Annotated in this window: 54 protein-coding genes (2 of these 54 only partly in view); 30 read left to right on the forward strand and 24 right to left on the reverse strand. The window is 57.5% G+C overall.

Features of this window, described 5'->3' with window-relative positions; all coding sequences use genetic code 11:
* Window positions 1–1,096 carry the 3' portion of a pyruvate kinase gene (gene pyk / locus ACTRXA_RS04175; protein WP_442425952.1) on the forward strand. It extends 341 nt beyond the left edge of the window, so the window shows 1,096 of its 1,437 coding nt (coding positions 342–1,437); the start codon falls outside the window, past its left edge; the stop codon is at window positions 1,094–1,096.
* 194 nt (window positions 1,097–1,290) lie between these two features.
* Window positions 1,291–1,869, forward strand: coding sequence for a tetratricopeptide repeat protein (locus ACTRXA_RS04180; RefSeq protein WP_442425953.1), 579 nt, complete (start codon window positions 1,291–1,293; stop codon window positions 1,867–1,869).
* A 267-nt stretch (window positions 1,870–2,136) separates the two neighbouring features.
* Here ACTRXA_RS04180 and ACTRXA_RS04185 read toward each other — a convergent pair whose 3' ends face one another.
* The 4 genes from ACTRXA_RS04185 to ACTRXA_RS04200 all read right to left on the reverse strand — a co-directional run bounded on the left by ACTRXA_RS04185 (window position 2,137) and on the right by ACTRXA_RS04200 (window position 4,876).
* Window positions 2,137–3,081 carry a hypothetical protein gene (locus tag ACTRXA_RS04185; RefSeq protein WP_442425954.1) on the reverse strand — a complete coding sequence of 315 codons (945 nt, stop codon included), beginning with the start codon at window positions 3,079–3,081 and terminating at the stop codon, window positions 2,137–2,139.
* A gap of 62 nt (window positions 3,082–3,143) precedes the next feature.
* Complete coding sequence (locus tag ACTRXA_RS04190; RefSeq protein WP_442425955.1) at window positions 3,144–3,686, reverse strand: phosphoribosyltransferase; 543 nt, start codon at window positions 3,684–3,686, stop codon at window positions 3,144–3,146.
* Between the two features lie 68 nt (window positions 3,687–3,754).
* Window positions 3,755–4,426, reverse strand: coding sequence for a protein-L-isoaspartate(D-aspartate) O-methyltransferase (locus ACTRXA_RS04195; protein ID WP_442425956.1), 672 nt, complete (start codon window positions 4,424–4,426; stop codon window positions 3,755–3,757).
* 111 nt (window positions 4,427–4,537) lie between these two features.
* A complete protein-coding gene (locus ACTRXA_RS04200; protein WP_442425957.1) occupies window positions 4,538–4,876 on the reverse strand; it encodes a hypothetical protein in 339 nt (112 codons plus the stop codon).
* Window positions 4,877–4,961: 85 nt separating this feature from the next.
* Between ACTRXA_RS04200 and ACTRXA_RS04205 the strand changes: the two genes are divergently transcribed.
* Window positions 4,962–5,822, forward strand: a complete 861-nt coding sequence (locus ACTRXA_RS04205; protein WP_442425958.1) for a M28 family peptidase — start codon at window positions 4,962–4,964, stop codon at window positions 5,820–5,822.
* Between the two features lie 69 nt (window positions 5,823–5,891).
* On the opposite strand, the gene ACTRXA_RS04210 is transcribed toward ACTRXA_RS04205, so the two are convergent.
* Window positions 5,892–6,260, reverse strand: a complete 369-nt coding sequence (locus tag ACTRXA_RS04210; RefSeq protein ID WP_442425959.1) for a hypothetical protein — start codon at window positions 6,258–6,260, stop codon at window positions 5,892–5,894.
* A gap of 57 nt (window positions 6,261–6,317) precedes the next feature.
* Complete coding sequence (locus ACTRXA_RS04215) at window positions 6,318–7,190, reverse strand: hypothetical protein (protein WP_442425960.1); 873 nt, start codon at window positions 7,188–7,190, stop codon at window positions 6,318–6,320.
* Between the two features lie 205 nt (window positions 7,191–7,395).
* On the opposite strand from ACTRXA_RS04215, the gene ACTRXA_RS04220 reads away from it, so the two are divergent.
* The 8 genes from ACTRXA_RS04220 to ACTRXA_RS04255 all read left to right on the forward strand — a co-directional run bounded on the left by ACTRXA_RS04220 (window position 7,396) and on the right by ACTRXA_RS04255 (window position 16,711).
* Window positions 7,396–8,265, forward strand: coding sequence for a hypothetical protein (locus ACTRXA_RS04220; RefSeq protein WP_442425961.1), 870 nt, complete (start codon window positions 7,396–7,398; stop codon window positions 8,263–8,265).
* Between the two features lie 99 nt (window positions 8,266–8,364).
* On the forward strand, window positions 8,365–9,435 hold the full coding sequence (gene hflK, locus ACTRXA_RS04225) for an FtsH protease activity modulator HflK (protein WP_442425962.1): 1,071 nt from the start codon (window positions 8,365–8,367) through the stop codon (window positions 9,433–9,435).
* Between the two features lie 37 nt (window positions 9,436–9,472).
* Window positions 9,473–10,321, forward strand: a complete 849-nt coding sequence (hflC, locus tag ACTRXA_RS04230; protein WP_442425963.1) for a protease modulator HflC — start codon at window positions 9,473–9,475, stop codon at window positions 10,319–10,321.
* Between the two features lie 47 nt (window positions 10,322–10,368).
* The gene (gene trkA, locus ACTRXA_RS04235; protein ID WP_442425964.1) at window positions 10,369–11,733 is read left to right on the forward strand and encodes a Trk system potassium transporter TrkA; all 1,365 of its coding nucleotides are present in this window, start codon (window positions 10,369–10,371) and stop codon (window positions 11,731–11,733) included.
* Window positions 11,733–13,205: a TrkH family potassium uptake protein gene (locus ACTRXA_RS04240; RefSeq protein WP_442425965.1), complete on the forward strand. Its 1,473-nt coding sequence runs from the start codon at window positions 11,733–11,735 to the stop codon at window positions 13,203–13,205. The genes trkA and ACTRXA_RS04240 overlap by 1 nt, the downstream gene beginning before the upstream one ends.
* A 194-nt stretch (window positions 13,206–13,399) precedes the next feature.
* Complete coding sequence (oadA, locus tag ACTRXA_RS04245; protein WP_442425966.1) at window positions 13,400–15,217, forward strand: sodium-extruding oxaloacetate decarboxylase subunit alpha; 1,818 nt, start codon at window positions 13,400–13,402, stop codon at window positions 15,215–15,217.
* Entirely contained in the window at window positions 15,217–16,431 is a 1,215-nt protein-coding gene (locus ACTRXA_RS04250; RefSeq protein WP_442425967.1) for a sodium ion-translocating decarboxylase subunit beta, read from the forward strand. The genes oadA and ACTRXA_RS04250 overlap by 1 nt, the downstream gene beginning before the upstream one ends.
* Before the next feature lies 1 nt (window position 16,432).
* A complete protein-coding gene (locus ACTRXA_RS04255) occupies window positions 16,433–16,711 on the forward strand; it encodes an OadG family protein (RefSeq protein ID WP_442425968.1) in 279 nt (92 codons plus the stop codon).
* A 22-nt stretch (window positions 16,712–16,733) separates the two neighbouring features.
* On the opposite strand, the gene ACTRXA_RS04260 is transcribed toward ACTRXA_RS04255, so the two are convergent.
* Both ACTRXA_RS04260 and ACTRXA_RS04265 read right to left on the reverse strand, forming a co-directional pair.
* Complete coding sequence (locus ACTRXA_RS04260; protein ID WP_442425969.1) at window positions 16,734–18,707, reverse strand: tetratricopeptide repeat protein; 1,974 nt, start codon at window positions 18,705–18,707, stop codon at window positions 16,734–16,736.
* Window positions 18,708–18,730: 23 nt separating this feature from the next.
* Window positions 18,731–22,603, reverse strand: a complete 3,873-nt coding sequence (locus tag ACTRXA_RS04265; protein ID WP_442425970.1) for an AsmA family protein — start codon at window positions 22,601–22,603, stop codon at window positions 18,731–18,733.
* A gap of 165 nt (window positions 22,604–22,768) precedes the next feature.
* Between ACTRXA_RS04265 and rlmB the strand changes: the two genes are divergently transcribed.
* The gene (rlmB, locus tag ACTRXA_RS04270) at window positions 22,769–23,548 is read left to right on the forward strand and encodes a 23S rRNA (guanosine(2251)-2'-O)-methyltransferase RlmB (protein WP_442425971.1); all 780 of its coding nucleotides are present in this window, start codon (window positions 22,769–22,771) and stop codon (window positions 23,546–23,548) included.
* 50 nt (window positions 23,549–23,598) lie between these two features.
* Here rlmB and rpsU read toward each other — a convergent pair whose 3' ends face one another.
* On the reverse strand, window positions 23,599–23,790 hold the full coding sequence (gene rpsU / locus ACTRXA_RS04275) for a 30S ribosomal protein S21 (protein ID WP_042251552.1): 192 nt from the start codon (window positions 23,788–23,790) through the stop codon (window positions 23,599–23,601).
* Between the two features lie 204 nt (window positions 23,791–23,994).
* Between rpsU and ACTRXA_RS04280 the strand changes: the two genes are divergently transcribed.
* Entirely contained in the window at window positions 23,995–25,209 is a 1,215-nt protein-coding gene (locus ACTRXA_RS04280) for a ChaN family lipoprotein (RefSeq protein ID WP_442425972.1), read from the forward strand.
* On the opposite strand, the gene ACTRXA_RS04285 is transcribed toward ACTRXA_RS04280, so the two are convergent.
* The 3 genes from ACTRXA_RS04285 to ACTRXA_RS04295 are packed head-to-tail and all read right to left on the reverse strand — an operon-like array spanning window position 25,210 to window position 26,508.
* Window positions 25,210–25,983, reverse strand: coding sequence for an ABC transporter ATP-binding protein (locus ACTRXA_RS04285; protein WP_442425973.1), 774 nt, complete (start codon window positions 25,981–25,983; stop codon window positions 25,210–25,212). It abuts the gene before it with no gap.
* Window positions 25,984–25,991: 8 nt separating this feature from the next.
* Window positions 25,992–26,264 (reverse strand): acylphosphatase, encoded by a 273-nt coding sequence (locus ACTRXA_RS04290; RefSeq protein WP_442426338.1) that lies wholly within the window; start codon window positions 26,262–26,264, stop codon window positions 25,992–25,994.
* Window positions 26,265–26,271: 7 nt separating this feature from the next.
* The gene (locus ACTRXA_RS04295) at window positions 26,272–26,508 is read right to left on the reverse strand and encodes a hypothetical protein (protein ID WP_005005365.1); all 237 of its coding nucleotides are present in this window, start codon (window positions 26,506–26,508) and stop codon (window positions 26,272–26,274) included.
* Between the two features lie 192 nt (window positions 26,509–26,700).
* Between ACTRXA_RS04295 and modA the strand changes: the two genes are divergently transcribed.
* From modA to modC, 3 genes are read left to right on the forward strand one after another with little or no spacing between them, the layout of a single operon-like run.
* Window positions 26,701–27,459 (forward strand): molybdate ABC transporter substrate-binding protein, encoded by a 759-nt coding sequence (gene modA / locus ACTRXA_RS04300; protein ID WP_442425974.1) that lies wholly within the window; start codon window positions 26,701–26,703, stop codon window positions 27,457–27,459.
* 18 nt (window positions 27,460–27,477) lie between these two features.
* Window positions 27,478–28,158 (forward strand): molybdate ABC transporter permease subunit, encoded by a 681-nt coding sequence (gene modB / locus ACTRXA_RS04305; RefSeq protein ID WP_442425975.1) that lies wholly within the window; start codon window positions 27,478–27,480, stop codon window positions 28,156–28,158.
* Window positions 28,155–29,255, forward strand: coding sequence for a molybdenum ABC transporter ATP-binding protein (gene modC, locus ACTRXA_RS04310; protein ID WP_442425976.1), 1,101 nt, complete (start codon window positions 28,155–28,157; stop codon window positions 29,253–29,255). Before modB ends, modC begins: the two co-directional genes overlap by 4 nt.
* Before the next feature lie 39 nt (window positions 29,256–29,294).
* Here modC and ACTRXA_RS04315 read toward each other — a convergent pair whose 3' ends face one another.
* Window positions 29,295–31,325, reverse strand: a complete 2,031-nt coding sequence (locus tag ACTRXA_RS04315; protein ID WP_442425977.1) for a tetratricopeptide repeat protein — start codon at window positions 31,323–31,325, stop codon at window positions 29,295–29,297.
* 594 nt (window positions 31,326–31,919) lie between these two features.
* Here ACTRXA_RS04315 and ACTRXA_RS04320 point away from each other — a divergent pair.
* Window positions 31,920–33,029 carry a Glu/Leu/Phe/Val family dehydrogenase gene (locus tag ACTRXA_RS04320; RefSeq protein ID WP_442425978.1) on the forward strand — a complete coding sequence of 370 codons (1,110 nt, stop codon included), beginning with the start codon at window positions 31,920–31,922 and terminating at the stop codon, window positions 33,027–33,029.
* Window positions 33,030–33,042: 13 nt separating this feature from the next.
* Here ACTRXA_RS04320 and ACTRXA_RS04325 read toward each other — a convergent pair whose 3' ends face one another.
* The 3 genes from ACTRXA_RS04325 to ACTRXA_RS04335 all read right to left on the reverse strand — a co-directional run bounded on the left by ACTRXA_RS04325 (window position 33,043) and on the right by ACTRXA_RS04335 (window position 35,023).
* Complete coding sequence (locus ACTRXA_RS04325) at window positions 33,043–33,546, reverse strand: tetratricopeptide repeat protein (protein ID WP_442425979.1); 504 nt, start codon at window positions 33,544–33,546, stop codon at window positions 33,043–33,045.
* Between the two features lie 98 nt (window positions 33,547–33,644).
* On the reverse strand, window positions 33,645–34,514 hold the full coding sequence (locus ACTRXA_RS04330; protein WP_442425980.1) for a Dyp-type peroxidase domain-containing protein: 870 nt from the start codon (window positions 34,512–34,514) through the stop codon (window positions 33,645–33,647).
* A 302-nt stretch (window positions 34,515–34,816) separates the two neighbouring features.
* Complete coding sequence (locus ACTRXA_RS04335) at window positions 34,817–35,023, reverse strand: hypothetical protein (RefSeq protein WP_442425981.1); 207 nt, start codon at window positions 35,021–35,023, stop codon at window positions 34,817–34,819.
* Between the two features lie 579 nt (window positions 35,024–35,602).
* Here ACTRXA_RS04335 and ACTRXA_RS04340 point away from each other — a divergent pair.
* Window positions 35,603–35,782, forward strand: coding sequence for a CPXCG motif-containing cysteine-rich protein (locus tag ACTRXA_RS04340; RefSeq protein ID WP_442425982.1), 180 nt, complete (start codon window positions 35,603–35,605; stop codon window positions 35,780–35,782).
* Between the two features lie 27 nt (window positions 35,783–35,809).
* On the opposite strand, the gene ACTRXA_RS04345 is transcribed toward ACTRXA_RS04340, so the two are convergent.
* Window positions 35,810–36,628: a DUF6279 family lipoprotein gene (locus tag ACTRXA_RS04345; protein WP_442425983.1), complete on the reverse strand. Its 819-nt coding sequence runs from the start codon at window positions 36,626–36,628 to the stop codon at window positions 35,810–35,812.
* 129 nt (window positions 36,629–36,757) lie between these two features.
* On the reverse strand, window positions 36,758–37,633 hold the full coding sequence (locus ACTRXA_RS04350; RefSeq protein WP_442425984.1) for a hypothetical protein: 876 nt from the start codon (window positions 37,631–37,633) through the stop codon (window positions 36,758–36,760).
* A gap of 294 nt (window positions 37,634–37,927) precedes the next feature.
* On the opposite strand from ACTRXA_RS04350, the gene ACTRXA_RS04355 reads away from it, so the two are divergent.
* Window positions 37,928–39,262: a sigma-54 interaction domain-containing protein gene (locus tag ACTRXA_RS04355; protein ID WP_442425985.1), complete on the forward strand. Its 1,335-nt coding sequence runs from the start codon at window positions 37,928–37,930 to the stop codon at window positions 39,260–39,262.
* 178 nt (window positions 39,263–39,440) lie between these two features.
* On the opposite strand, the gene nirK is transcribed toward ACTRXA_RS04355, so the two are convergent.
* A complete protein-coding gene (gene nirK / locus ACTRXA_RS04360; protein ID WP_442425986.1) occupies window positions 39,441–40,460 on the reverse strand; it encodes a copper-containing nitrite reductase in 1,020 nt (339 codons plus the stop codon).
* Window positions 40,461–40,819: 359 nt separating this feature from the next.
* On the opposite strand from nirK, the gene mobB reads away from it, so the two are divergent.
* From mobB to ACTRXA_RS04395, 7 genes are all read left to right on the forward strand, one after another.
* Window positions 40,820–41,950 carry a molybdopterin-guanine dinucleotide biosynthesis protein B gene (mobB, locus tag ACTRXA_RS04365; protein WP_442425987.1) on the forward strand — a complete coding sequence of 377 codons (1,131 nt, stop codon included), beginning with the start codon at window positions 40,820–40,822 and terminating at the stop codon, window positions 41,948–41,950.
* 1 nt (window position 41,951) lies between these two features.
* Window positions 41,952–43,166, forward strand: coding sequence for a molybdopterin molybdotransferase MoeA (locus ACTRXA_RS04370; protein ID WP_442425988.1), 1,215 nt, complete (start codon window positions 41,952–41,954; stop codon window positions 43,164–43,166).
* 65 nt (window positions 43,167–43,231) lie between these two features.
* Entirely contained in the window at window positions 43,232–45,010 is a 1,779-nt protein-coding gene (locus ACTRXA_RS04375; protein WP_442425989.1) for an FG-GAP repeat domain-containing protein, read from the forward strand.
* Window positions 45,011–45,151: 141 nt separating this feature from the next.
* Window positions 45,152–46,672, forward strand: coding sequence for an alginate export family protein (locus ACTRXA_RS04380; protein WP_442425990.1), 1,521 nt, complete (start codon window positions 45,152–45,154; stop codon window positions 46,670–46,672).
* Window positions 46,673–47,008: 336 nt separating this feature from the next.
* Window positions 47,009–48,079 (forward strand): peptidylprolyl isomerase, encoded by a 1,071-nt coding sequence (locus ACTRXA_RS04385; protein ID WP_442425991.1) that lies wholly within the window; start codon window positions 47,009–47,011, stop codon window positions 48,077–48,079.
* 84 nt (window positions 48,080–48,163) lie between these two features.
* Window positions 48,164–49,153, forward strand: a complete 990-nt coding sequence (gene hpnA, locus ACTRXA_RS04390) for a hopanoid-associated sugar epimerase (protein WP_442425992.1) — start codon at window positions 48,164–48,166, stop codon at window positions 49,151–49,153.
* A 22-nt stretch (window positions 49,154–49,175) separates the two neighbouring features.
* Window positions 49,176–50,003 carry a carotenoid biosynthesis protein gene (locus ACTRXA_RS04395; protein WP_442425993.1) on the forward strand — a complete coding sequence of 276 codons (828 nt, stop codon included), beginning with the start codon at window positions 49,176–49,178 and terminating at the stop codon, window positions 50,001–50,003.
* Here the strand turns inward: ACTRXA_RS04395 and ACTRXA_RS04400 are convergent.
* Both ACTRXA_RS04400 and ACTRXA_RS04405 read right to left on the reverse strand, forming a co-directional pair.
* Window positions 49,983–50,480, reverse strand: a complete 498-nt coding sequence (locus tag ACTRXA_RS04400) for a YajQ family cyclic di-GMP-binding protein (RefSeq protein ID WP_442425994.1) — start codon at window positions 50,478–50,480, stop codon at window positions 49,983–49,985. The two genes, ACTRXA_RS04395 and ACTRXA_RS04400, sit on opposite strands and share 21 nt — an antisense overlap.
* A gap of 75 nt (window positions 50,481–50,555) precedes the next feature.
* Window positions 50,556–50,804 (reverse strand): hypothetical protein, encoded by a 249-nt coding sequence (locus ACTRXA_RS04405; protein WP_442425995.1) that lies wholly within the window; start codon window positions 50,802–50,804, stop codon window positions 50,556–50,558.
* Window positions 50,805–50,869: 65 nt separating this feature from the next.
* Between ACTRXA_RS04405 and ACTRXA_RS04410 the strand changes: the two genes are divergently transcribed.
* From ACTRXA_RS04410 to ACTRXA_RS04425, 4 genes are all read left to right on the forward strand, one after another.
* Complete coding sequence (locus tag ACTRXA_RS04410) at window positions 50,870–51,910, forward strand: LOG family protein (protein WP_442425996.1); 1,041 nt, start codon at window positions 50,870–50,872, stop codon at window positions 51,908–51,910.
* A 285-nt stretch (window positions 51,911–52,195) separates the two neighbouring features.
* On the forward strand, window positions 52,196–52,594 hold the full coding sequence (locus ACTRXA_RS04415; RefSeq protein WP_442425997.1) for a cyclic nucleotide-binding domain-containing protein: 399 nt from the start codon (window positions 52,196–52,198) through the stop codon (window positions 52,592–52,594).
* A 185-nt stretch (window positions 52,595–52,779) separates the two neighbouring features.
* Entirely contained in the window at window positions 52,780–53,097 is a 318-nt protein-coding gene (locus ACTRXA_RS04420; RefSeq protein ID WP_442426344.1) for a hypothetical protein, read from the forward strand.
* The gene (locus tag ACTRXA_RS04425; protein ID WP_442426339.1) at window positions 53,052–53,900 is read left to right on the forward strand and encodes a glycosyltransferase family 4 protein; all 849 of its coding nucleotides are present in this window, start codon (window positions 53,052–53,054) and stop codon (window positions 53,898–53,900) included. Before ACTRXA_RS04420 ends, ACTRXA_RS04425 begins: the two co-directional genes overlap by 46 nt.
* 34 nt (window positions 53,901–53,934) lie before the next feature.
* On the opposite strand, the gene ACTRXA_RS04430 is transcribed toward ACTRXA_RS04425, so the two are convergent.
* The 3 genes from ACTRXA_RS04430 to prfB all read right to left on the reverse strand — a co-directional run.
* On the reverse strand, window positions 53,935–54,942 hold the full coding sequence (locus ACTRXA_RS04430) for a ribonuclease Z (RefSeq protein WP_442425998.1): 1,008 nt from the start codon (window positions 54,940–54,942) through the stop codon (window positions 53,935–53,937).
* 55 nt (window positions 54,943–54,997) lie between these two features.
* A complete protein-coding gene (locus tag ACTRXA_RS04435) occupies window positions 54,998–55,576 on the reverse strand; it encodes a Rap1a/Tai family immunity protein (protein WP_442425999.1) in 579 nt (192 codons plus the stop codon).
* A 300-nt stretch (window positions 55,577–55,876) separates the two neighbouring features.
* The gene (prfB, locus tag ACTRXA_RS04440) for a peptide chain release factor 2 (RefSeq protein WP_442426000.1) occupies window positions 55,877–56,448 on the reverse strand (it continues 533 nt past the right edge of the window). Within the gene, window positions 55,877–56,448 belong to an annotated coding region that runs on past the window's edge; the region does not span the whole gene.

Here is a 56,448-nt window from a genome sequence, read left to right on the forward strand (position 1 = left end):
GCAGTTTCCTCAATCTGTAAAAAAAGGCAACACAGTCTACCTGGACGACGGGAACATCGGCGTCCAGGTCCTTTCCGTTTCCGGAAAACAGGTACAGGGGAAGGTCCGAACCGGGGGTCGCCTGACCGATCACAAAGGCGTCAATCTGCCGGATTCGACGATCCCCTCGGGGCCGTTGACGGCAAAGGATAAAAAAGACCTGCAGTTCGGACTTCAGGAGGAGATCGATTTCGTGGCTCTGTCGTTTGTCAGTTCGGCGAAAGACATTGAACACCTTCGTCGTCTGGTCCAACGCCGGGGGGGAGGGGTTGAAATCATAGCCAAAATCGAGCGCAAGCAGGCGGTGCAGAACCTGAAGTCCATCATCTCCGCCGCCGATGCAGTGATGGTGGCGCGCGGAGATTTGGGCATTGAAATCCCGCTCACCCAGGTGCCGACTGTCCAACAGCAGATCCTGCACGAATGCGCCCGCCAGGGCAAACCGGCGATCGTGGCCACGCAGGTGCTGGAGTCCATGATCCGGAACGCCCGCCCCACCCGCGCCGAGATCTCCGACATTTCCCATGCCGTGATGTTCAACACCGATGCCATCATGCTCTCCGCCGAAACCGCGGTGGGTCAACACCCCCTGGAAGCGGTGCGGGTCATGGCGAAAACGGTGGAGGACACCGAGGCGTTCTTGAAAAAGGAACAAAAAATCCAGCCGTGGAAATGGATTTTAGAGGAGGAGCCGCCCATCAGCCTGGGGGTCGCATACTCCGCCAACCACCTTGCAGAGGCATTGCGCGCGCGGGTGATCGTCGTGTTCACCCTCACCGGCGGCACGGCGAAAATGGTGCGGTCGCCGCACCCCATGGTTCCGCTGGCGGTCTTCACCTCCAGGCCCCGCCGGGCCCGGCAATTGACGCTGCTCCGCGGTGCCCTGCCATTTCTGGTGGAGGCGGACCGCCCGTTCCTGAACGATATGGAAGCGGTACTGAAATGCCTGAAACAAAAGAAAATGGTAAAAAAAGGCGACCGCATTGTGATCGCTACCGGCGAACCGGCCGACATCCCGAAATGGACCAACGTCATCCGGGTGGAACGCGTGCCGTAACCGCGCCGGGCGCGAGCAAATAGGTACTACTCGGAGAATGAAACGATGGTCGGTGGGCCCAATCCAGATCACCTCCCCTCCTTACCAAGGAGGGGATTGAGGGGGAGGTTCTGGAGCTTCTTTCCTTTTATTCAAACAAGCGTCGCAATACCGGCTTGCCACCCAGAACGTTAGTGATACACAGGAGACTTGTCATGTTTCACCGTCACACCCGAACGACACTCATCACCGCCCTGCTGACAGCCCTGCTTGCCATTGGGCTGTTCTCCGCCTGCACCCCCAAACGGATTCAATCCGGCTGGCACCTGAAAGGCGACGCCGCGTACGAGCGGTCCGAATACAAGGAAGCGTTCGGGTGGTACCGCAAGGCGGCGGAGGCGGGTCACGTGGAAGCGCAGACGCAACTCGGCATGATGTACGCCGCCGGGCAGGGTGTGCGGCAGGACTACGACGCGGGGCTGGCGTGGACGCGGAAGGCGGCTGAAGCGGGACACATCCGCGCGCAGACGAATCTCGGCATCCTGTACATGACGGGGTTCGGCATCCCGCGGGATTTTAAAGAGTCGGTGAAGTGGCTGACGCTGGGGGCTGAGGGGGGCGACCCCAAGGCGCAGACCCAGCTGGGCCTGATGCGCGAGACCGGCATCGGCATTCCGCGCGACCCCGCCCGCGCCCTTTTCTGGTACCGCCAGGCCGCCACCAGCACGGAAGAACCCTACGCCACCCTCGCCAAAAACGGACTTGTCCGTTTGGAAGGTCCACATGGGGAATGACGGAAAGAGGAAGGTAAAAAAATTGTTTTTCCAAAAAGAATCAGAGGACGTCACCCTCAGCCCAGCCCTCTGCCGTCAAGGGAGAGGGCTGGGCTGAGGGGATGTTTAAGGTCCCTTCTCCCCTTGCGGGAGAAGGTTAGGATGAGGGGGCTAAAAACAAAAAAGCGGCTCAACGAGCCGCTTAATCCAAACATCCAATACCCAACAAAGACCACTGTCAGCCGAACACCATCACTATAAAATTATTACAAATCTACCTGTCACAAATTAATTAAACACATTTTCAAGCTTCATTATATCTGTTGCGACAAAAGTATTGTATCTCTTATCTAATCCTGCCTGTAATGCCAAATTCACAAACTGCTTTTCAGCAATCACTATATCTGCATATGGAAGGGTGGCGCAAAACGACTCCAAGTCTCGGAAATCATTTTCGTTAATTGGCCGTCTTTGTGCCTCAAGCTTTAAAATAAGCTCCCGCTCCACACAATAAGTCGGCACATCATCAATTAATTTCCGAGCAGTCGAATCGCCCATATCTCCAAAAGTTGTCCATGGAACACCCGCTTGCTTTACTGTTTGAAATATAAATTTCATGTCATTTACCATCAATAGCGCACCGTAGAACCGCCTACGCAATGGAAGTGGCTCGTTTTTATGAGAACTACGACGATCCTCAATTTCTCGTCGCAATTGATCGGAGCCATTGGAAAATCTTTTGACAGCTATAGCCCTTTCGTTGTGTGGCGTATTTACCAAGTAATCAAAAAGAAAATATTTTGGGTGATTTAGAATTTCAGTTAACACGTTCGGAAAATTTGAAAACCCAGACCTTTCATCATCTGCTTCCAAAAATGCCTCAAAAAAGTTGCTCGACAGAAACCATTTTTCTTCAATCTTTAATGGGGGCAAACCATATGCAACTCGCGAAAATATAGTGATCTCTTCTTTCAGGCGCTTGTACCGCCCACGAAAAACCAGCCCCTTGCTTAAACCAGCCTGAACATATGCAAGCGGATATCTCCGTTCGGGGTCATTGATCTTGTATGTCTCATAAATATTTGGCCAAGTAAGGGGTAACATCAAACGACCACTATTCACTTCGTTATGAATCGTCTTTAGAAGTGAATAGTGATCAGGATATTTGCGCGGTTGGGTCGCCGCCTGCGCTAATTGAATCCATTTATTTTGATCAAGAAATCCTATTCGCATAGCATGCCAACCAATTACCTACCTCTAGAAGTCAATTCAAATTCATCCCAAGTTTGGCCCTACTAATCCTCGCTGTACAGCGCGACGAGGCGCTTGTCGACGAAGTCGAAGCGTTCGGTGCGGACCCATTTCTGTTCCTTGTCGGGACTGCCGCTGACGGCGGAAAAATCCAGGTTCGCCGGGTTGCGCTTGATCATGCACGCATAGGTGATGGTCTCCGGCGTCTCCTCGATGTCCAGGTAATCCACGGTGCGCATGAACTGCGATCCGGTGGTCACGATGTCGTCCACGATCAGCCAGTGGGTGTCGGCGGGGTACTTCGGCACGCCCAGCTGTTCCAGCTCGATCCTCCGGTGCGGCATGATGTAAAATCGGAGGTCCATCATCTTCGCCAGCGTGTAGCCGATGCGGATGCCCTCGGTCTCGATGCCCACCACCACCTCGAAGTTGCCGTGCTCCTTCTGCCACGCCTCCAGCTTGCGCAACAGCATGGCGCAGTAGGCCTCGTTCATGGTGTCGGAGAGGGATGCGTAGTCGTAGTTGTAGTGGGATTTGATGCCGGGGCCGAACTCGAATTGGCCTTCCTTCTTGATTCGCGAGAACACGGTCGTCACCTCGAGCTAAGTTCCATCCGGTTAGTGGATCGCGGCGGTGGACGGGCCCGGCGGCGGGATCACTCCTCTTCCGGCCAGCCGTACTTGCCGACCAGCGGCACGAACAGGCAGTGGTTCAGCATGGTCTTCTGCACCGCGCCGTTTTTCACCGTCACGCGGATCAGCTCCTGCCGTTCCGAGTCGCCGACGGGCAGCACCATGCGGCCGCCGTCCTTCAACTGCTCGACCAGCGTTTTGGGCACCTCCGGCGCCGCCGCTGTTACCAGAATAGCATCATACGGCCCCTGATCGCGCCATCCATACGTGCCGTCGAAAATTTTGTAGTTGATATTAGTATAGCCCAAACGGTCCAGCAGTTCCTTCGCGCGGCGGCCGAGCGGCTTGATGCGCTCGACGGTGAACACCTGAGCCGCCAGTTCCGCCAGCAGGGCCGTCTGGTAACCGGAGCCGGTGCCGATCTCCAGCACGCGTTCTTCGCCCTTGAGCGCCAGCGCCTCGGTCATGGCGGCGACGATGTACGGTTGCGAGATGGTCTGGTTGTCGCCGATGGGAAGCGGGTGGTCGCCGTAGGCCTTGTGCTGGAACGAGGGCTCGACGAACAGGTGCCGCGGCAGGCGGCTCATCGCTTCCAGCACCGCGAGGTCGCGGATGCCGCGGTCGACGAGCTGTTCCTCGACCATCTTCTGTCGCTGGCCGGAGTATTCGTGGGACGGTGGTGCGGTCAGGCTCATTCAATTTCCGGGAGGTTGCGCGCAGGGACCCTGCCCTGCGCAAGGGTGGTACGGTGCCGGGTTCGGCACAAAGTCAGCGCGCGGCGCACCGAGGACGGGCGGCCCGCGCGATCAGTGTATGGGAATGGACCGGTCCGTCCCGAACCGCTCGAACGCAAGCTGAAACGGGTGTTTGACCCCGGGCGCGGGAGGTTGTATGGTGTCCATCCGGCGGGGATCCTGGTAAAAAATCAGGTCCCACTGGTCCTGGTACCGGTCGTATTTCAGAAGGTAGATGTTGTCGTCGTCGGCCTTCACCTTGAAATAGTCGCAGTCGTCCCCCAGCCAGGCGTCGATGACTTCGCGCACCTGGAACGATCGCCGAAAATCGCGGTCGGCGAGGGTGAACGCCACGGGGCGTTCGTTGACCTTGTAGCCGGAGTGGCACTCTACCTTGACCATGCCGATCATGGTATGACTTGCTCCCTGAAATGTAAACCCATTTTTTGACCGCCAAAATCCCTGAAAACCGCTTTCCAAAGCGGGGAAACGACCCATGCGCCCAGCCGAAACCGCCTCCCTCGAATCCCATTTAAAGGCCCTTGTGGGCGAAAGGAACCCTTATTCCTCCCCCGAGGCTCTGGAAGCGGCAGGGGCGTACGTGGAGTCGCATTTTTCAGCCTGCGGGCTGGAGGTGTGGCGCGACCCGGTTCCTTTTGAAGGAAAAGAATATTTCAACGTGTTCGGCCGCCTGGAAGGGGCGCACCCGGAGGGTGGACTGCTGGTCGTCGGGGCGCATTTCGATACGGTGGAAGGCACACCCGGCGCGGACGACAACGCCAGCGCCGTGGCGGCGTTGCTGGAAATCGCCTCCTGCCTGAAAGGCGCCACCCCGTCGCTGTCCATCCTGTTCGCCGGGTTCACGCTGGAGGAATACGCCTTCGTCGGCAGCGAGCACCTGTGCAAACGCCTCATGCAGGAGGACGTGCCGGTCGCCGGGATGATCTCGCTTGAGATGCTGGGTTTCGTGAACCGCACGCCGCATTCGCAGAATTACCCGCACTACGTCGATCCGGCGAAGTACCCGGACCGGGGCGACTTCATCGCCGTGGTCGGCAACGAGGTGTCGCAGGAGATGACCGTATCGCTGGTGGGATCGATGAAGCAGGTGGTGCCGGGGCTGGGGGTGGAGTTTTTGGTGGTGCCGGGAGACGGCGCGGCATTTCCGGAGGTGCAGTTGAGCGACCACGCGCCGTTCTGGCAGGGCGGCCACAAGGCGGTGATGGTGACCGACACCGCGTTCTTCCGCAATCCGCATTACCACCTGCCCTCGGACACGCTGGAGACGCTCGATCTCCCTTTCCTGCGCGACGTCACCGAAGGCGTGGCGGCTTACCTGGAATCTCCCCAATTATAAAAACGGGAGCCCGTTCGGACTCCCGTTCCAATGGGTCCAACAATTTTCAGAAAGGGTCCTGGGCCCTTATTATTTCTTGCTGGAAGATTCGCCGTCGGTCAGGTTGTCGAAGGTTTCTTCCAGCCGTTCGGCGTTTTTCTTGAACACTTTCTTCGCGTTTTTGGAAGATTCCTCGATACTCTTTTCGATGTTCTTCATTGATTTTTTCAGGCCGGTTTCCTTGTTCTTTTCGGCCAAGTTGTTTTTCGTTTTCTGAATCTGCTTTTTCGCGCGCTCAACGTTTTCTTCCCAGTTGAGGGAATCGAGCACCTTGTCCTTTGCTTTTTCGAGAGCGCCCGCCTCCCCCTTTTTGCCTTTACCGCCATCGGCATGGAGAGGCATTGCCATTACGAACACCAGGGCAAAAATGAAAATGGATTTGGAAATCATGCGCTGCATAGGCAGGTGACCGAATGAAGAACAGGGGCGGGAATATCGACGGAAGGTCTGGATGCGTTACGGCTTTTCGGGGGCCGCCTCGCCTTCCTCTTTTTTCTCGTCGTCCTTGCCAACCAGTTTCTTGAATGCATCTTTCAGTGGATTGCTGGAATTTTCGCCTTCTTCCTTTTCTTTTTCTTTATTTTCCCCGGTGGCTTCGGCTTTTGAAGTGGTGTCCGTTTTCGATTTGGTTTCCGCCTTGGCCTGTTTCGGCTCGTCCTCCAGTTCCTTTTTGTCATCGCCTTTCACGGTCTCGACGATTTTATCGATGGTCTGGGAAAGAAACTTCTTGGCACTCGCCTTGGTTTTTTCCTCCGAGGATTCCGCCTGGGCTTCCGCCTCAGCCTTTTTCTCCTTTGCGGCGTCTTTCAGCTTGGCAGCTTTTTCTTTAGCCTCTTCCCTGGCCTCTTCGGACTCTTCCTTGTTTTTGATCAGGGTCTTGAAGGCTTTCTTGATGATCCCTTCCTTGGGTTTTTCCTCTTCAGAGGTCCCGGCTTCCTGTTTGGTTTCGGCTTTTTCGGTTTCCTTGGATTTACCGGACTCATCATCCTTGCCGACCAGTTTCTTGAAGGTTTCCTTCAGAATGTTCGTGGATTCCTTTTTCTCTCCGGTTTCCGGCTCCGGCTTGGACTCCGCCTTTTTGGTTTTTGGAGGCGGCGTTTTTTCCGCGGCAGGTTCTTCACCCTCTTTTTTATCGTCGTCATTGCCGACGAGTTTTTTGAACGCCTCTTTCAGGACGTTGGTGTTGGCCGGTGTTTTTTCAGTTTCATTTCCCTGGACTTCCGGCTCGTTTCCCTTGCCGGTGGACGCACTTTCAGCGAAAGCGGGTCCGGTCTGCACCATGGCCACCACCAGGATGAAAGCCATCAATGTGTTATAACAGGTTTTCATGAACGGCAATTTCCCCTCCCCAAAACAGGTCAACCCCTTGTAATGCAATTCTCTCTTTAATTGTAAACGCAATGCATTTCATTATAGAAGCAAAATCACATTTTTTTACGGCACCCCGGCCGCCGGGCCCAATGGAAACCCGATAAATCTTGAAATCAAAATCCTTTTTGGTCACAATGGGGCCATTAAAAATGAGTGAGAAGCCATGTTAGCGTTCGCAAAAGACATCACTAAAACGGACCCCAGCCATCCCGAAGAATCCAACAACGAAAAGTTGAAGGAATACATGGAATACCAGCGCTCCCTCAACCACGAGCGGCTGGTGTTCCACGCTCTTGACCGGGCCAAGACCGGCCTGCAGCAAATCATTCAGGACAGCTGGGGAGAGGCGACCAAGTCGGGAACCTACCTCAAGGAAAATTTTCCGGTTTCGCAGCGCTACGCTGACCAGGAAACGCTGATGATCATGTTGCGAAAACTGGTGAACGCGCATAACAGCACCAACAACTGGTACCAGATGAACCCTTTTTTCTGCGGGGTGGTTTACGATGCGCTGGAACGCTTCCTTGCCATGTACAACCGGCTCGCGAAGGAGGAACCGGAAAAAGCGGAAGAGTTCGGAATCGCCGAAGGAGGCCGCGAAGTGGATTTCGACGACTGGGTCCGACTTTATTTTCTCGATCTCGACTTCATGATCGGCCAGCAGATGAATTACGTCCACTTTGCCAACCGCCGCCGCAACCAGGCCATCGAAACCTTCATCGGCCAGCAGATGGCGGACGGCAAAAGCAAGGAGGACGCGGCCAAGGAAGCGGGCGACGAATTCAACATGGACGAAGCTTCGATCCGGATATATCTTGGTTACGAGATCAATCATCAGGACCTGGAGTTGTTTTATACCTCCGCTGAAAACCCGATCTATGAATACCTTTACGACCCCAACGCGGAAGATGGGTTCATGGACGGGGAAACCCTCATCGACTATTCCTATTTTCTCGGTCACCAGCTCAAGGGATTGAGCGAAACCGAGGCGGAAAAAGTCCTCGAAGATATTGAAAAACTTTCAAAACACTGATCGCTGGGCTACACTGAAATTAGTTCGGTAATTGTTAAATGCCGGGTTCCGTGCTGTTCGCGGCGCCCGTTACCCAAGTGGATTATGTCGAATCACAACATGTCATGGGATGATCTTCACGACCAGGGCCCGCCGCAGGAACGCCAGCGGCCGCGCTCCGGCGGAGGTGGTGGCGAGGGACCCGGCGGTCCCGGGCCGCAAATGCAGATGCCTCAATTCAAAATGCCGCCGTTCAAACCCGGCACCGTATTGGCGGCCATCCTTGTTCTGCTGGCACTCTGGATTCTGCCCAGCGTTTTTTATTTCGTGGAACAGGATGAGGAAGGCGTGGTCACCCGCTTCGGCCGGTACGAACGCACCACCCTGCCCGGCCCGCATTTCAAATTTCCGTCACCCATCGAACACGTCTACACCCCGAAAGTCCGCCAGGTGCGCCGCACCGAAATCGGTTTCCGCCTCAACAACGCGGGCCAGGTGCGCGATTTTCCGCCGGAATCGCTGATGGTGACCGGCGACCAGAACATCATCGACATCGACCTGGTCGTTCAGTACAACATTTCCGACTCCAAGAATTTCCTGTTCGTGGTGCGCGATACGGCGCAGGTGGTCCGCGACGCGGCGGAGACCGTCATCCGCGGCATCATCGGCAACAAGATGATCGATGAGGCCCTGACCGTCGGCAAGGCGGAGATCCAGATCCTGGTCAAGGAACAGATGCAGGCACTGCTCGACGAATATCAAGCGGGAATCCGCATCATCAACGTGCAGTTGCAGGACGTCAGCCCGCCCAAACAGGTGGAAAGCGCATTCAAGGACGTCGTCAGCGCGCGCGAAGACAAGGAACGCATGATCAACGAAGCGCAGGGGTACCGCAACGCGGTGATCCCGGAAGCGCGCGGACAGGCGGCCCAGATTGTCCGCAATGCGGAAGGTTACCGCGAACAGATCGTCAAGAAATCCCGCGGTGACGCCGCCCGTTTCCTGTCCCAGTTCGAAGAATACAAGAAAGCGCCGGAAATCACCCGCCGGCGCATTTACCTGGAAACCATGGAAGAAATTTTTCCCAACATGAACAAGTTCGTCATTGGCGGAAAAGGGAGCGGGGTTCTGCCGATCCTGCCCCTGGGCAAGGATTTCCAGAAAAACATGAACCTGAACGGCCGCAAATGATGCGGCTGCCATCCACCGAAAGCGGAATCAATCGATTATGAAACAGGCCAGTGTCATTGGACTCATTGTTCTGCTCATCGTGTTGTACAGCTCGATGTTCACCGTCAAGATGACGGAAAACGCCGTGGTCCTTCAGCTCCAGGAATACAAAAAGACCATCACCGAGCCCGGACTGTATTTTAAAATCCCGGTCATCCAGTCGGTGAAGTACTTTTCCAAACAACTGCTGGTCAACGACGATGAAGCCTACGAAGTCATCACCAAGGACAAGAAAACCCTGCTGATCGACAACTATTCCATGTGGCGCATCGTCGATCCGCTGAAGTTCCTGCAGACGGTGCGTACGGAGGCAGGCGGCGCCTCGCGTCTCGACGACCTCATCAAGTCCGAGTTGCGCGTGGAACTGGGTACGCACGACCTGGTGGACGCGATCGTCAACACCCGTGAGCAGATCATGAACAAGGTCACCGAAGAAGTGGATAAAAAGGCGGCCGACTACGGCATCCAGGTGACCGACGTGCGCATCAAGCGGGCCGACCTGCCGCCGGAAATCGCCAACTCCATTTTCAACCGCATGCGCACGGAGCGCGAGCGCATCGCCAAGGAATACCGTTCGGAAGGCAAGGAGGAAGCCACCAAGATCCGCGCCGAAACCGACAAGGAAAAAACCATCCTGATGGCCGAGGCGTATGAAGAAGAACAGAAAATCCGGGGTGAAGGCGAAAAGGAATCGATCCGCATTTACGCCGAGGCATACAGCCGGGACCCGGATTTTTACGCTTTCATGCGGTCCATGGAGGCTTACAAGAATTCCCTGAAAACGGACACCACGGTATTGATGGACGAGAAGTCCGATTTCCTGGAATACCTCAACAAAATCCGTTAGCCGGGCGGGCGGCACCGCGGCCTGCCCCGCTTGAACGACCACCGTCCATGAAAATTCTGATCGTCGGCGCCGGCATCGTTGGGTTCAACCTCGCCCAGGAACTGTCCCACGAGGGACACGACATCTCCATCATCGACGAAAACGCCGAGCGCATCAAAACCATCTCCGAAAAGCTCGACGTGCTTGCCATTCATGGCAATGGCTGCATTCCCAGCACCCTGTTGAAAGCCCAGATCCGCGGCGCGGACATGGTGATCTCCGTCACCGACAAGGACGAGATCAACCTCATGGTCTGTTTCCTCGGACAAAAGTTCGGCATCCCAAAACGGTTCGCCCGCCTGCGCAACGTGGAATTGACCGGCGCGAGCAAGGTGTTCAGCCCACAGGAACTGTTCGTCGATTACGCCATCAACCCCGGCGAGATCGTGGTCGATTCCCTGCTCAAGATCATCCAGACACCCAGTTCCATCAACGTTGCCGAATTCGCCGGCGGCCAAATCCTGCTCCGCGGCTTCGAGGTGTCGGAAGACGCGCCGCTGGTCGGCAAGACCATCAGGGAAATCCGCAGTGTGTCGGAGATGAACTCGTTCATGGTGGTGGCCCTGGTGCGCGACGGAAGCCTGCACGTGCCCAAGTTCGAGGACACGGTGCAGCCGAAGGACAAGGCCTACATCGTGATCGACAACGAGTTTCTGCCGCTCGCGCTCCCCATGTTCAACAAAAAGGTAGAGCAGATCCACAAGGTCATCATGTACGGGGCCAACCCCATTTCCATAAACCTGGCGCAGGAACTGCACAAGTTCGTCGACGACGTGTCGATCATCGAACCGAGTCACGACCACGCCACGACCGCCGCCGATTCGCTCGAGCACACCGTCATCCTGCACGGCAACGGCACCGACCCGGACCTGTTCAACGACATCAACATGAAGGACGCGGACCTGTATCTCGCACTGTCCGACAATGACGAGATGAACATCCTCTCCGCCCTGCTTGCGAAAAAGCACGGGGCGAAACGCGCCGCCGTCCTCACCAACGACCCCGATTACCTGCCGATCCTCGATTCCATCGGCATGGACATCAACATCAACCCGCGCCTCATCACCGTCTCCGCCATTCTCAAGCACCTGCGCAAGGGGGAGGTGCTGAACGTGCACAAACTGGCGGAGGGCGAGGCGGAGGTCATGGAGATCGTGGTTCATCCCAAATCCACCGCCGTCGGCAAACGCATCAACCAGCTTCGCATGCCGACGGAGGCCATCATCGGCGCGATTGTCCGCAAGGGCGAGATGATCGTGCCTGCAGGGGCGACGGAGATCGAAGCAGAAGACACGGTGATCCTCGCCACCCTGCCGCAATGCCTTGAAAAGGTGGAAAAAATCTTCAGCGAAAAAACGGGCTTCTTTTCCTGATGAATCTCCAGGCCATTTTCAACGTCGTCGGCGTCCTTCTCATTCTTCTGGGGGCGATTCTGATCGTGCCCCTGCTGGTTTCCCTTTATTACATGGAGCCGGGACTTCACGGTGGCATGGCTCCGCACACGGCGTTTCTCATCGTCGCCATCCTGTCGGTCGTCGTTGGCTCCGCACTGTGGAAGTACCTGCCTTCCGGCATTGAAAAACTGCGCGAACGGGAGGGCTTCGCCATCGTCGGCGTCTCGTGGGTGTCGCTCACCCTGGTTTCCTGTCTGCCGCTCTATTTGACCGGCGCCTGCCCGAGTTTTGTCGATGCGTTTTTCGAAACCATGAGCGGTTTCACCACCACCGGCGCATCGGTGCTTTCCAACATCGACGACCTGCCGCACGGCATCCTGTTCTGGCGGAACCTGATGCAGTGGATGGGCGGCATGGGGATCATCATGCTGTCGCTGGCCATCTTCCCGGCGCTCGGCATCGGCAGTTTCCAACTGTTCAAGGCGGAAATTCCCGGCGGCGCCACCGTCGAGCGCATGCAGCCGCGACTGGCCGAAACCGCCAAGCTCCTGTGGACCACCTACCTCGTGCTGACCGTGGCGGAGATCGCACTATTGGTGGGCGGCGGCATGGGCTGGTTCGACGCCGTCTGCCACACCTTTTCCACCGTCGCCACCGGCGGCTTCTCCCCGCATCAGGAAAGCATCGGCCATTTCGACAATTTGTATTTCGAAATGGTCATCATCACCTTCATGTACCTGGGAGGCGTCAACTTCGCCCTGCATTACCACATGGTTCACCGCAACTGGGACGTGGTGACCACAAACCCGGAGTTGCGGTTTTACACCATCGTCGTGTTGGTGAGCGTGGCCGCGGCCACCGTGGGCCTGTGGGCGCAGACTCCCGAAAACGGTGTCGGCGATGCACTTCGCCGCGCCGCATTCAATGTTGTCTCCATCAACACCACCACCGGTTTCGCCACCGACGACTTCACCCTGTGGCCGGAATACCTGCAGGTGCTTCTGGTGGGACTCATGATGATGGGGGCCTGTGCCGGGTCCACCAGCGGCTCGTTCAAGGCCATCCGCGTCATCATCATCCTCAAGGTCATTTACCGGGAGTTGCAAAAACTCGTTCACCCCCGCGCGGTCATCAGCATCAAGGTCGGGCAGAGGGCGCTGGACAGCGACCAGGTCACCAACGTGCTTTCCCTGTGGGGGCTCTTCTTTGGATTGTCCGGATTGGGCTACCTTTTACTGTCGATCCTGGGCGTCGACAACGCTTCCAGCCTGACGGGCACCATCGCCTGCCTGTTCAATATCGGTCCCGGCCTGGGTTCCGTCGGACCGGCCGGGGATTATTCTTCCATTCCGGATACCGGGAAGTGGGTATTGAGCCTGATGATGCTTCTGGGCCGCCTGGAAATCTATGGCATCCTGCTTCTTTTCATGCCCGTCACCTGGCGCAAATAAGCATAAAATTGAATTGATTTTGGCAGGCTAATCCCTTAGTATTCTCCTGTCCAAATCCTGGGGGCCTCCTCCATCACTCCTTGATTCCATAAGAGTTTATGAGCCAAGGTCGAACTGTGTCCCCAGCCGGCGAACGGCGGCCTGTTGCCCCGTAGCCGTTACCCAACACAACCTTTTCGAAGGATTTCTGTGGGATGAATACCAACACCAATCCTCTTAAAATCACCGAAGTGGTCCTGCGGGACGCGCATCAGTCCCTGCTCGCCACCCGCATGAAAACCGCGGACATGCTTCCCATCGCGGAAAAGCTGGATGCCGTCGGCTTTTTCTCGCTGGAGATGTGGGGCGGTGCGACGTTCGACAGTTGCATCCGGTTCCTCAACGAAGACCCGTGGGAACGCGTCCGCGTGCTCAAAAAGAAAATGCCGAAAACCCCGTTCCAGATGCTCCTGCGGGGGCAGAACTGCGTCGGTTACCGCCATTACGCCGACGACATCGTCGAACGGTTCGTGCAGAAATCGGCAGACGTTGGCATCGACATTTTTCGGATTTTTGACGCCCTGAATGACCTCCGGAACATTGAGGTGGCCGTCAAGACTGCGAAAAAGGCCGGTGGCACGGTCGAAGGCTGCATCAGCTACACGGTGAGCCCCGTTCACAATATCCCGCTTTACAAGGACATGGCCAAGCGGATCGTGGAGATGGGGTGCGACATCCTGTGCATCAAGGACATGGCCGGCCTGCTGACCCCGCAAGTGGCGGGTCCGCTGATCAGCGAATTGAAAAAGGAAATCCCGCTTCCCATCCACCTGCACACGCACGCCACCACGGGGCTGGCCGGAATGAACATGCAGGCCGCCATCAACGCCGGCGTGGACATGGTGGACACGGCGATATCCAGCCTGTCGATGGGCACCTCGCATTACCCGACGGAATGCATCGTCGCCGCCACCCAGGGCACCCCGCGCGACAGCGGGCTGGACCTGGAACTGCTGGAAGAAATCTCCGCCTATTTCAAGGAAGTGCGCAAGCATTACTCCCAGTACGAAAGCAATTTTGTCGGCGTGGATATCAATATCCTGCAAAGCCAGATCCCCGGCGGCATGATTTCCAACATGGAAAACCAGCTCCGCGAACAGAACGCACACGACAAGCTCGACGAGGTGTTGAAGGAAGTGCCGCGCGTGCGCAAGGATCTGGGATACCCCCCGCTGGTCACGCCGACCAGCCAGATCGTCGGTTCGCAGGCCACATTGAACGTGCTGACCGGCGAGCGCTACAAAATCATCACCAAGGAAACGCGCGAGTGCGTGCTCGGCAAGTACGGCAAACTGCCTGGCGAACTGGAGCCCGAACTGGTGCAGAAAATCGCGCAGGAAGAAAAACTCATCGACTGCCGCCCGGCGGACCTGCTGGATCCGGAATGGGAAAAGATTTCGGCGGAAGTCGGCGACAAGGCGAAATCGGACGAAGACCGGTTGACGTACGCGATGTTTCCGAAGGTGGCGTTGAAGTTCTTTGAGACGCGCGGCAAACCGCTTGCTGAAGCGGCCCCCGCCGCGGCCTCCGCCAACGGCAAGAAAGGCGCACCGGCTGCAGCCCCCGCGCCCGCCGCTTCTGCGGCTCCTGCCGGACCGGCGGTGTACGATGTGAAGGTCAACGGCAAACTCTACACGGTGGAGGTGGGCCCGGCCCAGGCCGGTGGTGCCCCGGCACCCCAGCCCGTGGCAAGCGCCCCTGCGGCGGCGCCAGCTCCGGCTCCGGCGCCCGCACCGGCTCCGGCGGCATCCTCCAACGGAACCAAGGCCATCACGTCCCCGCTTCCCGGATCTGTGTTCGCCATGAAATGCAAGGTGGGCGACCAGGTCAGTGAAGGCGACACGGTGATGGTCCTCGAATCCATGAAAATGGAAACCGAGGTCCACTCTCCGTATTCCGGAACCATCAACAGCATCCTGGTTCAGGAAGGGGCTAACGTACAAACCGGCGACGAACTCATTCTGATTTCATAATGGACTTCACATTTCAAGACGCTATAAATCGGATTCTCCATTCCACCGGGTTCGCGGTGATCGAAGGAGGCCAGATCATCATGATCCTGGTCTCGCTCGTCCTGCTGTACCTGGCGATCTGGAAAAAATTTGAGCCGCTTTTGCTGTTGCCCATCGGCTTCGGTTGCCTCTTGGCCAACCTGCCGCTCAGCAACATGGCAAACACCAACGATGGCGGCCTGCTGAACATTTTCTACTCCGGGGTCAAGCACGAGGTGCTTCCGCCGTTGATCTTCCTCGGCGTCGGAGCCTTGACAGACTTCGGTCCCTTGCTGGCCTATCCGGTGACCCTGCTTCTGGGCGCGGCGGCGCAGGTGGGCGTGTACACCACGCTGATCGGTGCGGTCGCTCTCGGGTTCAACCTGCAGGAAGCCAGCGCCATCGGCATCATCGGCGGCGCGGACGGCCCCACATCGATATTCCTGGCGGCCAAGCTGGCTCCCCATTTATTGGGACCCATCGCCGTGGCCGCGTATTCGTACATGTCGCTGGTGCCACTCATCCAGCCGCCCATCATGCGCGCGCTGACCACGGAGAAGGAACGCAAGGTGAAGATGGAGCAGTTGCAGCCCATTTCGCCCACGGTGAAGATCCTGTTTCCCATCATCTCCACCCTGGTCTGCATTCTGATGCTTCCCGGTGTCGCGCCCCTTCTGGGCATGTTCATGCTGGGCAACCTGTTCCGCGAATCCGGCGTCACCGCGCGCCTGCATGAAACCGCACAGACGCACCTGATCAACATCGTCACCATCCTGCTGGCCCTGGCTGTGGGATCGTCCATGACAGCGGAATCGTTCCTCACGCTGGACACGATCAAGATCATCGTGCTGGGTCTATTGGCGTTTGCATTCGCCACGGCGGGAGGTGTGCTGTTTGGAAAACTGATGTACATCGTGTCCGGAGGGCGGGTGAATCCGCTGATCGGCTCGGCGGGCGTGTCCGCCGTACCCATGGCGGCGCGCGTGTCCCAGAAGGTGGGTCAGGAAGAAGACAAATCCAACTTCCTGCTCATGCACGCGATGGGACCCAACGTTGCCGGGGTTATCGGCAGTGCCGTGGCGGCGGGCGTTTTTCTATCGTTGTTCGGCGACATCGGGCCCGCCACCGAAGGCGCCTCTCACGCGGCGGTGCAAACCATCGAACTGTTCGCAGCCAATACGGGAGCCGGAAACTGACATGAGCCCGATTATTCTTACTTCCATCAAGGTTTCGTTGCTGGCGCTGGGCGTCATCTTTCTCGTACTGGGGATTCTGATCGGGGCCATCAAGGTGATGACTTCGCTCATACCCTACCGGGCGCCCGCCCCGGCTCCGGCCAAAAGCAAACCCACCGCCGCCGCTCCTGCCGCGGCCGCTTCGCAGGAAGATGAACACATCGCCGCCATTCAGGCAGTGATGGCACACCATTTGCCCGGACAGGAGAACCTGCAAATCACCCAGATCTCCTCCAGGTAACCGGGTTTCCCGCTCCACCGCATCAGGTGGCGGAGCCTTTGTGTTCGTGAATTTTCTCCAGATTGGCCTGGGCCGAAACATGGCCGGGCCGGAGCTGCAAGGCCTTTTTCAATTGCTGCTCCGCCTTGTCCAGGTACCCCGCCGCCATGAGTGCCTCCGCGAACGCGTTGTGCATATCCGCATTGTCCGGGCTTAAAAAAACCGAGATCGAAAACTCCACAATGGCGGCGTCAAACTGCTTCCTTTTTTTATAAAGGTTCCCCAGGTTGGCGTGCCCCTCAGCCAGATCGAAATTGGTTTCGATGGCCTTTTTATAGAATCGCTCGGCCTCTTCGGGCTGCTTCAGCTCCTCGAACAGCAAACCGAGGTTGTTATACGGTTGGGCGAAATCGGGTTTGGTGGCCACCGCCTTGCGAAACCAGCTCTCCGCTCGTTCATGATCCCCTTTTTGCATGTACAACAATCCCAGATTGTTCTCGACCATCGCGTCCTGTTTCACCGCCAGCGCATTGTGGAACATTTTTTCCGCCTGTTCCCATTGCCCCCGTTTCTGGTATGCCAGCGCCAGCAGGTTGTACGGCGGTTCATAATCCTCCTTGATGCGGATGGCTTGCCGAAACATGTCCATCGCGCCGTCTTCATTGCCCTGTTTATTGTAATAGATGCCAAGGTTGGTGTGCGCCCGTGCCAACTTGTCGGGGAAATGCGCAATCACCCACTCCCAGAACACACCGGTGTTCTTCCACACGGGAATCTGCTTGATGGTCCACACGCTGGTCACTCCTATAACCACAATAGCGAAATACCCGATGATCACGCTGGCCAGCACCTCGCGCCGCCTCTCGGCAAAAAACCTCCACAATCGGATGACTCCAAGGGCCAGCAGCACATAAAAACCGAGCGTGGGAATGTAGGTGAACCGGTCCGCGGCGGCCTGACCGCCGACTTGAATGATTCCGATCACAGGCGACAGCGTAACCAGGTATATCAACCAAACCGTCATCCAGTAGCGGCGGCCTTCATTCCACTTGACGACACAGAACCAGCAGATGACAAAAAACGTCGCCACCTCCAGCCACATTCTCACATTCCAGTCGGGAAAGGGATACAACGGCACCAAGGGTTGCGGCCACAAGGTTTTTTCAATGTAGAACACGGTGCTTCTCAACGCGTTCACGATACGGACGGTGAAACTCAACTCGTCGATCGCGACCACCGCACCCTGGATTTTCTGCGCGATGAACGTAATGACCGCCGTGGCGAAACTCATTACAAAATGCGGGATCTTTTCAGTAAAACACTTCCAGGCATCGGTCCGGCTGGATATCCGGTTCAAGGGATACAGGTCCAATATCAGAACGACAACGGGAAACGTGACAGCCATGGGTTTGGACATCAAAGCCAGCAGGAACAGGAACAGCACCCACCGGTACCAGCGGCGACGTTCGCTCTTTTCGGTGGCATCGGCATACCGCAGGTAAGCCAGCAGCGCGCTGAACATGAACAGCGCGCACAGCAGGTCCTTTCTTTCCGCCGCCCAGACCACCGACTCCACGCGAAGCGGGTGAACGGCAAACACGAGCGCCGCCCAGGCGCAGGCCAGAAGCACTCCGCTCCGCTCCCTCAGCCCGGGGTGCGCCCGGTTGGCAAAATGAAAAATCAAAAGAAAAACCAGGAACGCATTGATGCCGTGCAGGACGATGCTCACGAAATGATGGCCCGCCGGTTCCAGCCCGAACAGACGATAATCGATGGCATGGGACAACCACGTCATCGGCTGCCAGTAAAACGGCTGCAGACTGAACAGCATATGCAGGATGTTTTCCGGAGCCAGCGACCGGATCATCGTGTTGCCCAGGATGTAACCGTTGTCATCCCAGTCCACGAATCCATTGTCCAGTGCGGCCCAGAAAACAATCAAAACGAAAAAAAACAATGCAAGAAAAACCAGCGGCAATGCCGGTTTGGATGAATCGGAGAATTTGAGTCGGATCATGGGGCCGGTGCGGGATCGGGTTGTTAATTCTGTCCTGTTTGTTCCTTGTCTCCGGAAAGGATATACTGCGGCGTTCTCAGTATGGCGCCGAACATGCCCACCACTTTTTTACCCAGAGAGGTAATGGGTACCGTTTTGACCTCAGGATTTTCAAACGGTCCCCGAATTTGGTAATAACTTTTAAATACGCTTTCCTCTTCTCCGGCGGTGATGATTTTACCGACCAGCGGAATTTTTTTGAAGAACGAATCCACCGCACGCCACGGTGCCACCCCAACCGTAGTATCCATGTTGCGCGCGTTCAGATCAAAGGAACCGACGAGGGTCATCAACTGTTTTGGGTTTTCGAAAATGAAATTCTCGGTGACCGCCACTCCATCCTTGAGAGCAAAGTCCCCTTTGATCACCTTGTAATCTTCGAACGGACCGCTTCTGCGTTTGGCAGCTTTTTCCGGTTCCAGCGAGTACCCGAACAACTGAATGGTACCGTTCAGCAGGCGCCCGGTCTGGATCTGCCCGTTTCGGACACGAAGCACCAGCGTGCCGTTCAGCGTGCGGGTGAGTTCCGGTAAACTGCTGCCGCGTGCAGACACGCGGGCTTCCAGCCGCTCCAGCGTTCCAGTCAGGCAGTTTTCAAACAGCCCGCCAAACACATTAAAAAACCCTTCCGCCCGTGTCCCGGTCGAAACGATATGGGCCGAGAGTTCCGGCGACTGCTCCGGCGCCGTCTTCAGAACCGCGCTGACATCAAATCGATCGCGTCCCTTTCGACCCCATCTCAGGGTGTCCGTGGACACGGTTCCTCTTTCAAACCGGAACGTTCCCTGAAAATCGTGAAAGTGCGCTCGAGGGATCGTCAACCTGGCCAGGTTGATTTTCAAGGACCCCGACCCCTGCTGGAACCAGGGCGACGCCGTCCATCCTGCCGTCATCGCTCCGGTGGGTTCGGAGGAATCCGGAACGCTTTCTTTTTTGAACTGGGTCATGTCCAGCGCCTTTCCACTGACATTCAGATCCCATTCAGGCTGTTCCGTGGCGACGAGTTTACCTTCGATGGTCAGGGGCGTTTTGCCGAGAGTCACCCTGCCCTTCGTCACCTTCACCACGCGGTTGGCAAAGAACAGTTCCCCATTCACCCACACCGGCATGGGTACCTGTTCGGGAGCAAACCGGACCTCGCGCAATTCGATCCGGCCCTGGTAATTTGCCGATTCCGGCTGGTCCAGCAACCCCTTTCCCGAAATGTCGAAGTCCAGAACTCCGGCGCGGGCACCGCGCAGGGGTTTGATGTAGGGAGAAAGGGAGGCTACCTCGAAACCGCTGGCTCCCAGCTTGAACTCGAACCGGGTGGGGTCTTCAAGAACGAGGGTGGCGGTGCCGGAAACCCGGTTTCCGTTCAACCCAACCGCCAGCGTTTTGAAGTCGATTCCATCCTGGTCGGAAAACACCATCACCGTTTCGATGGTATTGGGAACCGCTTCAGGTTTGGCAAGCAGGTCCCGGTATGAATACGACGCTCCCGTGAGATCGATGGAACTCTTCAATGTAACCGACCGCTTCGTCCAGTGCAGAACGGACTCCACCTGAACCACCCCTTCGTACGGAAGTGTTTCCAGAAAGGGAACATCGATGAAATCCTGTTTCTGGAAATCGGAAGCCGTCGCCTTGAGCACCAGTTCCGCCTTGGGTTCTCCGGGATTAAAAAATGTTCCCTGCAGCCGGATACCGGAATCCCCATAGCGTGCTTCGCTGGTCTCAAACGAAACTTTATGCCCGTCAAAGGAAAGCGATCCGGTCACCTTCCGTAAGGGACGAAACCGGTCACGGTAGAGAAACGACACATTGTCGAAACGCACCGTGCCGCTCATCCTGGTTTGTTTTTTCGGGTCGGCAAACCGCTCCTCGCGATACTCGATGTTCAATGTCCCATCCGATACTTCCATTTTGCTAAGGAGGCGGCCGAAACTTCCGGAAACCGCCGTCGCAGGAATGAACTGTTTCGACTGCAACGCCCCGAGGTCCACCTGCGCCGTGAGCTCGGTCTTCACCGCACCGGCAGAAAGATGCGTGATCCCGGAAACATCATGAAAACGGTGGTTGCGGCATTCCGCCGAAAAATCCACAAACCGCAATGTCCACCGGGTGGCCTGGCTTTCACCGGCCAACGCATTCTGGAATGCGACCGTTCCCTCAATTTTCTGAAAGGGAGACATCATGCTTCCGGCCTGGAACGAAGCCTCCCGCACCCGGCTCTCTCCCTGGACCGCCCATTGAGCCGGTGACAACAGGGGACCCGACAGGGTCAACTGCGTTTCGCTTTCCCCGCTGGCCTGCTGGATCGACTGCAACGCTTTTTTCAGGCTCCCCGCATCTTCCAGCGTACGGGCCAACGCGACCAGGTCGTCGATTTTCGCATGCGCTTCCAATTGGGTTTTCATGTGCGGTTCGGTGGTGAAGTCGCGGATCACGCTGTCGATGTTGGTAAGTGTCACTTTTTTCCACCGGGCCCGCTCCAGCTTCACCATGGCACGGCCTTCATCGTATTCCAGCCTTCCCGTCACCGCCTTGAAAGGGGCAAGTTCGCCATCTCCATTCACGTTGTCCAGGTTCACGATCACCGAGAGTTTACCGGACAGGGTGCCGGCCAGGATTTGCTGCAACTCGTTCCATCCCCCGCGAAACGCCGCCGATTCCACTTCTATCTGCCCGGATTTCCAGTAGCGAAGCGCAGACGAACGCACCTCCTGCGGGATGAGGTGAAACGGAAACGTTTCGTCCAGCTGAGCCGGAGACAAGGGGGAAGCGCGCATCCGAAAGGCCATCCCGGGATCCGCCGCAGGAAACGGGGTGAGGGCTCCCTGCACCTGAAACCGGAAATCACCCATGGTGTACCCGGCCTGGCGCACTTCCAGCGCCCCGGGCGTCCACACCACGTCGTATTCAAACCCTCCGGCAGGGGGTGCATCCGCCGTTGTCAGTGAGGGCGTTTCATCCCCCGAGTCGAACTGGTGTTCCAGCGTGCCCGATGCTTCCAGAATCGTTCCCCAGGTGCCGGAAAAGTTGGATCGCAGGCGCAGAATGGCGGGGCGCATTTCGAATTTCAGAGCCTGCTCCCAATAGGGCCTGAGCCGCTCACTTCGCAACCGGTCGGCCTGCAAACGGCCGGAATAATGCAATGCCCCCAGATTATCGAAACCCCCGGCGAAATCGACTTCCCCTTCCAGAGAGAGATCCGGTTCGTTCAATTTGTGCGGGGACCAGGCCGCCTCCATTTTCAACTTCACCTTCGCCGCCAAAAGAGGCCGGGACAACGCCAGGTTTACAGAATGCAAAGTGACTCTGGAGGGCGACCCCTCGCTGTCCGGAACCGAATGATCGATCCAGCGCAGTGTGCTCTGTTCCATTTCGATGCTGCGGATCGTGCTCATCCACAACATGGATGGGGCTGCGTTCTGTCCCTGGGTGGAGTCGGAGGAAACTGATTTCGAAAACGGCAGGCGGCCTTCCCGGTCGCGCACCAGTTGAATGTCCGCACCCTCGACCTCGACGCTGTGAATGGACACCTGCTGTTTGGAAAGGAAAGGAAGGATGCGGAAACCGATCCACACCGATTGAGCGGAAAATTCAATCTGCGGTTGCCCGCCGATTTCAGGCGCGTCGGTGTTGAGCAGCCTCAGCCGGTTGAGACGCAGGCCCAGCCCGTCTTCCTCAATATCCACTTTCACCGATTCCAGCGTCACGGGCTGGCCCACCAGATACTCCAGTTCGGCGATGACCATGCCCTTCACCGTCTCTTCATCGCTGAGGCGGAGGTAAAGCAATGCACCCACTCCAACGCACAGAAGCAGCACCGCAACCAGTAACCGAAGAAAGAGTTTCTTTTTGGAAAAGGGCATGGTAAGAATACGTGGACGACCGCTTGTTTTTAAACGACTATCCAGTCAGGTGGGAACGGGTCCCCGAACCTCAGTGTAACGCATTCGAAGACGGTGTGCCTCCAAGATTGCAACCCTGTGCATCCCCGGGGTAGGGAAGACGCCGCCCCGCCTGCCATCGCCCCCATGTCCGATCAAACCAGTCAGGAATGCGTTTACGGCGTGCATCCGGTACGCCAGGCGCTGGAAACAGGTGCCCGGCACTGCTATAAAATCGTCCTTGAAAAGGACAAAAATCCCGCCCGCCTGCGCGACATACAATCTCTCGCCAAAAGCCGCAAAATCCGAATCGAATCTCTGCCGCGAGACGCCTTCCGCAAACGCTTTGGGGAGCAGGGGCAGCAGGGGGTGGTGGGATTTTTCGCACCGGTACCGACCCTGGGGCTGCGCGAATTGATGGAACGGGCGCTCAAGGTGACGGAGCGACCGGTGGTGGTCCTTCTCGACGGCATTCAGGACCCGCAGAATTTGGGCGCGCTGATCCGCTCGGCCTACGTGCTCGGCATGCAGGGAATAGTGGTGCCACGACACCGTGCGGTGCCGTTGAATGAAACCGTGGCCCGGTGCTCCGCCGGTGCCATTGAGCACCTTCCGGTGAGCGTGGTGACCAACCTGAACAACGGCATCGCGGCACTCAAGGAGGCGGGGTTCTGGATCGTCGGGGTGGACATGGAGGGCAACCGCACCTGCGACCGGTTCGAATTCGACATGCCCGTTGCACTGGTGATCGGCGGCGAGGGCAAGGGCCTGCGCCTGTCCACGCGCAAGGCCTGCGATTTCATCGTCGCCATTCCCATGGACGGTCAGCTGGGATCGTTGAACGCTTCGGCGGCGGGAGCCATCCTGTTTTACGAAATCCTGCGGCAACGACGTGCCGCACCCCCTTCCAAACAGAAAAAGGGCTGATACCGGAAGTATCAACCCTTTTTAAATCTATCGTAAACCCGATCGACTGATCAGGAATAACCCCTTCGCTGTGCGGATTTGCGCTTTTTCTTTGCTTCTTTCTGTTTGCGCTTTTTCTTGACTGAGGGTTTTTCGTAAAACCGGCGCCGCTTCAGTTCTTTCAGCAAACCTTCCTTGGTCATTTGGCGCTTCAAGGCTTTCAATGCTTTATCGACCTGATTCTGATGGACAACGACTTCCAGCAAAAAAACCAACCTCCCAGAATAAGTGGAATTTGTACGTAGGGGTCTTTATTTTTAGAGATGTAATTATCAAAAAATGCCGGAGGGAAGTCAAGCGCTATTGATTGGAATCTTCCGTTTTCAAGACCTTTTGGACTTGTTTTTGAGGCGCCCGGTCTGGTAATTCTGGAACCAGGAAAACCACCCACAAGGCAGGAGAGGCTCATGTCGACCCATTCACGCACGCTCACAATCGCTTTGTTTTTTTTGATATTAGGGTTTCCCGGCTGGGGACTCGCCGTGGAGTTCGCCGTTCCAAACAACGGGTCCCCCTACCGCAATCTGGGCGAGCTGGAAACCGGCCAGATCCTGCATCTGCCCACCGGCATCGTGGTCACCCCGGACCAGATGATGCACACCATTTCCAACTCACGTGTCATATACGTAGGGGAAACCCACGACAACCTGGAAGCCCACCGCGTGCAGTTGGAAGTCATCCGTGACCTGCACCGCCGTTATCCCGGAAAAGTAGCCGTCGGCATGGAAATGTTCCGCCGTTCGGCACAAGGTCAACTCGACCTCTGGCATGAAGGAAAACTCACCCCACGTCAATTCCGCAAACTGTTCCGTGAAAACTGGGGAATGGGCATTCAACTCTACAAGCCGATCTTCGACTTCCTGGAAGCCAACCGCATCCCCCTGGTCGGTTTGAAATCAAGCGAGGTTACGGAACAACGCCTGCGTGAAGGCGGCCTGCACCAACCCGGCCTGCCGGACATCGATGAGAGCGACCCCTACCACCGCGCCTTTTCCATGGCGCTGTTCGGGGGTCACGATTCGCATTCCACCGAGGGGTTCCATCCCTACCAGATGCTCTTGCTTTGGGAAGAAAGCATGGCAGAGACGGTGGCCGAGTTTCTGGGCGACGACCGCTACCCGGACCACAAGCTGGTGGTGCTGGCCGGGGGCTTTCATGTTCAGTACGGTTACGGCATTCCCAAGCGGGCCTTTCGCCGCGTCCCGCACGCCTACTCCATCGTGTTGCCCACGGTGACGGACATTCCGGACGACCTCAAGAACCGCGAAATGAAGTTTGAATCGGTGGGGATCCCGCTCTACAGCGGCGACTTTGCGTGGAAGCTGGATTACGTGGTGCCGTCGCCCATGCGCATTCGCCTCGGGGTGTACCTGGAAGACCGGGACGATGGCCTGCATGTGATCCGCGTCATGCCCAACTCCAACGCAGAGCGTATGGGTATCCGCAAGGACGACCTCATCCAGAAACTGAACGGGTCACGTGTGGTGGATACGGAGGAGCTGTCGTCCCGCCTGCAGAAACACGACTTCGGTGAAACCGTGCGCGTTCACCTGATGCGCAACGAACAGGAAGTCGAGGTGGAAGGAGTCCTGCAAAAACCGCCGGAGTCCCCGCACGAATGATCACGCCGCCGGGTGTTCCATGGAAACGCCGAGCCGCTCCAGGTTGGTATCCCCGGTGAGCTCCAGGAAAATGTCCTCCAGTTCCAGGTGCTCCTGGTCTTTCTTCGCCATGCGGCGGAGTTCCTCCATCGACCCGAGGGCGATGACCTCCCCCTTCTGAATGATGCCGATGCGGTGGCACATGGCCTGGGCGATGCCCAGCGAGTGCGTGGACATGAACACCGCCGCTCCCCGTTGGCACAGGTCGGTGAACAACTGCTTCACCTGGCGGGCGCCCTTGGGATCGAGGCCCACCATCGGTTCGTCCACGATGAGCACCCTGGGCTCGTGCAACAACGCGGCGGAGATGATGAGTTTCTGTTTCATTCCGTGGGAATAACCATCGATGAGCGCGTTTTCCGCATCCATGAGATCGAAGAACGACAAAAACTCGTCGGCACGTTCCTCAGCGACCTTCATGTCCACACCGTACAGCTTCGCAATGAACATCAGGTACTCGCGGCCGGTGAGTTTTTCGTAAATGAACGGGCGGTCTGGAATGTAGCCGAAAATGGACTTGGCGCGCAGGGGGTCTTTGGACACGTCGTAGCCGCCGATGACCACCGAACCGCTGGTGGGTTTCAACAGGCCGACCAGCATTTTAATGGTAGTGGTTTTGCCGGCACCGTTGGGGCCAAGGAAACCGAAGAACTCGCCCGGAGGTACCTTGAGGTTGACCCCCTTCACGGCATGAACGTCGCGGTAGGTTTTAACGAGGTCTATGAGTTCGATCACGGCAGGAATCAGCGGATGGTGAACGATGTCATGCCTTCGGCGGAAATCCACTTCACGTCAACTTGCCTGACGTCCGCCATGGCGGGGCCCTTGCGGCACCAGTCGATCAGGCTCTCGAGGCGGTCGCGGCCACCTTCAGCCCGGATTTCAACCGAACCGTCGTCGAGGTTGCGAACCCACCCGGTGACGCCCAATTCCTTCGCCACCTTCTCCGTGTTGGCGCGGAAAAACACGCCCTGCACGCGCCCCTCGACTTTCAAATGAACGGCGGCGTCCTCCATGGTTCGCTCAGCTTCCGCGGTTGCCCTGGTCATAAAGGTGCTGGATTTCCCGGTAGATGCCGAACTTGGAGCCGTCGCCGATTTTCTCGCCGAATTTGCCCAGATCACGCATGATGCGTTGAAACTCGGACAAACCGCCGGTGAAATTTTCGATCAATGGACTGAAATAGGCCTGCTCATCAGGATCCAGCCGGCCATTGATTTCCCGCAATCGTTCTTTCAGGGGTTCGAAATTCTTTTCCATGGTTCATATGGTAGCGTTCCGAATTTGCCATTGCAACGGTTTTAAAAGTTTCTTCCGACAGGCTTCACCGCCTCCCTCCCCCCGCGAACAAGAGAAAAGAAAAGCACCGATTGACACTTCGATATGTTTTATGATATATAACGAACCGGACCGCACAGAATTTTCTTCAACAACATAAAAGGGACCGCTCGCATGTGGAAGTGGACAACTGTGTTGGGCGTGATGGCAATGTTTGGGTTTCCCTCCCTGTCCGGCGCGGAAACGGTGACCGTTGCTGTGGCATCCAATTTTCTGGGCCCGCTCAAACACATTGCCCGCCAGTTCGAAGCCGAGACGGGGCACACGGCGCGCATCGTATCGGGAAGCACCGGCAAGCTGTATGCCCAGATCAAAAACGGGGCACCGTTTCACGTTTTTCTGGCTGCGGACTCCGAACGTCCTCGCCTGCTGGAGGACGAACAGCTCGCCTCACCGGGATCGCGCTTCACGTATGCGCGGGGAAAGCTTGTGTTGTGGAGCGCCGACCCCGGCTCCATCCGCAAAGATGGAGCCGGGGTACTGAAAACCGGCAAGTTCCGCCACCTTGCGGTTGCCAACCCGAAGACCGCACCCTACGGCCAGGCGGCGCAATCCACCCTGCAGAAACTCGGCCTGTGGGCAGCGTTGCAGCAACGCCTCGTGCGCGGGGAGAACGTGGCGCAGACGTTTCAGTTTGCGGCGAGCGGCAACGCGGAATTCGGTTTCGTGGCCTTGTCGCAGGTGCTGGCGCTTCCCCCCGCAAAACAGGGAAGCCGCTGGGATGTGCCGCAGTCCTTCCACAATCCCATCAACCAGGATACGGCTCTTTTGGAAAAAGGAATCCAGAACGCCGCCGCGAAAGCGTTGCTCGAGTTTTTGAAATCCCCGGCCACGAAAAAACAGATTCGGGCCTTTGGTTACGATACGGATTGAATTGAAAGGAATTCAAAAATGGAAAGCGCCCTCGACTGGCAACCCGTCGTTCTCACTCTCCAGCTGGCCGGCACGACGGTGCTGTTGCTGTTACTGGTAGGCACGCCCGTGGCCTGGTGGTTGTCGCAAACCAAGTCGCGCTGGAAGGTATGGATCGAGGCGGTGGTCGCCCTGCCGCTCGTGTTGCCGCCGACGGTGCTGGGTTTTTACCTGTTGATCGCCCTCGGCGCGAACGGCATCATCGGCGGCCCCCTCCAAAAATGGACCGGCTCCTCCCTGGCCTTCACCTTTCCGGGCCTGGTCCTCGCCTCCACCCTGTATTCCCTGCCCTTTGTCGTGCAACCTTTGCAGGGCGCGTTTGAGTCGATTGGCAGGCCCTATCTCGAAGCGGCGTGGGCGCTGCGTGCCTCCAGGTGGGATGCGTTTTTCACCGTTGCTTCGCCTCTGGCCCTTCGCGGTTACATCACCGCCATCGTGCTGGGGTTCGCGCACACCCTGGGTGAGTTCGGCGTGGTGCTGATGGTGGGAGGCAATATTCCGGGCAAAACGAAAGTCCTCTCCATCGCCATTTACGATCACGTGGAAGTGCTCGAATACACGCAGGCCCACCTGCTGTCGGGCGGTCTGCTGATATTTTCCTTTGCGGTGCTGTTGATCGTCTACACTTTCAACCGCCGCCTTCCTCTGCACGTTTCATGACCCGCCTCACCGCACACTTTCAGGTTCCGTACCCCGGGTTCACCCTCGATGCCGAAGTGGATGTGCCGGCACGCGGGGTGACCGTGATCTTCGGCCGGTCGGGAAGCGGCAAGACCACGCTTCTCCGCTGCATGGCGGGACTCACAAGATCGCCTTCCGGTTTTTTTTCGGTGGGCGACGATGTGTGGCAGGACGAATCCAGGGGTCTCTTCCGTCCGGTCCATCAGCGTGCCATCGGCCTGGTCTTTCAGGACGCGCGGCTGTTTCCGCACCTGAGCGTTCAATCCAACCTGCAGTACGGTTACCGGCGAATAGCGGAAAATGAACGAAAGGTCGACTTCGACCATATCGTTTCCCTGCTGGAGATCGGCCCCCTGCTGGACCGCCGGCCCGCGCATCTTTCCGGTGGCGAACAGCAACGCGTCGCCATTGGCCGGGCCCTGCTGACCAGTCCGCGCCTTTTGCTGATGGACGAACCGCTGGCCAACCTGGACACCGCGCGCAAAATGGAAATCCTTCCCTATCTTTTGAAACTGCGCACGGAACTGGGCCTGCCCATTGTGTACGTCAGCCATTCGCTGGAGGAAATAATGCAGTTGGTGGATACCCTGGTGTTGCTGAAAGAGGGACGGGTGGTCGCCTGCGATGCGGCGAACCGGGTGCTACAGACCCTGCCCGCGGAAGAACGCATCGATCCCGGGCTGGCGGGCACGCTGCTGGACACAACGGTTGTGGACCATGACGATGCATTCGCGTTGACGCGCGTCAGTTACGGTGGCCAGCACCTGTATCTCCCACGGCAGAACGCGACACCGGGACGCCCCCTCCGCCTGCATGTGCTGGCCCGCGACATCAGTATCGTGGTCAGCCCGGCGACCATTCAGACCAGCGTGCTCAACATCCTGGAGGCGACGGTGCTGGAAATCCTGGAAGGCGGGGGTGCGGCGCATGCGGTGGATATCCGGCTGGATGTCGGTCAACCCGTGCTCGCCACCATCACGAAAAAATCGCTGGCGCGTTTGAACCTGAAACCCGGACAAAAGGTGTACGCGCACATCAAGGCGGTGCAGATGGTGCACGAGATTCCGGAATTTTGAGGGGAGGGGAAAAATGAAATGGGAGACAGGATCAAGGAATCAGATCATGCCCATTTTGTTTTCGATGTCGGGATCGAGTTTGATGGCTTTCTGATAGTGGCGTTGCGCCACGTCTTCGTTGCCGACCAGTTCGTTGAGCGTGCACAGGAAGAAATGCGCTTCCGCGTATTTCGGATTGGCACGCACCGCTTTGTTGAAAGCGTCGAGCGCCTCCTGGTAATGGTCCAGCCGATATTGCGTGTTGCCCAATTGGTAACAGATCTGTGCGTCGCGCGGGTTCAGCCGCACCGCCTGCGTGAGAGGCTCCACCGCTTCCTGATACCGTTTGCGGTCTGAAAACAGTTTGCCCAATTGAGCATGCAGTTTCGGGTCGCGGGGTTTCTGCTTGATCATTTGTTTCAAGCGTTCGATCTCGCGCTCATCCTGTCCCCCGCCTCCCGCCGGCGCAGGACGTCCCGGCGGTGGACTCGCAGGGCGTGCCGGAGCCGACTGTTTTTGCGGCGGAGGCGCAGCGGCTGGTTCCGAAGACACCGCCGCGGCAGCGCTGATCTGCGACTGGATCGCCCGCACCTCCGCTTCCGCCTTGGCCCGGGCTTCGGACTCCATCTGAATGCCGGACCGCAAATGCTGCAGGTCGTCCTGGTATTTGCGCAACTGGCCTTCCAGATTTTCGGTCTGCTTTTTGTGCAGTTCCTCGTTCTTTTTGGCCTGCTCGAGTTCCTTCTTCAATGCCTCGAGTTCCTTCGTATCGGTGGCCTTCTGTTCCACTTCCTTGATCTTGGCCTTGGCGGCATTGAGAAGTTTTTCCAACTCGGCTTTTTCCTGCCGCAATTGTTCCTTGCCTTCTCGCAGTTGAACCAGTTCCTGTTCCAGCGATTCGGATTTGCCGGACCCCGTGGCGGCCTGCTTCAGAGCCTCATCCACCTTTGTATACGCATCCTTCAACTGCTGCTCGAGTGATGTTTTTTCCGCCGTGAGGGCCTGCTCCGACTCCTTGAGTGCGGCGACTTCCTGTTTCAAGGCATCGCTTTCCCCGCTGGACTGGTTGGCCTGCTCCAGACTGGCCTGCAACTCCTTCAACTGTCCGGCCAGGTAATCCTTTTCCGTTTTCAGAAGCTCCTCGGCTTTTTTGGTGAGCTCGATTTCCTTTTGCAGGGATTCCACCTCTTCCGAGCCCTGGGTAGACTGCCGCTGCGCATTCTCCAGTTGGGATTCGAGATCGCTGATCTGAGTTTGAAGATTGATCGACTCGTTCTGGAGGGCGAGCTTTTCATCCTGCAGAGCCTGTTCGCTGTCGCGGAGCTCCTGTTCGGATTCGCGGAGGGATTCCAGTTCTGACTTGGCGGCCTGGAGCTCCTGCTTGAGCGTATCGGATTCGCCGGTATCAGCAGGACGCTGAAGTGCTTCCTGAAGTTTGGCTTCGGTCTGTTGGAGTTTGGTCTCGAGGTTGGCTTTTTCCATTTTCGCCAGTTCCTCGGACTTCTTCACCAAATCCAGTTCACGTTGCAGCGCATCTGAGTTTGGGGCGGAAGAGGCGGCCTTCTGCGCCTCCTCGAGACGGGTTTGAAGATCCTTGACCTGCGCTTCCAGGCCTTCGCGTTTTTGCACTTCCAGCTGGTACTGGGATTCCGGAATCCCGCCTGAGGAAGCGGCGGGGGCCTGCTGCAAGGCGGTCTCGGCTTTCTGGCGCAGGGCCTGCTCATCCAGGACCTTCTGCTTCAGGTCGAGCACTTCCTGTGTTTTGCTCAGCAGTTCCTGTTCGGCCCGGGTGCGCTTTTCGATTTCCTGGTTGAGTTCGGCTCCGCTGGAAATGCCGGCCGCGGCGCCTTCAGACACTTTCTTCTCAAGCTCGGCGGCCTTCTGGTTCGCATCCTCCAGGGCTTTTTCCAATTTGAGGCGTTTCTCTTTTTCCGCTTGCAGGAGAGGAGTGAGGTCCTCCGTCGCCCCACCTTTCTGGAGTTCGGCGATTTTCTTTTTCGCCGCGTTCAGCTGGGCGGTTTTTTCCTTCAATTGAGTCTGAAGGTTGTTCAGTACTTCCTGGAGCGTTTGGGCAACGCCTTTACTGGCCATTCACAGTTCCTTTCCTGTATCTGATCCCAAGGAAGGCCGGGGGATCCCGTCCTGAGGCTCCCTTGCTTGAAGACAGGCCCTGCAGGCAAAGATTCCCCGTCAGGTGGAATCACGTCATGGAAAGCATTCCAACCAAGAGATTCATACGGAGTCGGTTCAATTTAGATTTTATTAAAATTTATAGGACTGTCAACAATCAAACCTATAAAAAAAAAGAGTTTACACTCGCACCGTCCAATCGATCCCACCCTTGACCAAGTCTACCGAAAAAACACCTTCCCCTTCAGGGAAACCAAAGCTCCCCGTCAGTCAAAATCTGAATTTCAATTTGGGCTTCTTTTTTTGGTTTTTGGGTGCCGATTTTATGGCAAACCAGGGCCGGGGTGATCATATTGAACAGTGTGGACAAGATTGATTTTAAATGCAAAATCAATCTTATCGTGGAGCCTGAAACAGCCCACTCATACCGCAGATCACTTGGAGGTTCGAAACCTGTAAGACATCGACTCCGGGCACGTCTCACCCCATACAGGGTGCAAATAAAAATGAAATGCCCGCCCCGCTTTCAACCACTACAACGGAAAGGGGTCCTGTATGAGCACTCAATACGTGGACAATTTCGCCGACGACATCGGTCCCATTAAAATCCTGCATATTTATGAACCCAAGTCCCAGCTCCGCGCCATTGTGGTGGTCGACAATCTTGCTATGGGTCCGACCGCCATTGGGGGATGCCGCATGGCACCCGACGTCTCCACGCGCGAGGTGTTCCGGCTGGCGCGGGCCATGACGCTGAAGAACGCGGTCAACGGCTTGCCGTACGGTGGAGGCAAGTCCGCCATTGTCGGCGATCCGCGAAGCGATCTGAAAGAAACCTGGGTGCGCGACTACGCACGCGCCATCCGTGACCTGAAAGAATACATTCCCGGCCCGGACATGGGCACCGACGAACAATGCATGGCCTGGGTTCACGAAGAATCCGGCCGTGCCGTCGGCCTTCCCTATACGAAAGGCGGCCTGCCGCTGGATGAGTTGGGTGCGACGGGCTTTGGTGTGGCCGTGGCGGCGGATGCGGCGAGTGAATGGATGCAGTTGCCTCTGGAAAACGCACGCGTGGTTATCCAGGGGTTTGGCAACGTGGGCCGGGCGGCCGCAAAATCCCTTCTGGAGCGCGGATCGAAAGTGATTGCGGTCAACGATTCGGATGGCGGGTTGCACAATGAGGATGGACTGGACATCCCGGGGTTGATCCGCTGGGTGCAGTCCCGAAACCTGGACCGCGCCACTCATTTGGGCCAGCCCGTGGAGCGCGACCAGGTGCTGGAAGTGGAAAGCGACATCTTTGTTCCGGCGGCGCGGCCGGATGTGTTCACCGAAGCCAACCAGCACCTGCTCAAGACCCGGCTGGTGCTCGAGGGCGCGAACATTCCCATCACGCACGAGGCGGCGCGCGTGCTGCATGACCGCGGCATCATGGTGATCCCGGACATCATCGCCAACAGCGGCGGGGTCATCTGCGCGGCGGCGGAATATGAAGGCAAGACGGAGGACCAGGCGTTCGAGGCCATCCGCAAATCCGTTTACCGCAACACCACCGCGCTGCTCAAACGCGTGCGCGAGCGCAAACAGTACCCACACGACGCGGCCCTGAAAATGGCGCGGGAGGTCCTCTCCAAAAAAATGGGGCTCTTCGCCAGCACGTGAGGGAAAAAAGAAATCAGCGGAATTCGGGGTTCAGGCGGGCGGCTTCCTGTTTGTGGTGCTGGGACGCTTCCTTCTGGCCCTGAATGGCCAACACCACGCTCAACACGCGGTGCGCTTCGGCGTAATCCGACTGGATCTCGACGGCTTTCATGAACGCCTCGCCCGCCTCGTCGTATTCGCCGACTACCATGTGCGCCAGCCCCAGGTTGTACTGCGCCTCCGCCCATTCCGGATCCAGGTACGCGGCTTCACGGAAGGCGTCGATCATTTCCTCACAACGGTTGAGGGCGTCAAACGCCTTGGCCAGCCAGAAGTGGACCCGGGGATTTTCGGGGTCGAGCTGCGCCGCCTTACGGAACACCTTCAACGCCTCCTCGCCGTTCAGGTCCTTCATCCAGGCCTGGCCGAGCTTGATCAGCAGGCCCGGTTCATCGGGACTCGCCTCAACCTGTTGTTTGAGGGCTTCGATTTCCGGGTTGACCGCAGGCGGTTCGTTGGTGGGGGCTTCTTCGTTCATAGGCTCCGATTATCCTGATAAAGGGTGCATTGTAACAAATTGGGTGAGGCCATCAACACCTGTAACCGGATGATTGCCCTCGGAGGGGGATGTGCCTATCAGGAATACTGGCGCGTGGGGGAGAAACGGTTCATCCGGATGCCGCCCATGCGGAGGCCGGTGAGCACATCGATCGACGGCACGAAAAACCGGGCACCGGACACCGGACGCAGGCGATCCGACCAGTGCACCCCGTCCCGGCCGGGTGCCATCTCGAGAGATTTCTCAAGCACGGTGTCCACCGCATCCGGGTCGCTGTGAAATAGCATGGTCAGCGTCCCGGCCTCCTCCTGTTCCCGGTATGGAAGGGAATGGATGAGCAGGTGCTCCTCCCGTCCCAGTTGCCGTGCGGCTTCCTTAAGGGGCACGGCCACCTCCACGGTCTCGTCCGGAGCGTGACGGAAATTCTGCACCAGCACAAAGCTGCCACGAAAAAAATCCGCCTCGTGCGTGTCGATGAACACCGACTCCGGCACTCCATCCGGAGCGGCGGTTTCCTGTTCCGCAAAGGTGATGGCGGGGGATTGGCCCCAGAAGCGGTCGATGGGCTGGACCAGCCCCTGAAGGTTTTCGTCGATGTACCCCACCATGTCACGCAGGCATTCGATCTGGTTGGCGTGAAGGTAAAAAAGAAGGTCGCCCTCGGTGGCGGGAAACTCGCGGCCCTCCGCTTCCAGCGTTTCAAACGGACGCAACCGGCGCGGTTTTTTGCCATGCCAGGCCAGCAACCAGAACATCGGGCCGAAACCGACCACGCAGGCGATCTTTTCCCCCGGATACTTTTTCAATACGTCCGACACGAACCCCGGCACCATCACCGAGAACTGGCCGACGCTCATCGCGTTCATCGGCAGATCCACCACTTCATAAATCAAAACGCACGAGTGCCGGGCGGGGGTTGAAACAATGCCTGTCTGCGATCGGGACATGAGCTTTCCGGTTTCAATGTGAAAGCGTTTACTCTAACACTGAATCGACGCGAAGAAAGACAAAAATGGAAAGCACTGGATGAGAAGAATAACGGAGGGCAAAAAGAAACCCGGGCCGGAAATCGTTCCAGCCCGGGTTTCCTTTCAGGTAAACCACGCCGGCGGGGACCGGCGACCCTTTCCCTGGCCGTAAACATCCGGCCTTCCCTGACTAAGGTATGGAAGGGAAAAGAATCCTGGAATACACGGGACCTGTCCTTGGCAACCCGCACGAAGCCTGCGGCTTCGCTGTTTTCTGTTTTTCAGCTTCCCGAATTGACGGGGTCCGGATAGTTCAGGTCCAGGCGCTGCTTCACCCAGGAAGGGACCTGGGCTTTAGGCGCCGTCACCAGCCCGATGTTATCCTCATTCTTGTAGAACGTTTCCCAGTACATCTTTTCGAGACGATCTGAAGAAATGACCTCTTTCAAACTTCCATCCGGTTTGATAATTTTCACTTCGTAAATCATGGTTACCTCCTTCACCCCCTGTATTCCGGGTTCGTTGTTACCTGAACCAGGCCCGACTGCGGGTCCTGCCCCCTATGTGTAATCACTTTACTGACTTCAATTTGTTATAAGCAACAGTCGTGCCATTCCTGCCACAAGATACTTAACGGCTTTTTTTTCAATAATTTAATAAAAAATTAAAAGGTTCTCCCGGATCAGATTTCCCGATTTCCGAATACAAAAATGTGTCACCAGTGACAAATTTGAGTTCTAAATTTCATAAAATCCTTATTTTTCAATTACTTATATACTGTTCCAAATTTCGGGCTGATTATTTCTTTGTGCACATGGTTTGTCCAATTTCCGTAATTGCACTAATTTTTTAACGTCAAATTATGGAGATCGGAATTAAAGTACTTGTTTTTTCCTTTATTAAAAGGATTCGCTTGTAAGACCACCACCGACACGGCCCGCCTGTTTTTCTTCTGTCTCGGTATTTCGCTCTGGCGCAGGTTGGCTGCAGGGTCCATTTTGACAATAAATTGTCAGCGGGTTATCAATGGATGTTTTACAACCTGTGCTTCAAACGGGATGCTTGAAATGGAAGAGGAATACTTTTTTGAATGCCCCTGGTGCGGCGAGGAGATTTCCATGCTGGTGGACCTTTCGGTTCCGGCCCAGACCTACATCGAGGACTGTGAGGTCTGTTGCCGCCCCATCCAGATCCAATACCAGAGCAGTGGATTGGGGGTGGAAGGCTTTTCTGCCGTCCGGGGATGACGCGTTGCGGTATTTCAACGGCGTGCGTCAGCCGGTTTCGGTGAGGGCCGCGAAGTCGTCGCGGTAACCCTGCATGCGCTGGCGGGCGTGCTGTCTCTGGACGGGGGCCATCTCCGCATCCACGCGCACGATCAAATCCTTCCAGTAACGGTGACGATCCTTCAGCCCGGCCTCGAACCGGGCAACCCAGTGGGTTTCCGGATGACGGAGCCACTGCAACAGGCGGGCATGGTAAAACTCCGCCGACCCTCCTTGCCGGACGAGATTCAGAAAATCCAGCTGGAACCGGTTGCGGTTTTTAAGCCGAAGCTGCACCCAGTCATGATCGGCACGCAACCAATGCGAAATGTGGGTGACCTGTTTCTCCGTCAACCCGCCGTACCAGTCGTCGAACACCTCCAGCACCCACTCGCGGTGATCGTGTTTCAGTTCGCGGGAGTCCAATCCCGCCTGTTTCACCAGCCAGCCTCCATCATTTTTAAAACGCCCTTCCAGATGGCGAATCTGATCACCGTCAAGGGTGGCGAGAAAACGTGAAAAGTCCGGCAGGCCGCGGGCGATCAACCGGTCCCAGAAGGCCCCCTGCTGATGCCAGATCCAATCGGCGTCATCCGCGCTCAAGCCGTCGGCGTAACGCCGGTCGAGTTCGTCCAGGGCGGCGACAAGGCGCGGCAGTTCCTGTTTGCGGTGCCACGCCTGCAAAGCGGCGACACGTTGGTCGAGAAACCGCTCCTGCTCGCGGGTGAGATCGAAGTAATGGTCGATGCGGTGGACGAGAAACCAGTCGGAAAAATTGTAGGCGATCCGGGTGCGGCTGCACCCGGCGGCAACCGCCAGGCAAAGCATCAGAAGGATGCATCGCTGCCAACCCCGAATTTCAGGGTGTGGGAGAACAGGACACCTGGCCATCCGGTCGCCTCCGGCGGAAGGGTTTCCCTGGCCCCACCCGCACACGCGCCTGCAGAACAGTTACGGTCAGCGCAGGGAAAAGGGGGAAGGCGGAGCCTCGGAATCCGTTTGCGTTTCCCCGATCACGCGTCCGCCGAAATCGGAAAACACTTTTTGGCCGTTCTTCATGCGTTTCAGGTGGTGATGGGAACGGCGTTTCTTGCTACTCGATTGCGGGTCTTCATCCGCCGCAAAATCATCCGGCTCCAGAATGTGCCACACAGTCTGATCGCGGAGCCGGGTTTTAAACCCGATGCCCTGCGTCCGGTCCAGGATGCGCTCGGAAAAATCGCTGCGCCCGGGAAACGCGGTGATGTTGGTGGTGGGGCCCAGCGGAAACCGCAGAACGCCAAATCCCGGAGAAAACACGAACGGCTGGAACGGTCCGACGAACGGAAAAGGTCCCCCGAATCCGTGCCGCTGGAACGGCTGAAGGGAAAACGGCGACGGTCCGGGATGCCGACGACGAAATCCCGGCCCGCGAACCCCTTTATTGCCTTGTCGCCGGGTGTCGCGCGGTTTGATTTTGAAACCGGGGTGGCGCGGACGAAAACCCTGCCCATCCCGGATCACGTCATTTTGAATTTTCAGTGAGTTTTCGTCCAGGCGGTTGCGCAGTTCATTGGGACCGAACAGAAACTTCCGGCGAAGCGGAGACACGCCCTGCCTGCGGGAACCGCGAAACGACGAAGTCCTCCCGTCGCGGAATCCCTGCTGGGTGCGGATGCGACGTTGAATACTGGACTGGAATTTGGAACCGATGCGGCTTTTGAATCCTGAACTCCGGTTGAACGAGGAATGAAACCCCGCACTCCCACCACCGGCGGAGGCGACCTCCGGCAAGATGCCGGAGAAAACAAAAAGTCCCGTCAATAAAATGGAAGGGAAGGCCAACAGTTTCATGAGCACACCTGAAAGAGAAACACCACACGGTGGCGCCCAGCCGGATTGCCATCATCATTAAAATTATATCAATCCCGCGAAAACCGCCACAAGCCCAAACCGCGCGAATCGATCCCCCGTTTCCGGAAACCAGGCCCCCGGGTTTTTAATGGCAACTTCGTGATCTGCTTTTTCAGGCCAGTACGGGGAGCCCTCATCACACTGTTGCACTATTCCATTGCAACACTCCGGGCAACAGGGTACCATCCATTGGATTGCGGCACCCCGTCCCATACCGGAAAGAGAAGAAGCATCATGAACACACGGCCCACAGACAACATCGAATCGATCATCAATCTGCTCAAGGAAGCGGTTTTCGTTTACGACGAGAATCTGAATATCCGTTATTTCAACGACGCCGCGGAACGGATCACCGGGTACAGCCGCGAGGAGGTGCTGGGAAGGAAATGCATCACCATCCTCGACCAGAGCGTGTGCCTGAACAACTGCGAGCTGTGCCTGACCGTGAAGAACGGCATCAACCCGGAAGCGCACTTCACCTCCTCCTTTCTGCGCAAAGACGGGGCGAAGCGCACGGGCGAATTTCAGGCGGGCATCCTGCAACGCAACGAAGACGGCACGCGGGTGGTGGTGGCGCTCAACGACGTCACCGAAATCTCCCAACTGCGGCAGGAATTGAAAGAAGTCCACTCCTTCGGCAACATGATCGGAAAAAGCCGGGTGATGAAGGAGTTGTTCGAAAACATCCAGAATGTGGCCTATTACGATTCCACCGTGTTCATCCAGGGGGAAAGCGGCACCGGCAAGGAACTGGTGGCGCGGGCCCTGCACTACGCCAGCCCGCGTGCGGGAAAAAACCTGATCAAGGTAAACTGCACCGCGTTCGCCGACACCCTGCTGGAAAGCGAGTTGTTCGGACACGCCAAGGGCGCCTTCACGGGGGCGCTTCGCGACCGCATCGGTCGTTTCGAGGAAGCACACGGCGGGACCATTTTTCTGGACGAGATCGGCGACCTCACCCCGACCATCCAGGTCAAGCTGTTGCGCGTTCTGCAGGAAAAAGAAGTCGAGCGCGTGGGCGAGAACGTGACCCGCCAGGTGGACATTCGCATCATCGCCGCCACCAACAAGGACATCCTGGAAGAAGTGAAAACGGGCCGGTTCCGCGAAGATTTGTATTACCGGCTGAACGTCATCCCGCTCAACCTGCCACCGCTCCGCGACCGCAAGGAAGACATTCCCTACCTCGTCCAGCATTTCATCAAACGCTGGAACATCCAGCACGTGAAACCCATCGAAGGCATCGCCGACGACGCGCTGGGTCCCCTCCTCGACCATGACTGGCCGGGCAACATCCGCGAACTGGAAAACGTGGTGGAACACGCCTGCGTGAAGTGTTCCGGCTCGCGCATACAGAACGTGGACCTTCCCGCATTTTTGCAATCGGAGGCAGAGGGTCCCGCTCCCGGACGCGTGAACCCCGTGCGCCGCCGCAACTGGCTGAACCGGGAGATGGTGGCCGCCGCGCTGGAGAAAGCCGGAGGCAACCAGTCGCGGGCCGCACGGGAACTGGGCGTGCACCGCATCACCCTCTGGCGCAAGATGAAGGAGTTCGGCCTTCCCGCTTGAAGCACGTCACTACGTGGTTATCGAGCCCCGCCCGCCGTTTGGTAAAAAAGCTTTCTGTTTTTAACAAATTCCCGGATTGCTGAGATTCTGGCTGAAGCCCCCTGCCCCCTCCCCGCTTGCGCGGGGAAGGACCAGGTGTTGAGGGGATGGGGCGAGTTGAAAGCCGGAGTGTGGGGGGTCACTTCCCGGCTCGAAAGACGGAAGGGTTCTCTTCCCCTTCCACCTCCAGGTGGCCGATCGCCCCTTTCGCCACCCGGAAAATGCTGTGATCCACCAGGGCATACGTGCCCGGCGCGTCCACCTTAAACTCAACAATGGTCGCACCTGCGGAAGGAATCATGGTGGTCTGCACGTTGGTGTTCACCAGTCCGCCGATGGCACCTTCCATGTACACCTTGTCGAAGATTTCGCCGATGATGTGGAACGAAGACACCCGGTTGGGACCGATGTTGCCGTAGTAAATACGCACGGTTTCGCCGACCTTCGCCTTGAGCGCGTTGTCGAACATCACGCCGCCTTCCTTGCCGTTGAACACGACGTAGGTCGGGTTCTCATCGAGGCCGCGCTGGATGTCGAACTCGACCAGCCCTTCTTTCTTCTGCGTGGTGAAGAACTCGCTTCGCATCACGTAGTATTCGCGGTCCACCGGCGGCAGGCCGCCTTCCGGCTCCACCAGGATCAGTCCGTACATGCCGTTGGCGATATGATCGACAATCTGCCCGGCCGCACAGTGATAAATGAACAGGCCCGGAGCCAGCGCCTTGTACGAGAAGACGCGGGTCTCACCCGGAGCCACGGTGATCACCGCCGCACCGCCACCCGGTCCGTTCACCGCGTGCATGTCGATGTTGTGGTCCTGCGAGTTGGTCTTCGGGTTGGTCAGGTGAAACTGCACCGTGTCGCCCACCCGCACCCGCACCATGGGGCCCGGAACAGTGCCGTTGTAACTCCAGAATTTATATTTGATGCCTTTACCCAATCCATCCGCCAGGTCGCCGACGAATTCCTTCGCCTCAAAATGAACCTCCACCGTTTTCGACTCGGAACGCTGGGTGGGGGACGGCACATTCGGCGCCGTGGCCATGACGGAATCGCCATGCGACCACCCCGGCGCGGCAACGGACAGGATGAACAGGAACAAAATCAGCTGAACGGGTCTAAAGCGCAATCGGGAAAGGGATTCGATCATGTAACTCATACTCCTAAAGGTTAAAAAAAATCCATGGAACAACCTACCGCCTCGTTAATACAAGGCCCGTGCCAAATTCCAAACCACCGTTTTTAAGCTGAATTTACAGGACAGGGCCCTTTCCCTTGTTGCGTTAACTGATCAACGCAACGTTGCAGGCAGTTGCGTGTCGTCGGGCAACTCCTCCTTTTTCTGAATACCGCCTGTTCCTCCAGGTCTGCCGCCCGTAACCGATGGAAACTTATTGACAGACCGCGCGTTATCGCCAATAATAGCTAAATCTCAATAATTGAATAACTTATACCCCACCCCCTTGGCGAAACCTTCTGTTTTGGAAAGCCCGGTGGGAGGTTGATCAAGAAAACCGCATGGACCGCTACTGGGAACGCTTCAAGACCCCATTCCTCTGCTTCGCCGGGTTTTCCGGTGTGGGCAAAACCACCCTGCTCGTGGAGCTGATCAAACGGTTCCGCAGCGACCACATCCGCGCCGGGTATTACAAGCACGACGCACACCGCTTCCAGATGGACAAGGAAGGCAAGGACACCTGGCGCGCCCGGCAGGCGGGGGCGGGCATCCTCACCATCAACGATCCCGAACACTTCGCCATCATCGCCGAAAACCCGTTCAAGAAACGGTCCATCACCCACGCGCTGGAGCAGTGCGACTGTATCCTCATCGAGGGCTACAAGAAATCGCCGTTCAACAAGATCGTGTTCCTCGACGCGGAGGGCCGCCTGCCCATCTCCCGTGACGACACCGGAATCAAGGCGGTGGTGCACCAGGGCGTGATCCACGACACGGGGCTGACCGATCTCGGCATCCCGCTGTTTCACCGCGACGAGGTGGACCGCATCTATGAATTCGTGCGCAGCCATTTTCTCCAGTGCACCAGCCCGATTTACGGCGGCGTGTTCATCGGCGGGCAGAGCAAACGCATGGGCAAGGCCAAGTTCTCGCTCGCTTACAACGGAAAGACGGAAGCCGAACGGATGGTGGACTTGTTGTCGCGGTTCTGCGATAAAGTGGTGTTGTCGGCGCGGCCGGACCAGGACCTGGCCGACCTCGGAGACCTGGCCGATTGCGAGCGGTTGAACGACGAACACAGTGGACTGGGTCCGGTGGGCGGCCTGGCGACGCTCATGGCCAACCACCCGGACAAGGCGTGGCTGGTGGTCGCCTGCGACATGCCGTTCCTGAAGGAACGCAACGTCCGGCACATCATCGAACAACGCGACCCGCTCCGCTACGGCACCTGTTATATGAAGAAAGGACGCCTCGGCGTGGAACCCATGTGCGGCATATACGAACCGAAGTTCATCGTGCCCCTGTTCGAGGCCATGTCGCGGCGCGAACTTTCTTTGTCGCGCATCATCAACGAACTGCCGTTCCATTCCATCAGCGTGCCGGAGGACAACCGTTCCGATTTCATGAATGTCAACACGCCCGAGGAATACGAAGTGGCCCGGGTGAAGCGGGAACAGAAGGAGGAAAACTGAAATGGGCATGATCACCGTCGACGAGGCGTTGTCCAGCATCCTCGCCAAAATCGAACCCAAGGGACTGGAAAAGGTCTCCATCACCGAGGCGCTGGGGCGCGTGCTGGCGGAGGACATCACCGCCCGCCGCGACAACCCGCCGCTCGACAACTCGGCGATGGACGGCTACGCGGTGATCGCGGGCGACATCCAGTCGGCGACGCCGGACAGCCCGGTGAAGCTGGAACTGGTCGATGAAGTCGCCGCCGGGTCCATCGGCACAATCACGCTGAAATCCAACCAGGCGATCCGCATCATGACCGGCGCCCCCATACCTCCCGGCGCCGACGCGGTGCTGATGCAGGAAGACACGGACAAGAACGGCAACTTTGTCTTCGCCAAGGACAAGGCGACGATCGGCGAGAACATCCGCCTCGCGGGAGAAGACGTTAAGACCGGCGATGTGGTGGTGCCGAAGGGCAACGTCATCACCCCGGCGCACGTCGGCATGATGGCGGTGTGCGGCAGAAGCAGCGTCACCGTCGGCCAGCGCCCCACGGTGGCCATCCTTTCCACCGGCGACGAGATCGTCGATCTCGACCAGGTGCCGGAAGGCTCGCAGATCTACAACAGCAACGGCTACATGCTGATGGCGCAGGTGGCCTCAGCCGGCGGCATCCCGCGCTACATGGGGGTCGCCCGGGACGACGAAAAGGACCTGCTGGAAAAATTCGAGTGGGCGCTGGAGAGCGACATCGTGCTCTCCTCCGGCGGCGTGTCGGTCGGCGATTACGACCTGGTGAAGGCAAGCCTCCAGAAAATGGGCAACGAGATGGTGTTCTGGAAAGTCGCCATGAAACCGGGCAAACCGCTTGCCTTCGGCAAAATCGGCGAGACGCCGGTGTTCGGCCTGCCGGGCAACCCGGTGTCCTCGTTCGTGTCGTTCGAGCAGTTTGTGCGCCCGGCGATCAAGAAGATGATGGGTGCGCGCGACCTGAGTCCGCGGACGGTGCAGGCGACCCTCACCGAAACCATCAAGAAAAAAACCGACCGCGTGCATTTCATGAGCGCCGTGGTCTCCTGGGACGGCGGCGACTGCACCGTGACCCCCGCGGAACAGCAGGGGTCCGGGGTGCTCAAGTCCACCGTCGCCGCCAACGGCCTGCTCGTGTTTCCTCTGGAGATAAGCGAACTCCGGAAGGGCGAGCGGGTCACCGTCCAACTTCTGAATACCTGAGGCCGATGCCGAACTTTCTCACCCACTCCCGCACCCCGAGGATTTTTTTCGTCGCATTATTCCTGATGTCCGTTTGGGCGTCTCCCCTCTGGGCCGCCACGGGTTTCGACCGCATGGCGGAACAGATCGAAGCGCAGTTCCCGGACATCCAGGGCATTGTGCTGTCGGTGGAAAACGGCGAGGTTCTGATCGACCTCAAGAAAGGCCAGCCCATCCACTCCGGCGACCGGCTGAAAGTCATCCGTTACGGCGAACAGATCGTGCACCCGGTGACAGGCGAGGTCATCGGCCGCAAGGAAACCGACATCGGCGTCATCGAGGTGACCGAGGTGCGCACCAACTATTCGGTCGCGCGCGCATTGAACACCAACGAACCCATTCAGAACGGCGACGGCGTGGAAAGCCGCTTCCGCAAGATGGTCATCCTGTCCGCGCCGGTGCTGCAGGCGGAGGACCTGTCGCTCGACACGCAGGCGGTCGGACTGGCCATCGAGCGTTCGCTCAAAAAACGTCCGCGCATGGAAGTGCCCGCCTTCGGCATGCAGGCGTGGATGCTGGACCAGGGCCTGCAAGCCGCCGACCTCATGAAACCGCAGGTGCTGGCCAGGCTGAACAAGGAAATCGCCTTCGACCTGCTTCTTCTGTCCAGGGTGGAAACCGTGCAGGGCCAGACGGTGCTCCGTTACCGCGTGGTGGCGGTGGAGGACGGCGCCGTTTTGCAGGAAGCGCGCGTGGTGTTTGATGAAATGACCGCACTGGCCACGCCGGAGAGCGGCACCCAGTCTCAGGCCGCCAAGGAACTGGGGCTGGTGAAGTTCATCGGCAAACAGGATTTCGATTTCGTGCTGGCGGACATGGACGTGGGTGACCTCGACGGTGACGGCGAGCCGGAATTCGTGTTCATCGACCGCAACCAGGTGATGATTTACCGTTTCGTCAAAGGGCAGTACGTCAAAATCGGCACCATCCGCGTGCCGGCGGAGTTCAACCGGTTCCTCACCGTGGACGTGGCGGACATCAATGGCAACGGCCGCGCCGAAATCTTTGTCACCAACCAGGTCGGGCAAAAGCTGGAGAGCTTCATCCTCGAACAGGCGCCGGGCCAGACCCGGTTTGAGAAAATCGCCATCGGCCTCAACCGTTATTTCCGGGTTATCCGTTCCTACAAGGGAGTCCCCCGCCTCCTCACCCAACGGCCCGGAGTGGAGGAACCGTTCGGGTCGGAAGTCCATACCATGGTATATAAGAATAATACCTATAAGGAAGGTGCAAAGTTGGGGTTCGAGCCGTTTTTGAACCAGCAAACGACCCTCTACGGGGTGACCCTGGAGGACACAAATTTCGACAAATCCATTGAAATAATTGTCCTTGACAACAATTACAATTTGAGGGTATATTCGACCGACGGAAAACTGCTAGTAAAATCAGAGGATTACTACGGACACGACCCGCGGCAGATCGAGGTGGGGCTGAAAGACCAACCTTATGTTGACTTTACAGATCCTTACGTTCCCAGGCCCGTCCGTTACAAAGGCAGGCTGGTCCCGGTTCAAAAAAGGAACCAGCGCTTCCTGTTGGTACCGAAAAACCATCGGTTCGGCGGCAACTGGCTGTCGGAACTGGTCGTAATCAACAGCAGCAGTCTGGCATTCATTGCCGTCAACAAGGAGGGGCTTGAGACGGCATTTGAAACCAATAAACAAAAGGGATACCTGGCCGCATTCCAGGTGGTGGGTACGAAGGACTCCCGCAGACATCAAGTCCACGTAGCCACGGTGGCCGACAAGGGCGGCCTCTTCCGGGATGAAAAGATGACCACGTTGTTCGTCTATGACTGGAAGTGATCCCAGACACCAACCATTCAAAAGAGGAGGAACCTGCCCCGCAAAACCCGAGAAAAGTTCGCTCAAGGTCAAGGAGCTTCCCATATAAGCGTTGATACCTGAGTCAAATGAGTTTCATTTCCTTACTTGGAGGAGGTAAGCATGAAAAGGAAACTTTTAGCCGCAGGTGCGGTGGCGGTGGCCGTTTTACTGGCCGGCGTCATGGTCGCCCAGGCGGCAAGTGTCAAGTTCGGCGGTCAAATGCGGCCCCGATACGAGATTTTTGAGCAAAACGATTTCGACAAGAAAACCGATCCCACCCATTTTTTCCTGACACGCATTCGACTGAACGCCGACGTCAACATCGATGACAAAATCGGGGCGTTCATCCAGTTCCAGGCCCGTGGCGTTTACGGTGCCGGCACCGGCGGTCTCATCCCCGGTCCCGCTCCTGGACCCCGCAATGCTGCAGTCCCTGCCGACGGACTCGTTGATGTCGGTCTCCACCAGGCTTATTTCACCGTACAGGACTTTTTTGGCATGCCCGCTGACCTGAAAATCGGTCGGCAGGAAGTCGTTCTGGACGGACACCGCCTGTTCGGTAACACCGGCTGGACCACGGGCGCTCAGTCCGCGGATGCGATTCGCCTGGATCATCATCATGGCGACAACATGTTTTCGTACATCTTCATCAAGGCCATTGAAGCGAATGGTTCCGTACCGTTCGCCGTCGGTGGCAACAGCGCGGGTGCACCGATCAACCTCGGTGGTGCCGGCCCCGGTGGCCTGCTGGGCCAGGGTACTTGTGGCCGTGGCACCGGTTTCGGCGCGGGCGACCTGAGTGACAACTGTGACCGGGAAGACCACGTGTTCTGGGGTAACATCAAGACCCTGGTTCCGAACGCGGTGATCTCTCCGTACCTGGTCATCACGGTGGACAACTCCTGGAACGGTTCCGGCACGTCCGCTGGCAACCCGGACAACGAGATGATCACCGTGGGTGGTCGCATCGCCGGCAACATGGCGGGTTTCGACTACCGCTTTGAAGGTTACTTCCAGGGCGGTCGCGCGGAAGGCATCGCGACGACCATGCCGGCCACGGGAAAGGTGGTTTCCGCCGCAAACCTGGCCGCCTACACCAAAGGCGGCGGGTCGGGTGTTGACCGCCGCGCGTACATGATCGGCGCGCGTCTCGGCAAGTCCTTCAAGAACGTCATGTGGACCCCTTCCGTCACCCTGTGGTACGACCGGCTCTCCGGTACGGACTCCGAGGACGTTCAGGACGGCATCTGGGGTACCTTTGACACCCTTTACGACACCGGTCACAAGTTCTACGGGTACATGGACACGTACCTGAACGCCACCGGTGGCGACACGTCGTACCTGGGTCTCGAGGACATCGCCATCAAAACCGCGATGAACCCCGCGGCTAACTGGACCGTGAAAGCGGATCTTCACTACTTCAAGACCCCGGCCGAAAACATCGATCTGGGCCGCGAGCTGGACATCACCATTGTTCACAAGTACAGCTCGAACCTGACGATGACTGCCGGGTATTCCAACTACTGGGCGGACCCGGGTTTTATCCTGGTCAACCCGCGTGTATCCCGGTCTGCCGGACAGGGCGGAATTGTTGACGGTTCCGCCAACTGGGGTTACGTACAGCTGGACCTGAAGTTCTGATCGTTCTTCAACCCTGTATCACCATCCCCCGGGCGGTTTCGCCCGGGGGATTTTTTTTGCCCGTTACGGGCACCGTTTTACAGAAACGTCCAAACGGCCTATAATGGAATCCATGCTCTTTCAAGCCACCCGGAGTGGCAGCCTAAAACCCGTTGCGCCGGATCCTGCACGCAGGCAAACCCGCGCAACCTCGGAACGGGCCACCCGCCCTGCCGGTCCCTTCACGATTCTCAACACAACATCGGTCGTGCCACCGGGACCGGGCCAAGCCGCGGCCTGAATACCGTCGAGGCCCGTTTCGCACATTGTTCATTCATCAACCTCCAAGGAATTGACATGCACTTCAAGACCCCTTCCAGACTTCTGCTCCCTCTTCTGCTTGCGGCGCTGCTTTTATGGCCCCATGTGTCTATCGCACAGGTGGCGGACACCCATGCGCATGAAGAGGCGCGCATGGAAATCAACGGGCGCCTCGTGCCGCCCATCGTGGCCACCGTCAACGGCAGGGAAATCCCTGGCACCATGCTGGTCAGCCAGGTGCAGATGTACAAGATGTTCCACCAACAGCAGGGGCATCGGGTGAGCCCTGAGCAGGAAGCCGAATACTCCAAAGAAGCGCTCGACAACCTGATCGGACAGGAACTGCTGTTCCAGAAAGCGAAGGAGTGGGAGATCACCGTCGATGAAAAGACCGTGCAGGGTGAGATTCAAAAAATCCAAAGCCAGTTTCCGTCGGAAGAATTATTCAAACGCGCGCTCCACGTGCAGGGACTGAACGAGGACCTCCTGCAGGTCAGCATCGAACGTCAGCTGGTGGAAGAACAGGTCACGCGTACCCGGCTCGCGCCCAAAGCCAACGTCTCGGATGCGGCCGTGAAAACATTTTACGAGGAGAACCGGGAACAGTTCCTGCAACCGCCGCGCTGGGAATTTTCACACATCTTCACCGCGGCCCTGAAACAGGAAGAGCCGGAAGACCCGAAACTCACAGAGCGCTTCCAAAAACTCCAGAACCTGGTGGAGGCCGATGCACGGAAGAAAATTGAAAACGCGTTGAAAGAAATCAAATCCGGCAAACAGTTTCAGGACGTCGCCAAAGAATATTCCGAACACGAGGAAACGCGCAAAAACGGCGGCAAATGGGGTACCATGGCCCAGCATGAAATGCCGGAAGAGATTTATGAGGTCGTCTCCAAATTGAAACCCGGCCAAACCTCGGGCATCGTACGCAGTGAGTATGGGTTCCACATCCTGCGTCTGGACGCGGCGCTTCCGGAAGAGGTGGTTCCGCTCGACCAGGTGAAGACCGACCTGCTGAACCACCTGCTGAAAGAAGAAGTAAAAAAAGAAAAGGACAAGCTGGTTTCCGAACTGCGCGATGAGGCGGATGTCGAGGTGTTCTTTTAAAGACAGGTCTTTCAGAACCACCCCCTGCCCCTTCATGACAGGAAGGGGACACCCAAAAAACTGCATGACCACTTCAAATCCAAAATGAAAACACTGGTAACAGGAACAACGGGGTTTCTCGGCTCGGCGATCGCGCGCGAGCTGATCCTGTCCGGCCGCACGGTGAAAGTGCTGGTGCGGCAGGGGTCGGACCTGCGCAACCTTTCCGGGCTCGACGTGGAAGTCGTTCACGGCGACCTGCGCGATCCGGATTCCCTCGCACGCGCACTCGACAAGTGCGATACGCTCTACCACGCGGCCGCCTACTACAGCCTGTGGAGCCGCGACCGCAAGATGGTGTACGACATCAACGTCACCGGCACGCGCAACATCCTGGATGCAGCAAAGCAGGCGGACCTGAAACGCGTCGTGTACACCAGCACCGTCGGCTGCATCGGCCTCACCCAGAACGGCACTCCGGGCAACGAAACCACTCCGTTCAACGAGGCCACCCTCTGCAACGATTACAAGCGGTCGAAGTGGGAAGCGGAACAGGTGGCTCTGGAATTTGCCAAAAACGGTCTGCCGGTGGTCATCGTCAATCCCAGTGCACCGGTGGGACCGCGCGACATCAAACCCACTCCGACGGGAAAGGTGATCCAGGATTTCCTGAACGGCAACATGCCGGCATACCTCGACACCGGACTCAACCTGATCGACGTGCGCGACTGTGCACGCGGCCACCTGCTGGCGGAAGAACGCGGCGAGGCAGGCGAGCGTTACATCCTGGGCAACCGCAACATGTCGCTCAAGGAAATCCTCGACGCGCTGTCGAAGATCACCGGCATTCCCGCGCCGAAAGTGCAGATGCCTTACTGGGTGGCCTACACGGCGGGATGGGTTTGCGACGCGGTGTCGAACGTCATCACGCACAAGCCGCCGGCCGTGCCGCTGGGCGGCGTCAAGATGGCGAAATACCACATGTACTTTGATGCTTCGAAGGCGGTCCGGGAACTGGGACTGCCGCAGAACCCGGTGGAACAGGCGTTGAGCGACGCCGTTCACTGGATGCGCGAACACGGGCTCGCCCGCTGAGATTGCACGCACACGACCTGTTATGGATTTTCTCAACCTGCTGATCGGGACGGTCCTGCTCCGGCCCTACGTGTTTGTCTTCCTCGCGATCTACCTGACGCTTGCAGTCTGGCATTTCGGCTGGAAGCGATCCGCCCTGTTCACGGTGATCGCCTACGGCATCGCTTTCCTCTCCGAGTACTCCTCGACGCGCAACGGATTCCCCTACGGTTACTACAGCTACATCGACACCACCCGCGACCAGGAGTTGTGGATCGCCAACGTGCCGTTCATGGATTCGCTGTCGTATTCGTTCCTGACCTACGTCGCTTACACCATGGCGTTGTTCCTTTTTGCGCCGCTCAAGCGAAACGGCTGGGACATCCGTTTCGGCGACACATCGAAGGTACGTCATTCGTTGAAGGTGGTGTTTTCCGGCGCGGTGCTGTTCATGCTGATGGACGTCGTGATCGATCCCGTCGCGTTTCGCGGCGACCGCTGGTTTCTCGGCAAGATCTACACGTACCAGGAGGAGGGGGAATACTTCAACATTCCGCTCACCAATTTCGGCGGCTGGGTGATCACCGGGGCGGCGATCCTCTTCACGTTCACGCGCGTGAATCGCTGGCTGGAAAGCCGGCCGGGATTCCGCGACGCCGGCCAGCGCGAGGTGCCCTACCAGGCGTTGTTGGGGCCGGCCCTCTACTTCGGGGTGTTGCTGTTCAACCTGGCGGTGACGTTTTACATCGGCGAGGGGGTGCTGGGCCTGTGCGGTACGGTGCTGACGCTGGCGATTCTGGGGGTGATGGTGTTGCGGCTGCGGCGTCCCGACCTGCTTCCGGTCAAAACGTCACCGGTAATTGGTGAATGACATGGCGATGTCGAAATCCTTCGCCTTGAGCTGAGCGATCACTTCCTGCAGGTCGTCGCGGCTCTTGCCGGTCACCCGCACCTGGTCGTCCATCACCTGACCCTGCACCTTCACTTTCAGCCCCTTGATGAACTTGACAATTTCCTTGCCCTTGTCCTGCGGGATGCCCTGTTGCAGGCTGACGTACTGGCGCACGGTGTCGCCCGCCGCCGCTTCCACCTTGCCGTAATTGAGCGCTTTGATGGGAACCTTGCGCTTGATCAGCTTGCCCTGCAGGATATCGACGACGGACTTCAGCTTGATCTCGTCGTCGGAAACCAGCACCAGCCGGTTTTCCTTCTCTTCCAGCTCCACGCTGCTCTTGCTGTTTTTGAAATCGAAACGCTGGCGGATTTCCATCATCGCCTGGTTGACGGCGTTGCGCACTTCACTCAGGTCGACTTCGGACACAATATCAAACGAACAGGATTTGGCCATCTTGCTTGCTCCGTTTTATGGAATGAGTTGAACCGGGATTTGGGGCCGCCGGGCAGGGGTGCGGCAAAGACGGGATCAATGAATCTTGGTATTCATGTAAAAACCGTAAACGAACATCGCGATGGTGACGAGCACAATGGAGTCGTCCACCAGAATCTGTTTCCAGGACGGGGAGTCGTCATGCAGCAACCAGGGAACGATGACAAACATCACCGCCAGGAAACCCAGCGCCAGCATGCCGACGATCGAGTACAAAAGGATCTTGGTGTTCGCATCGCTCATGCCCGTTTCTTCCTTTTCAGATTCCTTGCGCGAATCATTCATGATAAGGTAATTCCTCTTTTTTCATTGCGGTTGACCGGGATGCGTCCGGTTGCTGGAGTTCGTGGATGCCCAAGAACCATTATAGCGTAGGAGATCCAAAAGCCGAGGAGTTGATTGCCCAGCTGCAGGAATTCTGCACCGACCCTTCCCTGCGCGACCTGTTCCGCGAAATGCTGACGACGGTGCTCAAGGTCGGTTTGGAACACCAGGACCGGGGTGATTACAAACTCATGAATACCACATTAAAGGAGTTGCGTCACGCCTTTCGCGTTTTCGAAGATTACCGCGATTCCCGCAAAGCGGTCATCTTCGGCTCCGCGCGTACCTCGCACACAGACCCCAACTACCTGATGGCACGGGACTTTGCCGAACAACTGGCCGACCGGGGGATGATGATCATCACCGGAGCGGGCGGCGGCATCATGGAAGCGGCCAACGCCGGGGCCGGGCCCGACCGCAGTTTCGGCATCAACATCGACCTGCCCTTCGAACAACGCGCCAACCCACACATCCACGGCGACCCGAAACTGATGTCGTTCAAATACTTCTTCACCCGCAAGCTGTTCTTCATCAAGGAATCCGACGCCACCGTGCTGTTTCCCGGCGGGTTCGGCACCCTCGACGAGGGCTTCGAAAACCTCACCCTGTTCCAGACCGGAAAAACCGAACCGCGCCCCATCGTGCTGGCCGATGCGGAAGACGACACCTACTGGCAACGCTGGGAAGCCTACGTGCAGAACGAACTGCTCGACAACGGCTACATTTCGGAAGCCGACCTGAGCCTGTTCAAGATCGTCAAAAACGTCGAAGAGGGGGTCGATTACATCCTCGACTACTACACTGTGTACCATTCCTTTCGCTACGTACACGACCTCACCGTCCTGCGTTTCATCAAATCCATCCCCGATTCGCTGGTCAAGGACCTCAACGTCGAGTACAAGGACATCCTCCTGCGCGGCGAGATCCAGAAATCCGAAGCCCTGCCGGAAGAGGTGAGCGCCGGGGAAGCGCCGAACCTGCCCCGCCTGACCCTGAACTTCAACAAACACTTCTTCGGGCGCCTCAACGAGATGATCCTGCAAATCAACCGCGAGCTGAAAGACTGAGTCCCGCTCCCCCTCACACGGCCCATCGATTCCCTTCATTCAAATCCGGACCTCTCATCCATGCATGATCCATTAAAAATTTAACTTTTTTTATAAAATTTTTTCTTTAATTTATCCTAAATCATACACCTAGGATCCCCGGATATGCACTTTCGTGGCCAGCCGTCTGCTTTTAAGTGGCCCTTAATCAGCATATCTTCATTTTTAGTCCTTCTAAGTCTCCAGTTGGCAAGGTAATTGCTGTTTTACTGGTACAACCTGACTATTTGGTATGGAGACTCAACCATGAAAACCCGGCAATATTTGAAAGAAGGCCAGATTCTTTTCCGCGAAGGCAGTCCAAGCGACTTCATTTTCGTGGTCGAAAAAGGCGAGTTTGAAGTGTCCCGTTACAACCGGGACGGCCGCGTGGAGGTCATTGACGTTCTGGGGCCCGACGACATTTTCGGCGAACTGGGCGTCATTGAAAGCCGCCCGCGTACGGCGACGGTCCGCGCCCTGAAAGACGGCGTGGTGGCCATCGTTTCCAAGGAAGAAATGCTTCGCACGGTGAGGCAGAACCCGCAGGCCTTGATGCTGATTCTGAAGACGATGGCGCAGCGCGTGCGTCAGGCCTCGCAGGGCCGGAAGAAGAAAGTCCTGCGCGCCCGATCGAAACACGACTTGGCCCCTCAAGCAGTGTAATCTCCCTTTCCAAGTTTCCCTAAACTGGAGATGAGGGGTCACTTGGGGCCGTAGACCTGGTTCACCCTGTCCCCGCCGGGTCTACGGCCCCTCCCTTTTTTTCGCCCGTTTACAGCCACCGCCCCCTGCGGTAGAATGCGGGCAGTGCACATCCTTGCTTTCAACCCTCCTCTCCCGGTTGAACTTTGAGAATTCTGAGAACCCTGCAAACCTTCCTCCCGGAAGAAGACGACGCCTCCCGTCAAGCCTGGGAGTTGTCGCGTCACCTGGAAAAACAGGGCGTGCCCTCCCCCATTCTCACAACCTATTTGCACACCGACCCACATCTGCCGGAAAAGGAAATCGCCGACGGCGTGGCCATTCGCCGACTTCCGGTGCAGGCGGGCATGATGGGTTACGGATTCAGCCTGGGCGCCATCGGTTACCTGCGCCGCTTCGACCTGCTCCACGCACACGGATTCCGCGACTTCCTCACCGACACCGCTTTTTTTTTGCCCTCTTAAAGAAAAAGAAATGCGTCATCAGCACCCACGGCACGTTGCTGCCGGGGTCGAGCCGCAAGGATGGCTTTCCGCCGCGCCTGCATGACCTGTTGACGCTGAAGACGGCGATCCGCCGCGCCGACGCGGTGGTGGTGGGATCGAAGGCGGAATACGACGAGGCCCGGCAGATCGGGGTGGACGCAGAACGGCTTCATATCATTCCGCCGGGAATCGACGTGGTGCATCCGCCTCCGCCCGCACCGGCTTCGCGCAACGCGCTCCGCTTGCTATACGTGGGAGAATTGCACCCGAACCGCAGGCTGGAACTCATCCTGCGCGCGGCGAGGAACCTCACGGTGCCGTTCGCCATCGACCTAGCGGAATGGGGTGATCCCACTCCGGGGGCCGACGCATACGTCGAATCGATCAAAAAACTGGGGAAGGTGCTGGGCGTCGAGGATCGTTTGCACATCCACCGTGCCAACGAGCGCGAGGACCTGGACCGGTTGTACCGCACCGCCGACGTGTTCGTGTATCCCGTCGGACACGAGTCATTGGGTCTGCCTCTGCTGGAGGCGGCGGCCTACGGGCTGCCCATCGTCTCCACTCCCGCCGGACTCACGCAGGACCTGGTGGTTGCGGGGGAGACCGGATTCGTCGTGCCCGCCGACCCGGACACCATCGGCGACCGCATCATGAAACTGTCGAACGCCGAGACGCGGCAGGCGTTCCGCGACCGCATCCGCGCGCAGGTGCGCGACCGCTTCGGCTGGAACCACATCACCCAGCGCACCCTCCACCTGTACCAGTCCCTGCTTCGTTGATTCAAATTAAAAAGAAAGGATAACCGGAGAACGGTCACTGACCCAGAAACGCATCCTGCGCTTCCTTCTGGAGTTGCTCGACGGCGTCGGTGTGGCGCGGTGAGAAATGGAAGGTACGCAACTCCCTCACCCCGCCGGCACGGGCGAGGAGCCCCGCCTGCCTGGACGTCAGGTGACAGCGTTCGCGCGCGCGCTCTTCTTCTTCCGCGATGAACGGCGACTCGCAGTAAAACACGTCGGCATCTTTGATGAGTTCGACGATGCGCTCCGCATTTTCCGGGTTGTACACGGTATCGACGACGTAGGCGATCTTCTGCCCTTCGGTCACCGTAACAAGTTCACGCTGGAGTTCCCCCAGCGTGCGCGTCTCCGGCGTGGCGTGGCCGCGGGGTCCAGTGGGCACCTCGATCTTCGTGTCCTCCGGCCGGCCTTCGAGGATGGCCTGTTTGAGCTGGTTCAACCACTTGCCCGGAGTGAAGCCCATCTGCTCCAGCCGATCCTTGTTGATGTTGAGGTGTTTCGATTCTTTCAGCGCGAAACCGAGGCACGGAACGCGGTGTTCCAGAATCGACGCCTGCACGGTGAACCCGGGCTCCTGCCAGATGACGCGGTTTTCATACGGGCGCGTTGTCTCATTACTGCGCCGGAAACGGTCGATGGCGCGGAAGGTCGCGGTCTTCAAATGATCCGGATGCACCTCGGTGACTTCGATGTCGATCGACTCCTCGTAGCGGTCCACCAGGTTCCAGGTGAAGCCCCCCAGCTTGCCCTCGACGTTGGCGATGAAGTGTTCCGGCCCGAACAGGCGGAGCGTGTGGCCGCGGCCGAAGGCGATGCGCAGCAGCCGGTCGAAGCCGATGAAGTGGTCGATGTGCGTGTGGCTGACGAACACGTGGCTGACTTTAAGGAGATCGACATTGGCGATGCGGTGAATTTCGCCCAGGTCGAACAACAGCGCGCGCTTTTCATACAGAAAACGCACGAACAGGCCCGGGTCGCCCAACGGATCGTTCACCAGCGATGGATGCAAAATCGGTTTCATTTTTTGCAAAACTTTCCTGTCAGCCAACTTTTTCATCAACCCTATCAAAGGAAATTTACTCTCCTTTTTCCGGGTTACTTAATTCCTCTAACTGTTTCAATACGTCTTCGATAGACTCATTAACCTTCTGACCGTCCAACGGTTTGAGTTTAGAAGCATTTTTCTTTCCACTACTTATTTCACAAGGAGACGCGTTATTATATGCTCCTATCACTGAAAAAATTCTTGAGGCCTTTAAATATTCTGGATTGTCACGCAAGTATTTGATGACAGCATTTCTTAAATCGTGAACGGTAATCGATTTGCAAGATTTGTTTTCGTTTAAGGTTGCCCTCCAAAGCCCTAGCGCCTCAGCAGCTCCATAAAGATACCCAATGCATAAATGAAGATTATTAAGGCTCTCCCTATCCATCTGGAGTAATAGTTTCTTTCCTTCTAATAATCCAATATCATTGAGGCCCTCGGATTTTTTAGGATCTCTTGCCATGCTTACAAACCCCCTAATAAGCGCCTCGCCTTTCTCATCGAAAGAACACATCTCTAGCAAACCCCAACCATCCTGATAATCGCTTTCTGCAAATAACTTACTGGGGAACACAACGACAAAAAACATAATCACCAAGATTATTCTCATGTTCTGCCCCTCCTCAGTTTTTCGACTTTCCCTTTCTCCAATAAAGGAGCAAAGTAAACCATTAAACACCCTCACCCCCCACTTCCATCAAGGGAGAGGGAGTCGTCAAAGTTCCTTCTCCCCTCGCGGGAGAAGGGCAGGATGAGGAGGATTCTTCCATTGCCATCTGTCATCCTTCACGCAGTGAAGGATCTCGATGCCCATGCAGACTCATTAGAAATGTCATCCATCGCTTCGCTCTGAATGACAAACCGAAAAGGGGAAAGCCCCCCCAACCCCCTTCGGAGAAGGGGGTGCGGATCAGGCCGAAACCTTTTCGTTCATGAGGAAGGCTTCGATGAAGCGGTTGAGGTCGCCGTCGAGCACCGACTCCACGTCGCCCATCTCCACCTGCGTGCGCAGGTCCTTGACCAGCTGGTACGGATGCAGGACGTAGGAACGGATCTGGCTTCCCCACTCGATCTTCTTCTTGCCCTTTGCAAGATTGCGTTTTTCCTCTTCCTGTTTTTCGAGCTCGATCTCGTACAGCCGGGACTTCAGCACCTTCATTGCCGACGCCTTGTTCTTGTGCTGGGAGCGTTCGTTCTGGCACTGCACCACGATGCCCGTCGGCATGTGCGTGATGCGCACCGCGGAGTCGGTGGTGTTGACGCCCTGTCCGCCCGGACCCGACGCGCGGTACACGTCGATCTTGAGATCGTCGTCTTTCACTTCCACGTCGATGTCCTCCGCCACCTCCGGGAACACGAACACCGACGCGAACGAAGTGTGCCGCCGCTTGTTGGCGTCGTAGGGGGAAATGCGCACGAGGCGGTGCACGCCGATCTCGGCTTTGAGGTAACCGTAGGCGTAGTCGCCGACGAAGTTCACCG

Origin of the sequence: Nitrospina sp. P1_D6 (assembly GCF_052156615.1) — a bacterium.
Taxonomy (GTDB): Bacteria; Nitrospinota; Nitrospinia; order Nitrospinales; family Nitrospinaceae; genus Nitrospina.

Bases quoted from the DNA above. Each gene is read 5' to 3' on its own strand.
- ACTRXA_RS04180 (WP_442425953.1), top strand. From the start codon at position 1,291: ATGTTTCACCGTCACACCCGAACGACACTCATCACCGCCCTGCTGACA.
- ACTRXA_RS04185 (WP_442425954.1), bottom strand. From the start codon at position 3,081: ATGCGAATAGGATTTCTTGATCAAAATAAATGGATTCAATTAGCGCAG.
- ACTRXA_RS04195 (WP_442425956.1), bottom strand. From the start codon at position 4,426: ATGAGCCTGACCGCACCACCGTCCCACGAATACTCCGGCCAGCGACAG.
- ACTRXA_RS04200 (WP_442425957.1), bottom strand. From the start codon at position 4,876: ATGATCGGCATGGTCAAGGTAGAGTGCCACTCCGGCTACAAGGTCAAC.
- ACTRXA_RS04205 (WP_442425958.1), top strand. From the start codon at position 4,962: ATGCGCCCAGCCGAAACCGCCTCCCTCGAATCCCATTTAAAGGCCCTT.
- ACTRXA_RS04210 (WP_442425959.1), bottom strand. From the start codon at position 6,260: ATGCAGCGCATGATTTCCAAATCCATTTTCATTTTTGCCCTGGTGTTC.
- ACTRXA_RS04215 (WP_442425960.1), bottom strand. From the start codon at position 7,190: ATGAAAACCTGTTATAACACATTGATGGCTTTCATCCTGGTGGTGGCC.
- ACTRXA_RS04220 (WP_442425961.1), top strand. From the start codon at position 7,396: ATGTTAGCGTTCGCAAAAGACATCACTAAAACGGACCCCAGCCATCCC.
- hflK (WP_442425962.1), top strand. From the start codon at position 8,365: ATGTCATGGGATGATCTTCACGACCAGGGCCCGCCGCAGGAACGCCAG.
- hflC (WP_442425963.1), top strand. From the start codon at position 9,473: ATGAAACAGGCCAGTGTCATTGGACTCATTGTTCTGCTCATCGTGTTG.
- trkA (WP_442425964.1), top strand. From the start codon at position 10,369: ATGAAAATTCTGATCGTCGGCGCCGGCATCGTTGGGTTCAACCTCGCC.
- ACTRXA_RS04240 (WP_442425965.1), top strand. From the start codon at position 11,733: ATGAATCTCCAGGCCATTTTCAACGTCGTCGGCGTCCTTCTCATTCTT.
- oadA (WP_442425966.1), top strand. From the start codon at position 13,400: ATGAATACCAACACCAATCCTCTTAAAATCACCGAAGTGGTCCTGCGG.
- ACTRXA_RS04250 (WP_442425967.1), top strand. From the start codon at position 15,217: ATGGACTTCACATTTCAAGACGCTATAAATCGGATTCTCCATTCCACC.
- ACTRXA_RS04255 (WP_442425968.1), top strand. From the start codon at position 16,433: ATGAGCCCGATTATTCTTACTTCCATCAAGGTTTCGTTGCTGGCGCTG.
- ACTRXA_RS04260 (WP_442425969.1), bottom strand. From the start codon at position 18,707: ATGATCCGACTCAAATTCTCCGATTCATCCAAACCGGCATTGCCGCTG.
- ACTRXA_RS04265 (WP_442425970.1), bottom strand. From the start codon at position 22,603: ATGCCCTTTTCCAAAAAGAAACTCTTTCTTCGGTTACTGGTTGCGGTG.
- rlmB (WP_442425971.1), top strand. From the start codon at position 22,769: ATGTCCGATCAAACCAGTCAGGAATGCGTTTACGGCGTGCATCCGGTA.
- ACTRXA_RS04280 (WP_442425972.1), top strand. From the start codon at position 23,995: ATGTCGACCCATTCACGCACGCTCACAATCGCTTTGTTTTTTTTGATA.
- ACTRXA_RS04290 (WP_442426338.1), bottom strand. From the start codon at position 26,264: ATGGAGGACGCCGCCGTTCATTTGAAAGTCGAGGGGCGCGTGCAGGGC.
- ACTRXA_RS04295 (WP_005005365.1), bottom strand. From the start codon at position 26,508: ATGGAAAAGAATTTCGAACCCCTGAAAGAACGATTGCGGGAAATCAAT.
- modA (WP_442425974.1), top strand. From the start codon at position 26,701: ATGTGGAAGTGGACAACTGTGTTGGGCGTGATGGCAATGTTTGGGTTT.
- modB (WP_442425975.1), top strand. From the start codon at position 27,478: ATGGAAAGCGCCCTCGACTGGCAACCCGTCGTTCTCACTCTCCAGCTG.
- modC (WP_442425976.1), top strand. From the start codon at position 28,155: ATGACCCGCCTCACCGCACACTTTCAGGTTCCGTACCCCGGGTTCACC.
- ACTRXA_RS04315 (WP_442425977.1), bottom strand. From the start codon at position 31,325: ATGGCCAGTAAAGGCGTTGCCCAAACGCTCCAGGAAGTACTGAACAAC.
- ACTRXA_RS04320 (WP_442425978.1), top strand. From the start codon at position 31,920: ATGAGCACTCAATACGTGGACAATTTCGCCGACGACATCGGTCCCATT.
- ACTRXA_RS04325 (WP_442425979.1), bottom strand. From the start codon at position 33,546: ATGAACGAAGAAGCCCCCACCAACGAACCGCCTGCGGTCAACCCGGAA.
- ACTRXA_RS04330 (WP_442425980.1), bottom strand. From the start codon at position 34,514: ATGTCCCGATCGCAGACAGGCATTGTTTCAACCCCCGCCCGGCACTCG.
- ACTRXA_RS04335 (WP_442425981.1), bottom strand. From the start codon at position 35,023: ATGATTTACGAAGTGAAAATTATCAAACCGGATGGAAGTTTGAAAGAG.
- ACTRXA_RS04340 (WP_442425982.1), top strand. From the start codon at position 35,603: ATGGAAGAGGAATACTTTTTTGAATGCCCCTGGTGCGGCGAGGAGATT.
- ACTRXA_RS04345 (WP_442425983.1), bottom strand. From the start codon at position 36,628: ATGCTTTGCCTGGCGGTTGCCGCCGGGTGCAGCCGCACCCGGATCGCC.
- ACTRXA_RS04350 (WP_442425984.1), bottom strand. From the start codon at position 37,633: ATGAAACTGTTGGCCTTCCCTTCCATTTTATTGACGGGACTTTTTGTT.
- ACTRXA_RS04355 (WP_442425985.1), top strand. From the start codon at position 37,928: ATGAACACACGGCCCACAGACAACATCGAATCGATCATCAATCTGCTC.
- nirK (WP_442425986.1), bottom strand. From the start codon at position 40,460: ATGAGTTACATGATCGAATCCCTTTCCCGATTGCGCTTTAGACCCGTT.
- mobB (WP_442425987.1), top strand. From the start codon at position 40,820: ATGGACCGCTACTGGGAACGCTTCAAGACCCCATTCCTCTGCTTCGCC.
- ACTRXA_RS04370 (WP_442425988.1), top strand. From the start codon at position 41,952: ATGGGCATGATCACCGTCGACGAGGCGTTGTCCAGCATCCTCGCCAAA.
- ACTRXA_RS04375 (WP_442425989.1), top strand. From the start codon at position 43,232: ATGTCCGTTTGGGCGTCTCCCCTCTGGGCCGCCACGGGTTTCGACCGC.
- ACTRXA_RS04380 (WP_442425990.1), top strand. From the start codon at position 45,152: ATGAAAAGGAAACTTTTAGCCGCAGGTGCGGTGGCGGTGGCCGTTTTA.
- ACTRXA_RS04385 (WP_442425991.1), top strand. From the start codon at position 47,009: ATGCACTTCAAGACCCCTTCCAGACTTCTGCTCCCTCTTCTGCTTGCG.
- hpnA (WP_442425992.1), top strand. From the start codon at position 48,164: ATGAAAACACTGGTAACAGGAACAACGGGGTTTCTCGGCTCGGCGATC.
- ACTRXA_RS04395 (WP_442425993.1), top strand. From the start codon at position 49,176: ATGGATTTTCTCAACCTGCTGATCGGGACGGTCCTGCTCCGGCCCTAC.
- ACTRXA_RS04400 (WP_442425994.1), bottom strand. From the start codon at position 50,480: ATGGCCAAATCCTGTTCGTTTGATATTGTGTCCGAAGTCGACCTGAGT.
- ACTRXA_RS04405 (WP_442425995.1), bottom strand. From the start codon at position 50,804: ATGAATGATTCGCGCAAGGAATCTGAAAAGGAAGAAACGGGCATGAGC.
- ACTRXA_RS04410 (WP_442425996.1), top strand. From the start codon at position 50,870: ATGCCCAAGAACCATTATAGCGTAGGAGATCCAAAAGCCGAGGAGTTG.
- ACTRXA_RS04415 (WP_442425997.1), top strand. From the start codon at position 52,196: ATGAAAACCCGGCAATATTTGAAAGAAGGCCAGATTCTTTTCCGCGAA.
- ACTRXA_RS04430 (WP_442425998.1), bottom strand. From the start codon at position 54,942: ATGAAACCGATTTTGCATCCATCGCTGGTGAACGATCCGTTGGGCGAC.
- ACTRXA_RS04435 (WP_442425999.1), bottom strand. From the start codon at position 55,576: ATGAGAATAATCTTGGTGATTATGTTTTTTGTCGTTGTGTTCCCCAGT.